Origin of the sequence: Chryseobacterium sp. 1B4 (assembly GCF_036631475.1) — a bacterium.
In the GTDB taxonomy this organism is placed as follows: domain Bacteria; phylum Bacteroidota; class Bacteroidia; order Flavobacteriales; family Weeksellaceae; genus Chryseobacterium.
In genome coordinates, this window is record NZ_JAPNUF010000007.1 from 230,687 (window position 1) to 288,357 (window position 57,671).

The following is a 57,671-nucleotide window of genomic DNA, read 5'->3' on the forward strand; positions in this document are numbered from 1 at the left end:
ACAGGGAAATTGAAGAAGATATTCTGAATGAAATGTATCGTGATATCGAAAAAGAAATGGAGTTGGGTAATATAGAAAAAATGGCACCGGTTCAGTTTATCCTGAATATGGTTTCACTGTTGGTATTTCCAAGTGCCATACGGCCATTATTGATGGAAAATCTTTTAATTAACGATGAAGAATATGACAGGATTATTTCTGAACGAAAAGAGATTATTATCAACATGTTATTTAAAAATTAAAAAAACTAAAGTATTTCTGATGATGATTCGTCAAATAGAAATAAATAATGAATGAATAAATAAAAAATAAACGAAGTATAAAATTATGAATAGAAAACGTATAACTGCTACAAAGCTAAAAATTGGGATAGCTTCAGCATTTATGATTTTCGGCTTTTCATTGGTGTCTGCCCAGCAGCAGGTTTCCCTGCAGGAAGCAATCAAACAGGCACTCCAGAATAAGGCAGAAGCTAAGAAAGCTGCTTTACAGGTAAAAAAGCCGAATACAAGATTGATGAGGCCAGAGCCGGAGCTCTCCCTCAGATCAGTGCAACAATAAGCAATACGTACAATCCTATTTTGCAAAAATCTGTTCTTCCCGGTGAGGTTTTAGGTAAACCTGGTGAGCTGATTCCTGTTGCTTTTGGAACAAAATGGCAATCTGTAAACGTAGTAACTCTTAACCAGAACGTTTTTGATCAGAGAGTTTTTATTGGTCTTAAAGCAGCGAAATCTACAAGAGAATTCTATCTTTTAAATTCGGATTTAACCAACGAGCAGATTATTGAGAATGTTGCCACAGCATATTATCAGGTGTTCGTACAGGAAGAGAATCTTAAAACGGTGGAAGAGAGCTATGCCAATACGGAAAGGGTAAGAAACGTCATCAAAAGTTTGGTAGATAATGGCCTTGCTAAGCCAATTGACCTGGATCGTACCAATGTTCAGCTTACCAATATCGGTTCAAACAAGCAACAGTTAATTAACGCTGTTGAAGTTTCAAAAACTCACTGAAGTTCTATATGGGAATTCCTATTGATACGCCTATTGAACTTGAAGAGAAAACAATTGTACCGAATCCACAGCTGTTGGACAGCAATGTGAATCTGGAGACCCGTTCTGAATTAAAAGTTTTGAATAAGCAAAGAGAACTTCTGGAATATAGCAAAAAAGCAACTATTGCCAATCTTTATCCTACGGTAGGACTTTCAGCTAACTATGGCTGGCAGGGGCTGGGGAATAAATTCCCTTATGCTACAGGATCAAGCCAGGGAACGAACTGGGGAGACTATGCTTCCATTGGCTTAGCGATTAAAATTCCGATTTTTATGGGAGGGGCTACCAAAGCTCAGATCCAACAGGCGGAAATCGATATTCAGGATTTAGATCAGGATATACAGAATAAAAAACTGAACTTGAGTTTAGATTATAAAAATGCAGTTTCCAATATGGAGAACGCAATAATCAATATTCAAAGCATGAAAGATAATGTGGACCTGGCAGAAAAAGTACAGAAAAATACTCAGTCTAACTATCAGTACGGTCTGGCAACACTTACAGAAGTATTGGATACTGAAAATGCTCTGACACAGGCTAAACAGAATTATGCGAATGCATTGCTGGACTACAAGCAGGCTGAAATAAAAGTAATTAAAGCAAAAGGAGAGTTAAACACATTACAAAACCCATAATAAACAATGAAAAAAACTTTAATATATATCATCGTAGCAGCTGTACTGGTAGGTTTGGCCGCTTACAAGATTGCAGGTAACAAAGAAAAGCAGACTCAGGAAGTAAAAGAAGTTGCCAAGCAGGTAGATAAAATCAACGTCAATATCGTAACCGTTACAAGAGAAAATATTGATACAGACTACTCAGCCAACGGAACTTTTATTCCTAAGCAGGAAATGAGCCAGTCTTCCGAGATCTCAGGACGTATCGTAAACGTTTTGGTAAAAGAAGGTTCAAGAGTAAGTGCAGGTCAGGTTCTGGCAACCATCAAAAGAGATGCTATCGAAGTAGATGTTACCCAGGCTCAGAATAATCTGCAGAATGCTATTATTGATAACCAGCGCTATGAAAACGCATACAAAACAGGTGGAGTTACAAAACAACAGCTTGATAATTCAAGGCTGCAGCTTAAGAATGCTCAGGCAGCATTAAAAGCACAGGGTGTAAAAGTAAACGATACAAGCATCCGTGCAGGAATCAGCGGTACGATCAACAAGAAAATGGTTGAGCCGGGAACTGTTGTTTCACCCGGGACAGCAATGTTTGAAATTGTTAATATCAACAGCTTAAAGCTTTCTGTCTTAGTAGATGAAAGCCAGATCGGAAAAATCCAGTTAGGTCAGGAAGTTCCGATTAAAGTAAACGTTTTACCGGAAGATTCTTTCGTAGGAAGAATTACATTTATCGCTCCTAAGAGTGATGCTTCTTTGAATTTCCCTGTTGAAATTGAAGTTCAGAACAAAGGAAACCTTAAAGCCGGTATGTATGCAACTGCTAAATTCAGTACCAACAACGGTGCGGAAACCCAGAATATGCTGACCGTGCCAGCAGAAGCGTTTGTAAACGGAGTAAGCTCAGGACAATTATTCGTTGTTCAGAATGGCGTTGCAAAATTGATCAAAGTAACCATCGGAAAAGTTTACGGGGATAAAGTTCAGATTTTAAGCGGATTGAATGGCGGAGAGCAGGTGGTAACCAGCGGACAGATCAATCTGGACAACGGATCTAAAGTAAACATTATAAAGTAGAACGTTTATGAAGTTAGCAGAAATATCGATTAAAAGACCCTCGCTGGTAATTGTATTATTTACAATTCTGACGTTGGGAGGTATCCTGAGTTATACGCTCATGGGATACGAATTGATTCCGAAGTTTGAAACCAATATGGTAACCATATCTACCGTGTATCCGGGAGCTTCGCCTGCAGAGGTGGAGACATCCGTGACCCGGAAGATTGAAGATGCCGTAGGTTCCCTGGAAAACGTTAAAAAGGTAGAATCTTCTTCATACGAAAGTTTATCCGTTATCATGGTTCAGCTGAACGATGGAGCCGATGTAGACTACGCTTTGAATGATGCCCAGAGAAAGGTAAATGCAATCCTTGCAGACCTTCCGGAAGATGTAAAGGCTCCTTCTCTGAATAAATTCTCGTTAGATGACTTACCGATCATCACGATGAGTATTTCATCTGATAAACTGAACAGTAAAGATCTTTATGACTTACTGGATAAAAAGATTGAACCTATTTTCTCCCGTGTAAACGGTGTGGCTCAGGTTGATCTTGTGGGTGGGCAGGAAAGAGAAATTCAGGTGAACCTTGATGAGAAAAAATTACAGGGGTACGGACTTTCAATAGGAGATGTACAACAGGCTATCCTTTCATCAAACCTTGATTTCCCTACAGGGAGCTTGAAAACAAGAACTACAAAATCTACGATCAGACTTTCAGGAAAATATAAATCCACTGAAGAGATGAATAACCTTGTGGTTTCCAATAAAAACGGAGCCCAGGTACGTTTATCCGATATCGCAACAGTTTTTGACTCTCAGAAAGATGTGGAGAAAGTAGCGAGATTCAATCAGTTTCCTACCATTTTGATGCAGGTTAAAAAACAATCTGATGCGAATGCGGTATCGGTATCTGAAAGTGTTCAGAAAACAATTAAAACAGTAGAAGAAGCATACAAAGTTCAGGGCGTAAAAGTAAAAGTGGTAAATGATACTACAGACTTTACCCTTGAGTCAGCCAACCACGTTATTTTCGACTTATTCTTAGCGATTATTCTCGTGGCAATTGTGATGCTATTATTCCTTCACAGTATCAGAAACGCATTTATCGTAATGGTTTCTATCCCGGCTTCATTGGTGGCAGCGTTCATCGGTATGAATCTAATGGGATATACTTTGAACCTGATGAGCTTACTGGGGCTGTCGCTCGTGGTAGGTATCCTGGTAGATGACGCGATCGTAGTACTGGAAAACATTTACCGTCACATGGAGATGGGTAAAAGCAAGATCAGAGCGGCGTATGACGGAGCATCAGAGATCGGATTTACCGTTGCTGCGATTACATTGGTAATTGTGGTGGTATTCTTACCGATCGCAATGAGTTCAGGTCTTGTGGCCAACATCCTTGCTCAGTTCTGCGTCACGGTAGTTATTGCAACCCTATTATCATTGCTGGCTTCATTTACCATCATTCCTTGGTTATCATCAAGGTTCGGTAAACTGGAACATTTAACAGGTAAAAACTGGTTTGAGAAATTCATCCTTTGGTTTGAAGGATTAATTGACAAGTTCACACACTGGATTACCGGTATTCTTGAATGGTGTCTGAAAACAACATTAAGAAGAATCTCAACAGTAGTCATTACATTCATTGTTTTAATCAGTTCATTTATGCTGGTAGCATTCGGATTCATCGGAGGTGAGTTCTTCCCGCCGATCGACCGTGGTCAGTTCCTTGTACAAATGGAATTATCCAAAGATGCAACTGTTGAAAAAACCAACCAGTTAACATTAGAAGTTGAGAAATTCTTAAGAAACGATAAAGATGTTGTAGACCTTATTACAACAGTTGGACAACAGTCTACAGGTTTTGGTGGAGCTCAGGCAACTACTTACCAGTCTGAAGTTCAGGTAAACCTGACAGATAAGTCCGAACGTTCTGAAAGTACCAACATCAAAGCGGCAAAAATAAAAAGACAGCTGGAAGAGAAATTTACTGGTGTTGAGTTTAAAACGGCTCCGATCGGTATCATGGGTGCTGAAAATGCTCCGATTGAAATGGTTGTAACAGGACCGGATAACGCAACCGCAGTAAAAGAAGCAACCAGAATCCTTGAGCTATTGAAAAAGTACCGGGAGCTGTGGATGCTGAGCTATCAACAGATACAGGAAGCCCTGAAGTTCAGGTAAGTATCGACAGAGATAAAATGGCTTCTTTAGGCTTGAATCTTTCAAGTGTAGGACAGACGATGCAGACGGCGTTCAACGGAAATACAGATGGTAAATTCAGAGCAGGAGAATATGAATATGATATCAATATCCGTTTCGGAGATGTCAACAGACAGTCCATTGATGATGTTAAAAACCTTATGTTTACCAATGCTCAGGGGCAGCAGGTTCGTCTGAGCCAGTTTGCAGATGTGAAAATGGGTTCAGGGCCAAGCTTACTTGAGCGTAGAGATAAATCTCCTTCTGTAAAAGTAAGAGCAAAAGCGGTAGGTAGACCGGTAGGGGACGTAGCTAATGAATGGGCAGATAAGTTCATGAAGAGCGATAAAAAACCTGTAGGAGTAGATTATATCTGGAGTGGTGATATGGAAAACCAGCAGGAAGGTTTCGGTACGTTAGGAATTGCTCTATTGGCAGCTATCGTATTGGTATACCTGGTAATGGTTTCACTGTATGACAGTTTCGTGTATCCTTTTGTGGTATTGTTCTCAATCCCGTTAGCGATGATCGGAGTAATGGTAATTCTGGCTTTAACTGCCAATTCACTGAACATCTTTACGATGTTAGGGATGATCATGTTGATTGGTCTGGTAGCGAAGAACGCAATCCTTATCGTTGACTTTACGAATGCGAGAAAAGCAGCAGGAGCCAATACCCACGATGCTCTGGTACAGGCTAATCACGCACGTCTTCGTCCGATCCTGATGACCACCATTGCGATGATCTTCGGTATGTTACCGATCGCATTGGCAACAGGTGCCGGAGCAGAGATGAACAAAGGTCTTGCATGGGTAGTAATCGGTGGTCTGACATCATCTCTATTCCTTACATTGATCATTGTACCGGTAGTATATTCATTATTTGACTCTCTTTTAAGAAGACTGGGACAACATAAGAAAGTAGACTACGAAGCTGAAATGAAAGCTGATTACGTACACAGAGAACTGAATGAGGACGGATTTACTCCGAAGCATTTGGATAAATAAATTAAGCCTTTAATTAACCGAAAAGCTGTATCATTTTGATACGGCTTTTTTGTTGGCTAATGAATGTGTATGTCATAGATTCTGGCTAAAGCCATTGAATGATATTTGCTATTCTAAATGGGTTTCAGCTCATTTCTCTTTGGCTTGATTACCAATGAGATTCTTTCTTCGTTAGAAATCGAAGACTCGACGGAGTCAATGACAAACGTGAGCGATTAACTTTTAAGATATTCAATAGGAGCGGGCTTTAGCCCGCTTAATTCTATAACATTCATTATTTGGCTTTAGCCAAAACATAAAAAAAGCTTTCAGCATATGCTGAAAGCTCTTCTATATTATAATACAAAAACTAATCTGCCATAACCTCTCCGGACTTTCTGTAAACAAAGTTTCCGTAGATGTGTCTTCTTGCAAAACGGCTTGGGAATCAGCATTGATCATTTTGATATAGGTATTTTTGGGAACACCCATATATTCGTAGATATTGCCGTTCAGATGTTGTACTGTTAAAATCGATTTTTCAAGATAGAAATCCTGGATATTGGATTTTGTAATTGTTTCCGTATATTCTTCTTTATATTTTTCCTGAGTTTCCGGATTGATACTTACCAAAAAATGATAAGCTTCAATAACAGACTTGCTCTTTTCTTCCGCTTCCTGCTTTCCTGCTTCATCATTAATGAATTTATCAGGATGGGTGTCTTTCATCACATTTCTGTAAATGGTCTTCAATTCTTTTAAAGTAACATTTTTATCTACTCCAAGAAGCGTTCTGTGCTCACCAATTTTTTTCATATCTCTAATCCTTATTTTCGGGGTGCAAAATTACGGATTTAAATCTGATAAACCATAACTTATTCATTATTAATTTATTTGAGTCTCAACCGGAAACAATTTTACAACAGAAAACAGCACCCGGTATAAGTGCTGTCTTAGTATAATATTAAATCTTAATTCTTATGGTTCATCACAGGTTCTTTTCAGTTTTGTAAAGATTTTGTCAAAATCTTTGTAGGAAGTTCCTTCATCATCACGTTTCTGTCTGAAACTGCTGTTGGCACAGTTGTGAAAACCCAGCCCTATCATATCGATCAAAGCGTAATCTTCTCTTTGAGGATCATTCATTTTAGCATCAAATCTAGCCATTACGCCTTTAGGGTCCGCATTATTTTTACTTTTAAGCTCAGTATACATTCTCCATGCAGCATACATCTTTTCTCTGTCAGGAGAAGAGATCGCATCAATCTGTTCTTTGCAGGTATCGTAGTATTTACTGTTTTTAAGGGTTGAAGGATCAGAATAAGCAATAATTTCTTCCTTATTCAACTGGTATTCGTTTTCAAAAGACTGGATGGTTTCTTCCTGAAGTTTTTTCCATCTTGGAAGATCAATAACCTGTATGCTGTACAGCTCCTTTTTCTTTTCCTGATATTGTTTTTCAAGCTCCTCTAAATAAGCTTCTCTGTTCTGACGGATTTCTTCAAGCTGGGAAAGCTTAAAAACGGGACGGGTATCAAAAACAACGCCGTTAAACTGGTACAAAAGCTTGTTCACTCCGTCTATTTCTTCCTTTTTATATTTAGCCGGATCAAAGTAGCCTTTATTGTCACAATTGAAAGTCTGATAGCTGTAGGGTGTCAGATTATTTGTTTTTGCAGGAGATTTTTGTCCCCATATAGTAATGGATAAGGCCATTGTAAGCCCGATCATCATTTTTTTCATGTACATACGTTGTTGAAAGAATCCGAATTTTCTGAATTTCAGTGCAAAATTAAGGCTTTAAATTCAAAATCTAAAGAATTAAATAGATTTTCTCAATTGAATTTGCAATTTTTATACAGATTTTGTAGAACAGTTTTCATTTGGTTTTTTTATTTTGCATATTATTTGCTCTTAAATCCCGTCATAGCAATGGATACAGAGAAAATGTAACATGCAATGATAAAACAAAGTAGTAATAATAATCTGAGGTTAGATAAACTGATTGTAATCTTATCAATAATGGCACATCGTATTTACACCTATAATATCGATTCAGAAACGAAAAACGAATATCCCAATTATTTAGGCGAATGGAATTACGAAATTCCTGAGCTGCTGATCCCTCTGTTTGCCGGCAATCCAAGATCAAAAGGGAAGCTTTTATATTTCCATAAAGAGGAAGGAATTTCAAGGCTCAGAATGTTTTACCAGCTGTTGGCTGATCATTATCAGCTGCACTATAAAAAAGTATGGTATGAGCCGGTGAATAAGATGTTTGAATTACTGGAAGCGCTTCCTTACGATACTTTTGTGATGGATGCAGCAGATGTATTCAATATGAATGAAGAAAGCCATAAAAACCAGGCAAAAGATTGGGTGCTGGAAATTCAGGAAAAAACAAGCTCTATGAAAAGGCAGTAGAAGATCAGAATTTAAAATGGCTTGAAGGAGAAGTTTTTGCAGGACGCGGCTATGATTCCTTTTTAACATTACTGGAAACAGATTGGATTGAATATGGCTTAGGGTATTGGAATGAAGAATTGTATAAAAATCCTTCCGAAACCTTTGAAGAAAATGGGTTTTGGGGATTGAAGGATAAAAAAGGACAGGTTATTGTCCCGGCAGTTTATGAAGAGATTTTCGCTTTTAGTAATGAAGGAACTGCTGTAGCGCAGAAAAACGGAAAATTCGGATACCTTGGAAATGATGGCAGGCTAATGGTGGATTGCCTTTATGAGGAAGCATTTGATACTCTTTCAATAGAAGAAAAAGAATATGGAATTGTACAAATGGACGGAAAATCCGGACTGATTGATATAAAAGCGAATACTCTTGTTATTCCCTGTGAATATGATGACCTGGAACTGCTGATGTACAAGGGACTGTTTAATGCTCAAAAAGAGGGACGTTATCGGGTTATTGATATACTGAACAGACAGATCGCTGCTGATCATTCAGAAACAGCTTTCGGCTATGAATACCCTGATCTTATCTACCGTAGACAGCAGGGAACATCTAAAAGAGCATATTACACCCTGGAAGGGATCTGCCTGGGAGAATATCCTGAAGATACCGTTGAACAGATAGCAAATGGATATTACCGGATAAAACCGAATAAATTCCAGAAGAAAATAAGCCTTATAAAACCAGATGGGAGCCTTCTGGATGAGGATGCTGATCAAATAATGGTATTCAGGGAGTATGGATACACTGCTTTTGCCTACAGGAAAGATAAAAAATGGCATCTTTACGATACTGAGCATGAATTGTTCAGACTGGTAAATGAGGCTATTGTCAATATTCAGATGGGAGGGTTTTATCACTTGATGAAAGATGTTTTTATACTATCAGATCAAACAGGAACAGGACTGTATGACGCAGCTAATGACCGTTGGTTTTTACCTTTATCTGAAAACCATTTGAAAATTGAAATCTGCAGCTATGAAATCTTTCGTATAGCCACTCCAGAAGGTATGTACTACTATGATCAGAAAACGGATTTTAAAAGCCCTGTCTATGATTATATTTGTGAGGGAATAGGTTATGATGCAGAACTGCTTTGCCTTTTCAAAGGAAATGAAATGTGTCTTCTGGACGAAGACAGAACAATCCGTCAGATTTCAGATTTTAATATGGGGGCTTTATACGAAAAGCGGTACAACCTGCGTGGAAAAGATCAGAAATACTTTACTGACTTTTATAAGAGATGGACTGAAAAGACTGGCTCCGGATATGAGATCTATTTTGATAATGATACGCTCAAATCTCAGGCAGCAGAGCATCAGAATAATGGAAATATCAGAGAAGCAATACGCCTTTTTACCATTGGAGCAGAGCGCGGTAATGCTGATATGATGACAGAGCTTGGATTTATTTATACGGATGACAGTATTCCGGAGTTTTATGATCTTCAAAAGGGACTTGATTTTTATGAAAAAGCTGCTGAGAAAGATCAGCGGTATGCGTGGAATAATCTTGGCTATCACTATCAGAACGGTATCGGATTGCCTCAGGATATCATAAAGGCTGCAGAGTGCTATGAGAAAGCTGCAGCATTAGGTCATGGTCTCGCTTTTGAGAATCTGGGGCATCTGTATTTTTATGGTGAACATGTGGAGAAAAATCATGATCTGGCATTGGAATACTATAAAAAAGCAGAAAAGAAATTCCAGTTCAATGATGAAAATATATCTGAAATATACTATCAGAAAGAAGATTATGACAACCTTCAGCGGTATATAAGAAAAGATTACAACAGCACCTATTCAAATATTTATTACGGAATTATGTATGATCACGGATTAGGTGTAAAACAAAACATAAAGAAGGCGGTTAGCCATTATGAAAAAGCTTTGGAATATTCAACCTATTTCTACGCACTGGAAAGACTTCTGTATTACTACAAAGAGGACCCAGCTTTTGCAGACCCTGAAAAATACAGACAATGGAAAATCTATGGAGAGGAAAATGATATGGGAATGTAAAAACTAAGGCCGGATAATTTCAAATCATTAAGATTCAAAAAAAGCCAAAAGGATAACTCTTGTAGACGATTGCTTTTTCAGATTTAAAATAATAGATTTACATAAATTAATAAAACATCCATGATATATTACGTTTTCCTTCTTTGCATTCTCGCTGTTTTTGCAGGCATTTCTTCCCTGATTATGCGTTTTTTCGGTAAATGGACTAAGAAGAGTAAATACGAAATGGTATTTAATACTTTAATATTCATTGTTTCATTCTTTCTGATTTCATCTTTCAGCATTTATATTTTTCTGTCAAATCTTAATTTTTCCCGATAACAGAGATTTTTTTCTGAGCATTACATAAGCAATAAAGAGATTGATCAAAAGAGCAGCCCAGACATTCAATCCATAAAAGAGCTCATAATCATGGCGGGTTTCATTGTACAGCAGATTTTTTATGATTCTGAAAGTAATTGCAGTGGTGGTTACTGCGTAGCTTAAAATCATATACATTTTATGCCTGCTTATATTTCCTTTTTTTACCGAAATCACAGCGGCAATGGTAAAATATGCCCAAAGCACATCCTGGATCAGAAATCCTGTAATCCCGATAAGACCTCCGTTTGAAAACAATCCCAGAACGAAACAGGCAGGAACATTAATGATCAGAATATTATAGACATATATTTTACCAACGTTCTTATGAAGGTTTCTGCTTTCCGCTAAAAGCCGGCCGGAAAACTGAGTAAGACCGGCCAGAAGGCAAAGTGTTATGGAAAAAATATGGATATAGAAAAAAACATCCAGTACGGATTGTTGACAACCTGTTGTTTAAAGACCAGAAACCCGGTATTTTTATCAAAAGAAGTGTATTGGGAAATCACTTTCAGCATCAGGATACTGAAAAGGAAGATTAAAAATAAAGCTGCAGTTTTAAGGATTTTTATTCCCAAAGATTTCATAGATAAACTTTTCCGAATAAGATTAAATCTAACCTTAATATCAATTGTCAATCATTATTTTACATAATTCCTTTCAACCGTAAGTGCTGAAGAAGCATGATTGTTTTAGCATCTTTGATCTCTCCGTTATCAATCATTTCCAGGCTTTTTTCAAAAGAAAGTTCCAGTACCTGTATATTTTCACCTTCTTCTTCCAATCCGCCGCCATCATTTATTTTCATTTCATTCGAATATTCTGCGATAAAAAAGTAGAGGATTTCCGTCACGGATCCCGGTGACATATAGGCTTCAAATACTTTTTCTACTTTGGAAATCTTATATCCGGTTTCTTCTTCGGTTTCCCGTTTTATACAATCTTCAGGATTATCATTATCCAGAAGTCCGGCGCAGGCTTCAATAAGCATTCCTGTGGGATTTCCGTTGATATAAGTAGGCAGCCGGAATTGTTTTGTAAGGATTACCGTGTTTGAAGGTTTGTTATAAAGAAGGATCACCGCCCCGTTTCCGCGGTCATAAGCTTCTCTGCTTTGAGTTTCTGTAGTTCCATCCTTTTTGCGGACAGAAAAAGTTACTTTATTTAATGTGTACCAGTTGTCTGATAAAATTTCAGTTGTAAGGATGGTAATATCAGGATTTTGCATAAGTAATTTTCTATGTTGTAATAATAGGTTTAAATGGTTTATTTTGAATGTAATATTGTTATTCAGTTACTTCTTTAATACATCTTTCAAAGCCTCTTCCAGATCAGGAAACTTAAAGTGAAACCCCGCATCCATAATCTTCTGTGAAGAAGCTCGGGAGCCTTCAAGTATAGCGGCAGCCAGTTCGCCAAATATCAGTTTTAAAACAAATCCGGGAACATTGGGCATCCATAATGGCTTGCCAAGTACTTTCGCAATCTTTTTTGTAAGTTCTTTATTAGTGGCATGCTGTGGAGAAACAGCATTGTAAGCACCTTCAATAGCAGGGTTTTTCAAAGCAAACCCATAAATAGAGCAAATATCCTCAATATGGATCCAGGGCATATACTGTTTGCCGTTTCCCAAAGGAGAGCCGATATAATATTGAACCGGAGGAACCATTTTCTTTAGCGCTCCGTCTTTTTCGGAGAGAACTACTGCTGTCCGTATTTTGACAACTCTTTCTGCCAGTTCCTGTTCTTTAAAATCATCTGCAGCCCTTTCCCATAAAACAACTACTTCACTTAAAAAATCATTACCGGGAGGATCAGTTTCCACATAAATTTTTTCTGAAGTTTTTGTACCATAGAAATTAATTCCTGAAGCAGAAATAAAAGATTTTAATTTAATCCTGTTTTTTCTTAAAGTGGTCCGAAGCAGTTCCGCAGAATCAACGCGACTGGAGATGAGTTCTCTTTTTCTTTCCGGTGTCCAGCGCTTTTCTGAAATGTTGGCTCCCGCCAGATGGATGATGTGGGAAACATTGTCAAAGGCAATTTCATCTATAGTTCCTTTTTTAATGTCCCATTCATATTCGTTTTCATGCTTCCTGTTTCTGGTCAGAAACCTGATTTCATAGTCTCTACCTATCTTTTTGGCCAGTTCTTTGGCAATCATACCACCGGCTCCGGTAATCAGAACAACTTCTTTCATAATAATATTGTTAAGGTGTGGTTTATGCCTGATTTTTTACAATCAGTACAAAGTCATCTTCCAGCAGTTTATAACCGTAATCATAAATAAACTTGTATTCAGAACCGTTTTTATAGACTTTCAGATTGGTAAAATAATCAAAATCAAAACCTAAGCCATCCAGCCGGGATTTGGGTACTTTTGTTTTACCGTCTGTATTAATCTCCATAAGGATGCGGTAATTTTTGCGGAGCTTGTTGTTCACATTCCGCATCAGATTATTAGAATCCTTATTCTGCTTATTGTTATAGGCGTTCCGGCAGGCGTCGTTACAGAACTTTTTATCAGACCTTCCGATGATTTTTTCGCCACATTCCAGGCAATTCATGATCTTTATTTTAGGTGATGTGTATGTCTTTTTTTTAGCAGTTTTTTAAACCTGCTGTGAGTAGGGTAGCTTCTGTTGGGGGTAATATTATTAAAGAACAAAGCCACAAGCAGAAGGATGATGCATCCTGAAAGAACAGGGGAGACTACATACCAATACCCTAATTCAGGGATTTTTCCCGTAGAGCTTACGGCAATCAGGGCGGTAGCACCACCAGGCGGGTGCAGTGTCTTTGTATATTGCATCAGCACAATCGAGAAAGCCACTGCCAGAGGTGCCGAAAGCCAGATGGTATGCGGAACAAACTGGTATACAGTAACTCCTACCAGTGCTGACAGGACATGCCCGCCAATAAGGTTTCTGGGCTGTGCCAACGGACTTTGGATGGCCCCGTAAATAAGAACACTTGACGCTCCGAAAGAACCGATCAGGAAAATATTTTCAGTTTCGGCCAGTGAATAAGACTGGATAAATGCAATAATCCCGATCCCAAAAAACGCACCTAAAAATGACCAGAAATGTTCTTTATAATCAACAAGCGTTTCTTTATAGATTACGTATTTTGAAACTCTGAATGTTCTTTTTATGCTCTTCTTCATTTAGTCTTCTTTATTTTTTTATAATTTGAATTAAATTTTCTACAAATGGCCGGGTATAAATCCCGTCTTTATCATCATCAGGATTCAGAATAGTAATTTCAATTCCTAAGCATAGCGGATTTTCAATCAAAGGTTCCAGTATTTCCTTTAGATCATCATAACCGACTCCGTCTTCCATTCTGCTGTCTACAGCCGGCATAATCTCATCTTTCAGAACATCCACATCAAAATGAATGAAAAAACCGTCGAGCTTTTTTCTTCAACCATTTTCAAGAAATCTTCAGCAGTATTTCTAAAGCCTTTGCTTCTGAGTTGATAAAGATCAAAATAATGAATTCCTGAATTGATAATCTGGCTGACATATTCTTCATCATCTGTTTCGGCGTTTCCGCAGCAGAAAACATGTTCTTCAGCGATATAGGGTTTTAAACCATTAATATTGGTTAGCTTTTCAGGGCCGTTTCCCGTAATCACGGCGAGATCCATGCCTGCAATGCCGCCGGTTTCAGAAAGTTCAGGTGGAATAAAATCTGTATGACCATCCAGGTAAAAAATACCGAAGTTTCCCAGTTTTTTCAGCGCGACAGCATTTCCGATCAGGATACTGCAGTCGCCACCCAAAATGATGTTGAAGCTATTCTTTTCGTAATGGCTTATAATACAGTCAGCCTGGTTTTGAGCATATTCAATAATCTGTTCTGCATTTCTGACTTTTAATTCTTCATCAAATTGCATGGAATACTCCGGAGCTTCGAGCCTGAAAACGTTTTTAGGATTAATTCTTTTATGAAAATCAAATTTCCTGAGCCAGTCCGGAAGTTTTCGAACGCCGGGCTCTGTCTCGTGTTCCTTTTTTGTAAGTCCCAGATTGAGAGGAAACTCAAAAATATTGATGTTCCTTATCATAAAAGAATTTTCACAAAGATACGGAATTATCCGTTTGCAAATGGATAGGCAGGTGATTCTGTATTATATAATGCTCCATGTTTGAAAAACTCAAATCCACTACTGTTTTGTTTCCACTTCAATTTTAAAACTTTTCCTGATTCGTATATTTTGTTATTAATAAATTCATTGAAGATCCTGAAGAGCGTCGTTCTCTTCTTAAAAAAGCAGGAAATAGAGCAAAACAATACAATCCAATGGAATTAAGCATATACTAAAAAAACATCTCTAAAAAGATGTTTTTTTAGTAATTGAATTTATTGTAATCTATCAAAAATTGTTTTTAAGCTTTCTATTTTTTCAGTCTTTCGATTTCCTCTTTAAGCAGACTGATATATTCCTGCATCGTTTTAATGATTTCTATGCTTAATTCATTGCTGATATTTGTAAAGTTGCTATTGTCGTCTCCGCTGTTATTAACATTTACAGAAGATCCGGGACTGTCATTAAATACAGGATTCTCAATGATGAATTTTACTTCATCTTCTTCGTAGATTTCCTCAACAGGAACCGATAAAAATTGGGCAAGTTTGTTCCATTCTGTCTGTGTAATAGATACAGCACCACTTTCTTTTCTGCTATAATTGGAGACATCAGTAGGGATTATTTCAGCCATTTGCTGCTGGGTAAAGCCCTTCATCTTTCTTACTGTACGGAGTTTTTCTTTTTGCATATCAGACATTTTTACAAATTTGCAAAAAAAATTAAATTAAATAGAAAAAAAATCCCTGTTAATACATCTGTTTTTCTATGTTTTTGAATGAAGAAAAATATTTTTAGATCAGTTTTATTTCATTGATTTTTTAATGGAATACCAGAGATTTATGTCTTTTGATCCTGATAGATCTTGCTTCATATAGAACGCTTTTTTGTTTTAATATTCGTTTACAAACGACTACAAACGGATTTAAATAGTTTATAACCGACTGTACTATCAGAACATCGCAATCTTTGCAACAGAGATTTGAGAAAAACAGTGAACGTCTCTTATCTGAATTTATTAATCTTTAAAATATAAAAGTTATGTCACTAAGAAACAAAGTAACATTAATTGGTTACACAGGAAAAGAAGTTGAAATGGTAAACTTCGACAACGGAAATGTAAAAGCAAGCGTATCCTTAGCTACCAGTGATCATTACACAAATGCCAGAGGAGAAAAAGTAGAAGAAACGCAATGGCACAACCTTATTGCCTTTGGGAAAACAGCAGAAATCTTTGAAAAGTATGTTCCTAAAGGAAAAGAAATTGCCATAGAAGGAAAGCTTACCTACAGATCATATGATGACAAGGATGGGGTGAAGCGGTATATCACAGAAATTCGTGTAGACGAGATCCTGTTACTGGGAGGGAAATAACTCTAAAAACACAAATGATGAAAGTAAAAGTTTTTAACATCAGGCTTCCCGAGGAATTCCTTTACAAAGACCAGGAAATGCTGGATGATTTCCTGGAAGCCAACGAGATTATGAAAGTAGAAACGGCTTTTGTAAGTGAAGAGCGCTATTGGTCTGTAATATTGTATTTTGAAGACTTAAAGCCTGCAAAAAGTACAGTAAAAGAACCGAAGACAGTAAAATACTCTGCGGAAAGTGAAACCCTGAATAGGGATGAAGAAAAATACTGGATGCTTTGAAGCTCTGGAGATCCGAGAAAGCAAAAGAACAGAATCTTCCTACTTATTTTATTGCCAGTAACAAAGAGCTGGTTTCTGTAGCCAAGTATAAACCTGCCAAAAAAGAAGAGTTGCTGGAGATCAAAGGGTTCGGGAAGCATAAGATCGAAAATTATGGTGAAGAAATTCTTGAGATTCTTGAAAGCATATGATTTTTTGAAATAATTGATAATACAACAAGAAAAGCCGGAGGAAGATTTTCTTCGGCTTTTTTATGCTGTGTAAAGTCCCTGCAATTCCTTACTTTTGCATTTATCAAAATGACATACAAGAAATGAAGCCAAGTTTAGCAAAAGGGACGAGAGATTTTACGGCACAGGAAGTTTCCAGAAGAAAATATATCATTAATATTTTACAGAATAATTTCGAATTATTCGGATTTCAGCCATTGGAAACTCCAAGTTTTGAAAACCTTTCTACACTCACAGGAAAATACGGAGAAGAAGGTGACCGCTTGATTTTTAAAATTTTAAATTCAAGTATCAATGAAGCAAAAGATGAGAAAAAGACTCAGATGCTTCATGATTTCCAAAGAGCATTGGAAAAACCATTCAGTGCGGAAAGCCTTACCGATAAAGCTCTTCGCTATGACCTTACCGTACCTTTTGCAAGATTTGTGGCTATGAACCATGGGAAACTGACCTTTCCATTCAAACGTTCGCAAATCCAACCGGTTTGGAGAGCAGACAGACCTCAGAAAGGAAGATTCAGAGAATTCTACCAGTGTGATGCAGATGTGGTGGGAAGTGAAAGTTTACTACAGGAAGTAGAGCTGGTTCAGTTATATTTAAAATCATTTGCTGATCTGAAAGTTCCTGTAACCATTCATATGAATAACAGGAAGATTCTTTCCGGTTTGGCAGAATATGCAGGAATCACAGATAAGCTGATTGATTTTACTGTAGCACTGGATAAGCTGGATAAAATCGGTAAAGACGGAGTGGTGAAAGAATTACTGGAAAGAGAAATTTCTCAGGAATCCATAGATAAATTAGACTTCTTATTCAGCCAGTCTGATGATGCACTGGAAAATCTTCTTCAGCTGAAGGAGAAATTTGCAGGAAACGAAATCGGGCTGAAAGGGGTAGAAGAACTGGAGTTTGTTCTTACACAGTCTCTTAATCTTGGAGTTGACATCCAAAACCTTGTATTCAATATTACGTTGGCCAGAGGCTTGGATTATTATACAGGAGCTATCTTTGAAGTGAAGGCAGATGAGGTTGCTATGGGATCCATCGGAGGAGGTGGAAGATATGATAACCTGACTGAAGTTTTTGGAGTGAAGAATATTCCGGGAATAGGAATTTCATTCGGATTAGACAGAATCTATTTGGTAATGGAAGAATTGAATCTTTTCCCTGAAGAAGCATCAGCTAAAATAAAATATCTGTTTGCTAACTTTGGAGGTGACGGAGTAACAGAAGCTTTAAAACTAATGATGCAGCTGAGAGCAAAAGGTATTTCAGCAGAACTGTATCCTGAAAATGCAAAAATCAACAAGCAGTTTACTTACGCAGAAAAGAAAGGCATAAAGAATCTTGTTTTCCTTGGTGAAGAAGAACTTAAAAATAATACAGTTACTTTTAAAGATCTGGAAGCCGGAGTACAGAAAACGGTTTCTTTAGAAGAGTTTTTAGGAGAATAATTTTTTTAATTATATAAAAAACAGAACAACTGCAAAATTACTTTTGTGGTTGTTTTTTTGATGGATGTTGAGAATTTAAATACTTTTGAATAAAAAAGAAATGACTAATAATTGTGCATTTTGTAAGGCAGAATTAACATCTATGGATACGCTTCTGGGAGCCAATACGCTTTCTGATGGCAATGTTTTATGCAACAAGTGCTTGAATATAGCAGCGAATATTAATGAAGAATTACTGTACAACCTGAATAAGTTCAGCATTGTTGATATCAGTAAAATTCTGAATAATGAAAAACCCGGATCTGCAGAGGATGCAGTAATCCCAAATCAGAATCTTCCTGTGCTGACGGACACTGATTCAGGCCAGATTTCAAGAGAAGTTTATAAAAGAAGACACCGCAAAATAAAGCAGGAACTGGAAAAACTGCGTGCCAACCTTTCTATCTTCACCAAAGGAGAGATCAAAGAACTTCCTTACCTGATTCCTGAAGATGAGCCCATTATTGCAATTACTGATGCTCAATTTGTCAATACGTTAGCTGCAGGAATATTAGTGGCAACATCCAGAAGATTGATTTCTGTTTCAAAATCGATGTTCGGGGCAGCAGAAATCAATAATTATCCCAATGAAACTATCAAAGCGGTAAGTTTTGTAACAGATCCCAGATCACCTATTATTAAACTGCATCTTGATGAAAAGATTGCAGAATTTGAATGTTTTATGGATAAGGAAGATGCAGAAAAATTCTATGATACGATAAAAACTTTCTATAATGCACCACAGAAATTGTCTCCTAAACAAACCGATACCGTAAGCAAAGGAGCTGTTTCACCGGAAGAGATTTTTAATCAGCTTGAAAAATTAGGAAAACTCAGAGAAAGCGGAATTTTAACCGATGCAGAATTTACAGAGCAAAAAAAGAAATTGCTGGAACAATTATAAAAAACTTTTAATATCATGAAGGATAAAGTATCAATCGTAGAAAACTGGCTTAAGGGATGGTGTTTATCAAGAGAAGTATCTTTTCCTGTTCAGTATAAATCAGGATTCAGAGTGATTGTAGGAGACGAAAAGCAAAAAGAACGTTTTGTATTTCCTGAACTTAATGAGGATTTTTTCAGCTGGCCCACTCAATAAATGAGCCCTGGATTTATCTGAAAGTATCTACTGCACCTGAAGAATTTATAGAAAAAATTCCTGAAAGATGGGTACTGCAGCCACAAGGTTATATGATGACCTGTTTTCACCCGATGCATTTCAGGGAAATCAGTCTTGCAAAAGGATACCACCTGGAGTTTTCTGAATACAATACAACTTTTGTAGTCAGAATTGTAGCAGAAAATGGTGAACAGGCTTCCATAGGACGTGTTTCTCTTATAGATAATCTGGCTGTTTATGACAGGATTGTTACCGAAAAAGATCATCAGAGGAAAGGCCTTGCTACTTTTTTATTGAAAGAACTTGAGAAGATTGCTTTGTCAAAAGGATTTTCAAATAACCTTTTAGTGGCAACAGAAGAAGGAAAACTATTGTATGAAACCTTAGGCTGGAAGGTGTATTGCCTGCATACTTCCATTGTAATTCCCTCTCAAAGCCAGGTTCTCTCAAAAAACAGTAATTTAGATCTTAACTATAACTATAAATAAAAAATCAAGACCTTGCTAAACAATGGAAAACTATCTGGAAATAAATAAAAAATCGTGGAATGCCAAAGTGGAACCGCATCTGAAGTCGGATTTCTACTTTGTAGATGAATTTTTAAAAGGAAGAACCTCTCTGAATTCAATTGAACTGGAGCTTCTTGGGGATATAAAAGGAAAAATATTCTGCACCTGCAGTGCCATTTCGGGCAGGATTCTATTTCCTTGTCAAGAATGGGAGCAAAAGTTACCGGAATTGATCTTTCTGATAAAGCGATTGATACAGCCAGGGATCTGGCGCAGAAATGCAGTACGGATACTGAATTTATCTGTTCAGATGTTTATGATCTGTCGAATAGTCTGGATCAGAAGTTTGATATTGTTTATACCAGCTATGGTACAATAGGATGGCTTCCAGATCTTGAAAAATGGGCTGGAGTAATCAGTCATTTTCTGAAGCCGGGAGGAAAGTTCATTATGGCAGAGTTTCACCCTGTTGTCTGGATGTTTGATGACGACTTTACAAACGTAGCCTATAATTATTTTAACGAAAAACCAATTGTGGAAACCTATGAAGGAACTTATGCTGACCAGTCTGCACCTATCGTACAGGAATATGTCATGTGGAATCACTCTTTAGCAGAAGTTCTTGATAATTTAATTAAAAAAGATTTGAAGCTGGATACTTTTCAGGAGTTTGACTGGTCACCTTATCCGTGCTTCAGACATGTAGATGAATTTGAAAAAGGAAAATGGAGAATTCCTCAATTCGGAAATAAAATACCTTTGGTATTTGCTTTGGTTGCAGAAAAAAATAAAGATAAAAGTGATTTAATTTTTTTGATTTTACAATAAAAAGTCATCGTAATAATTATTACGATGACTTTTTCCTATATATGAATGTTAAAAAAACTGCTCTTATTGGTTTAGCTTAGGAGTCCTCAGCCTTTGTTTTCACTTCGTCCACTTTACTCTGAACCTGGGAAGCAACATCATTGGCTTTGCTCTTAAGGTCATTTCCCCATTTATTCAGATTATCTTTTGCCGTATTGATTTTGTCTTTTACAGCCTGTTGATCTTCTGGGCTCGAATTCTTATATTTCCAATAAGCTAATGCACCTAATCCTAGTAAAGCTAATAAGCCTTTTGTCTTGTTTCCCATGATTTCTATTTTTTTAAGTATTAATATTAAAATTTGTTGTTATGAATAATGTAAAATACGTGCCAAAAAAATAAATGGACCTATAAAAAAATGTTAAATTTAAGAAAAGACTTCAAAATTTTTACCGTCAAAACTGGCAAAAACCATAGTAGGATAGGAGTCCTGGTGATAAACATTCCCCTCTTTATCAATGGCAATGGCACCTGCGAACCCATCAATGGTTTTAAGCTCGTCAAATGTTTTGCTAAATGCCTGCTGAAGGTTCATCCCATCTGTAACCCTCGTTACAATTTTTGCAGCAGTTGCATTGCTTACAATATCTTCACCTACGCCGGTACAGCTTACCGCACAGAAGGCATTGGCATAATTTCCGGCCACAGTGGCAGAATCTGAAATCCTTCCGGGAATCTCAAAGCCTTTTCCGCCTGTAGATGTTGCAACGGCCAATTTCCCTTCATGATCTATTGCTACACACCCTACAGTTCCTTTACCTCCGTTGGCAAGTTTGGCTTCATATTCTTTTCTTCTCTGAGGAATCTCCGTAGAGAAATTTTCAAAACCATGTTCCGTAGCGTAAACTTTTGCGCCATGACCACCTAATACTCTGTCATCCTCACCAATCAGGTTTTTGGCAACAAAAACAGGGTTCTTTACATCCTGAATATTGATAACGCCGCTTAGCTTCTGAGTATCTCCGTTCATAATTGCGGCGCTCATGCGGATAACGCCGTCACTCTGGATTTGAGATCCGATTCCGGCATTGTATAAAGGATCATCTTCAAGCAGCGAAACAGCATAGGCAACAGTATCAAAAGCTGAATGGGTAGCAAGGTAATCAAAAGCTTTCTTTGCAATTGATTTTAAAGAATTTTGTTTTGCTGTCTTTACTTCGTGGCTTTGGTCACTTTCAGAGAAAAAGCCGCCGTGGATAATGATTTTCATAGAATAAGAGTTGATGAATATTTTTACGAAGTTAATTTATTAATAAAAGATAAAAGATAAAAGATAAAAGATAAAAGATAAAAGATAAAAGATAAAAGATAAAAGATAAAAGATAAAAGATAAAAGATAAAAGATAAAAGATAAAAGATAAAAGATAAAAGATATTATCGTTAAATAACTATTAGATCTGAATATCAACATCAATAGAGTGGGCTTTAGCCCGCCTTACCATAAACATCTTAAATCCATTGGCTTTAGCCAAAGCTTAAAATATGAATGTTAAATAAAAAAACGGAACCGAGGTCCCGTTTGTATAGCTGTATTTGTTGTCCTATTTATCCTGTGGAATAGGATTAAACTGCGAATTCTCAATCGTCAGCGTTTTGGTTGTAAGATCATAATGATCATTCATAGACATGACATGTACCGTCAGATTATCAATAGAGATCGGTTCCCCAAGGTTAATGTTGGTAAGGTTGGTGTCTTTAATAAATCTTCCGTCTACCAGAATCACAAGACCTGAACCTACGGCTGTCATCACATCATTATGAATGAAAAGTCCTGTATCTTCCCCAAGTCCGATTCCTAAAGTTCTTGGATTGTTGACCACTGCCTGGAAAAGCCGCCCGATTCTGCCCCGCTGTACAAAGTGGGTATCAATAATGACGTTATCAATTAATCCTAATCCCTGTGTGGTTTTGATTTCCCCTTTTAAAAGTGCTTCAGAGCTGCTTCCCTGATAAATCATATTTTCAGAAGCTGCAGCAGCACCCGCAGAAGTCCCGGAATAAATAAAGTCCTGCTCCTGATATTTCAATAAAACCGTATCATGGAATCTTGTTCCTCCAAGAATAGAAGTCAGCCTCAGCTGGTCTCCGCCGGTGAACATCATGACATCTGCAGCATTGGCTCTTGCTACCATTGCATCAGAATTAGCTTCTTCACGGTTATGGATATCAAGAACATTTACATTTTTGGCACCAAGAAATTCAAAAGCTTTTTTATATTCAGAACCTACGATCTGCGGAATCTGAGAAGCGGTTGTTACAATTTCAATGACAGAATTTTCCTTAAGTTTTGATTCATTGATAATCTTTCTTAAGATCCCACGCTCAAAAAAATTAAGATTCTTTTCGATATTCTGGTCGTAATCGGTTTCAGCAAAACTGCCTTTGTTTACAGCGCCTCCGATAACTATTAATTTTCCAACAGGTTTCATCATTGTACAAAATTAAAAAATAATTCACATTCACTGGCTAAATTCGTGCCATCTTTAGTTGATTTTTAATGTTTTAAAGATGTTAATTAAAATTAATCCTTTTTTAGCGAATCTTTAAGTATGGTATGGTTTTGTTTAGGGTTTTACATTATCTTTGACTATGAAAGGAGTTATTGTTAACTGTTAAAATGCCAATAGACTATGAAAATCGAAAAGATTCAGGCACTAAGAGGTCCTAATATCTGGAGCATCAGAAGAAAGAAGCTGATACAGATGAGGTTGGACTTAGAAGAAATGGAGAATTATCCTACCAATAAAATCGAAGGATTCCGGGAAAGGATTGAAAAATTAATCCCATCATTAATCACCCATCGCTGCTCGGAAGGAGTGGAAGGCGGCTTTTTCCATAGAGTGGAAACGGGAACCTGGATGGGACATGTCATTGAGCATATCGCCCTGGAAATACAGACCCTTGCAGGAATGGATGTGGGGTTTGGAAGAACCCGCGAAACAAAAACTCCGGGAGTGTATAATGTGGTATTCAATTATATTGAAGAAAACGCAGGTATTTATGCTGCAGAAGAATCTGTAAAGATTGCTGAAGCATTGATAGAAGGAAAAGATTATGATTTGCATGCATGTATTCACCGGTTAAAAGAAATAAGGGAACGCGTCCGCCTGGGTCCTTCTACAGGAAGTATTGTGGAAGAAGCTGCTTCCAGAAAAATCCCATGGATCAGATTGGGAACCAATTCCCTTGTACAGCTGGGTTATGGAGTGAATCAGCAGAGGTTTCAGGCTACGATTACCGGAAACACAAGTTCTATAGCCGTTGATATTGCCTGTAATAAAGAATTAACGAAGAGAATGCTTCATGATGCAGCTATTCCGGTACCGATTGGAGATCTGGTAGTAGATGAAGAGGGTTTAGATGCTGTGATCAGGAAAATTGGTTATCCGGTTGTTTTAAAACCTCTGGACGGCAACCATGGAAAAGGCTCCTCCATTAATGTCAACGACTGGGAGGCTGCCAAAACTGGCCTGGAACATGCGCAGAAATATTCAAGAAAAGTAATTGTTGAAAAATATATTACCGGTTATGATTTCCGTATCCTGGTAATTAATAATAAAATGGTGGCTGCGGCAAGAAGAGTTCCTGCCCATGTTGTTGGAGATGGGGAGTTAAACCTTCAACAGCTTATTGAAAAAGAAAATAAAGATCCGAGGAGAGGATATGGACACGAAAATGTCCTTACTGAAATCGAGGTAGATAAAGATACCCTGGAATTGCTTGACAAGCTTCAGTATACCCTGGAAACTGTTCCTCAAAGGGGAGAGGTGGTATATCTGAAATCTACGGCCAATCTTTCAACGGGCGGAACATCCATTGATGTAACAGATATGGTACATCCGGAAAATATCACGATGGCAGAAAGAATCTCCAAAATTATCGGGCTTGATGTCTGCGGTATAGACGTTATGGCAGAGAATTTAACCCAGCCTTTAAAAGAAAGCGGAGGAGCAATTATAGAAGTCAATGCTGCGCCTGGATTCAGAATGCACCTGGCACCAAGTGAAGGCTTGCCAAGAAATGTGGCTGCACCGGTGGTAGATATGCTGTATCCACAAGGAAAACCCTTTACCATTCCAATTATTGCTGTGACGGGTACCAATGGAAAAACAACAACGACAAGGCTTATTTCACATATTGTAAAAAGTAACGGTTATAGAGTTGGATTCACAACATCGGATGGAATCTATATTCAAAATACCATGCTGTCTAAAGGAGATACTACAGGACCTCTTTCTGCAGAATTTATTCTGAAAGATCCTACGGTGGAATTTGCAGTGCTGGAAACTGCAAGAGGTGGAATCCTGCGTTCAGGATTAGGTTTTTCACAATGTGATATCGGGGTTTTGACCAATATTGAGGAAGATCACCTGGGGATGAATGATATTCACAGTCTGAAAGATCTTACCAGGGTAAAACGGGTTGTACTGGACAGTGTTAAAAAGAACGGATGGAGCGTATTGAATGCTGATAATGAATATTCCATGAAGATCGTAAATGACCTTGATTCTAATGTGGCGATTTTCAGTATGGATGAAAACAATCCTCATATCGTAAAATTTGCCAAAGAAGGAAAGATTACCTGTGTTTATGAAGAGGGTTTTGTAACCATCAAAAAAGGAGACTGGAAAATCAGAATAGGAAAAGCAAAGGATTTCCCGATCACGATGGAAGGTAAGGCCAGATTTATGATTGAAAATGTATTGGCGGCCAGCCTGGCCAGTTATCTGTATGGATTCGGAATTGAAGACATTTCCAATTCTTTGAGAACCTTTATTCCGAGTGCCCAGCTTACTCCGGGAAGGCTGAATGTTTTTAAATTCAAAAACTTTAAAGTGCTTATTGACTTTGCCCACAATCCTGCAGGGTATCAGGCGATTGAAGATTATCTGAAAAATGTTGAATCTACCAAGAAAATCGGAATTATTTCCGGTGTTGGAGACAGAAGAGACAATGATATCAGAGAATGTGGAAAGATAGCAGGCAGAATGTTTGATCACATTATTATCCGAAACGAAAAACACCTTCGCGGAAGAACCGAGGATGAAATTAACGGATTGATTATCGAAGGAATGCAGGCTGCAGGAAAAGATGTAAGCTACGAGATCATTCCCAAAGAAATAGAAGCATTGAAACATGCCATAGGAATGGCAGAAGAAGGAACATTTATCACGGCTTTAAGTGATGTTATTTCCAATGCTATTGATCTGGTTCAGGAATATCAGGCGCGGGAGCTGCTGGAAGACGATAAAAATATATAGAAAAAACCTCCGGAATTCCGGAGGTTTTGTTTTTTATAACGCTTCTCAGGCTGTTTTTATCATATTTTGGAATTTAAATACATAAAAAAAGTAATCACGGCAATGTAAATAGGGTGTTTTTCCTTCACTATTTTGGGAGTTACAGGTTTAGTTTTGCTCATTAATAAATAAAATGAAATCAATGAGACCAATCAATTACATTGTGATACATTGTACAGCAACACAGCCGGATGTTACAATAGAGAGCATTAAAAGATATTGGAAGGAAAACCTGAAATGGAAAAATCCAGGGTATCACTATATGATAAAAGCTGATGGAGAAATAGTCAACACGTTGCCGATCGACCAAATATCAAATGGAGTTGCAGGATGGAATCCCCAAATTATCAATATATCATACATTGGAGGCATTGATAAAAATAACCATCCAAAAGATACAAGAACGGAAGAGCAAAAAATCTATTGTCAAGCTGTTAAGAGAATTAAAATTAAAATTTCCTAAAGCTAGAATTCAGGGACACAGAGATTTTCCCAATGTCCATAAAGCTTGTCCCAGCTTTGATGCTAAGAAAGAATATTCTAATTTATGATAGGCTGAAGCGCTCAGATAAGAAGAAACCGATAAAACTTCGAATCAATAAATAAAAAAATCCCCGCTGTTAGGCGGGGATTATCTTTATCCTTCATTTCCAAAATTAGGAGATAATTCTAAATTATAATAAATTTCGGTGTAACCACATTCTTTGCATACATAAGCTTTAACAGGTATTCCTTTATCTGGCATAAAGAAAAATGTTCCGTCTTGATTTTTCATAACTTTTGTTAATGCGTAAGAGTCATTGCTGTTTAGCATTTGGTGTTGAGGATTATTTATCCCATTTAGACAAAATATTTGTCCTTGTGCGTTTTTAGGCATGATTTATTGTTTTTAATTGTTAAGTAACTAATATACAAACAATTAATATTCAATCATTACGGTTTACCGTAGAGTTATTACTACAGCCTAACCGTATATTTACGGAGTTTGTGAAAACACGACATACATGTTAATTTTTTATATCCTCCTTTTGGGGGATTTTATGATTAAAAAGGTTTTCAGGAATAAAAAAATAAAACCTCCGAAATGTCGGAGGTTTTGTTTTTTATAATGCTTCCCAGGTTGTTTTGATACTCTGCACTTTTTTAAGATAAAAATAAAGAGGAATGAGTTCTAATCTTAGAGTGAAGCTGATCGTTGGAACAGTGAAAGGAATAATGGCCATCATGATGAGACAAATGGCAATTCCTATGATTGCATCAGCTATTGTTGCCTTTGGTGCCCATGTTTGTTCAAACCACAGTCCGTAGGCTACAATACCTTTAAAGAGAAACAGCAAGCATATCAAAAGTCCTGTCATTGAATAGGGATGATTGGCATTCATACCATACAACGATAAAGAGACATGAGTCATCAGAGAGCCTGCCAGTAAAAAAACAGCAGCTACTGCACCTCCGATTAAAAAGATCCATAAGAAAATTTTAATCCAGACAGGTAATAGATCTCTTCTCCGTGTTAAGGTGTGATTTTCAAATTCTGCAAAAGCGGTTGGCTTTTCTTCCATGTAGTATTAGTTTTTATAAGTTATTTATCCGAAAAAAGCATTGGAGCTTCCGATCCAGATGGCATCTTTTTTATTGAAGTCTACATTCACCATGGCGGCTTTAGTCATTCTTCCAAGATTTTCCAATAGGATAGGGCGCTCATCATTTTCCCGCCAAATATACAACAAACGGATCTCTGCTTTCGAAAAATCTCCGTTAATATCTTCAAAAATCGGTTCATAATACACTTTTCTCTGCAGAATATAGTTTTCTTTATCCTGAATAGAGTCTGTAATTTCCCGGGTGGGGTTTAAATTAACTCCGCTTCCCGCGAATGAAAACAATGGTTTTAATACAAAATTTTCAAGATTTTCATGCTCGGGGAATTCATGCAGGAAGTAACTCTTTGGAACAAACTGATGCTTCAGTAAAGGCAACAGAAATTTTGAGATTTTAAAGAACCAGTTCGGGTGAGTGATCCACTTGACATCCACTTCCTCCCGGAAATCAAATTCTGTTTTCAGATCAGGAATATTATCCAGTTCGTCAAATATAACACGGTTGTAGATTCTTTTGATTTCGGTAAGCTTATCATTATTTTTATAATACAGCTTTCGCCCTTCTTTTTTTACTTTCGTCAGGCATACGGTTTTGATTCCTAGCAGTTTCCCGGTCAAAGCAAAATCAATGGCCGTTTTTTGTCTTTCCGGAAAGATTTCAAGCAGGATTACATTTTCAGGATTTTCATCCCCTACAATAAGTTCCTTTAAATAGCTTTTAAAGGTTTCATGAGGCATTGGGTTTCTGATCTCTGAAAGAAAAGGGTAGACCTCACAGTACGTTTCCTCATACACCTTTTGAAAAGCATACAAAGAAGGAAAAGCCTGAAGTTCTATCAGCTGAGGTTCTATGGCTCCGTTTTCACTTTTGCAGACTCCAAAATCGATGGTGAAAAAATGGGGCTGATTGGTATCATTAGGAACCCTGCAGTGATCAGGAATAGCTTTCTGAAGCAGTTCTTCCGGCATTGCCTTAATCTGGCTGATGATACTTTCACTGGCGTCTAAGAGTTTACTTTCAAATTCTTTAGTCAGAAAAATCGGACTTTCTGAAACTCTGAAAGCAGGTGCTGTACCGCCTTTTTCTGTTAATATATTTTTGAGCTGGCTGTATTTTTCATCCGAAAACTCCTGATTGTACTGTTTTCTATATTTTGGAATCATATTTTTTTCTTTGTGATGTTAAAAAAATCGAGCATTGCTGCCCGATTGTTATATGGTAAGAAGCTGGAAGCTGGGAGAGGGAAGTTTCCAATTCTGAAATTTAAAGTATCAGTTATAAATAAAAGATAATCAATAATCTTAACCGATAATAACTTCCAGCATCCTTCTTCCAGCTTCCATCCTTTTAAGTCATTTAAGCCAAAGTTTCAGCTTTCTTCAAAATGTTTTTTTGCAAACTGAAGGAATCTCGGTAGGATCTGATGTCTGGTCAGAATAATTTTATCTTCATCATCTATTCTGTCCATAGTCTCAAGATATTTCTCCATACCGAAATTTTCGATCATGGCTTCTTTGTTTTTTTCATCTTTCAGATTTTCGATCAGAGATTCGGGGTTAGCTTCCGGATGAAACTGTGTCCCGAATATCTCTTCGGAAAAACGAACGGCCATTACCGCTCTTTCAAGGTTAATATGAGGACGGAATTTTTCAATCGCCATAATTGTCATTCCAAGCTCTTCAAAACGGTTATGATCCGGCTCTATAAACTGGTAAGCTCTGGAATCTACCGCATAAAAAGGATCCTGAAGATTTTTGAATAAAAATTCGTCTTTGCCCTCTTCTGTTTTATGAACTGGCATTACCCCGAAAGAATACGACTTTCTTTTGCAGATATTTCCCAGGTTCCAGTGAATGCTTGCCAACTGGAATGAATGGCAGATCAGGAAAAGATACTTTTTATCTTCATGATATTTATTGTGCTCGAAAACAGCATCCAGAAAATCAGCATATCTGTCTTCCCAGGCAAGCCCTTCCCGATGTGGGTTTCCAGGCCCGCCTGAAGAAATAAAAATATCAAAATCTCCGATTTCAGGCATTTCATCTTTATACCTTACATCAAATGTCTTGATCACCACATTTTCTTCAGAGTTCTGCTGAAAAGTTTCAGAAATCTCTTTAATGTTTCTAAAACCTTGATTCACATGATTGTTGTTCATGTCCAGCAGAGCAATTCGAATATCTTTCATTACATCATATTTTTTGTAAAGTTACCAAAAATATTATGAAGCAGGTTCACCATGGGTTATGCCGTACTCCGTTTCAGAGATCATATAATCAACGACTTTCGTCAGATCACCTGTTTCCTTAAAGATCTGAAGCTGTCTGTCTGCACCGGTTCCGTTTTCAAGGATTTTCCAGGCATACTCAACTTCTTTGCGGCATCCCAGATCGTCTACCACGTCATCAATAAATTCTAAAAGCTCTTTCAATAAATGGGGGTAGGGAACCGATTCTTCTTTTCCGAAATCAATCAGATGTGCTTCAATACCGCTTTTAGAAGCCCGCCATTTATTTTCGTTCAGCAGCAGCCTTCTGTAGCTTCTGAAGCTCAGGTTTTGTTGGTGAAGCTTATAAATTTTTGCCACCAAGCTCTGCATAATGGCTGCAAGGCATACGGTTTCGTCAATTCTCAGAGGCATGTCACAGATTCTGAACTCAATCGTAGGGTAGAACGGATGCACCCGTAAATCCCACCAGATTTTCTTGGCATTGTCTATGGTGCCGGTTTTTACCAGAAGATCTACATAGCTGTCGAATTCTGCCAGAGAGTTAAAATAACTCGGAATACCAGTTCTCGGGAATTTGACGAAGATTTCCTGACGGTAAGATTTAAAACCTGTATACCTTCCGATCCAGAAAGGTGAATTGGTTGAAAGTGCATAGACGTGAGGAAGAAAATAACGCATCACATTCTGGATTCTTACCCCTTCTTCCCGGTTGGGAATTCCAATATGAACATGCAGCCCGAAAATAAGGTTTTCACGGGCAACATCTCCCATATCATCCACAATTTTAATATATCTCTCTCCCTGGGTAATATTATTTTCTGACCAATGAGAGAATGGGTGGGTACCTCCGCCGGAAACACGCAGTCCTTGTTCATGGGCGATATTGATAAGATGACGTCTTAAATTTGTTAATTCAGCTCTGGCCTCCTGAATATTCTGGCAGATTCCCGTTTCCATTTCAATCATGGACTCATGCATTTCGTGCTTTAAATTTTCACTTAAAACCGCTTTGCCGCCTTCAATGATTTTTGAAACGTGAGAAACCAGATCTCTGCTTTCCACATCAATGATCTGATATTCTTCTTCAATTCCAATAGTAAACTGATGATGCATTTATTTTGTGTTTTTTAATTCTTTTCAATATTATTTAATGGAATCTTTCACAAAGGTTCCCCAGGCAATATTGGGTTTTCCCGGAACATATTCTTTAGCTTTTTCTATAGCCAGCTTTGCCGAATGTTCAATGATCCATGCAAAATTTTCTTCCCCTACAGAATTTCTGTCTGCGTCAGGAGCGGGATTACAGAAATCAATCGCATAAGGAATACCGTCTCTTACCGCAAATTCTACCGTATTGAAATCATATCCCAGCGCTTCATTCATAGTAATGGTGTAATCATGAATGGTTTTCAGGAGTTTTTCAAGCTCCTTTCCTTCTGTTTTATGGGTGGTGGCATATCTTAAATGCGGTGCATTTCTCGGTTCATAAGGCATAATGTGAACATACTTTCTGCCCAGGCAGTATACTTGTAGTAATCATCAAAGATAATTTCCTCCTGTACCATCATAACCAGCTGTTCCGTTTCCCCTAATTTGTTCCAGAGATCATCGGGATTCTCCACTCTGTACACGTTTTTCCAGCCTCCACCGTCATGTGGCTTCATATAAGCTGGGAATCCTACGTAATTGAAGATGTATTCCCAGTCATGCGGAAATTTCAGATTTCTGAACGAAGTTTCTGCAGTATTATCCGGTCTTTCATGCGACGGGAGTAAAACTGTTTTAGGAAGTGGAATTCCGAGTTTGGACATCAGGGCATTGTTGAAAAACTTCTCGTCAGCGCTCCACCAGAACGGATTGTTGATCACATAGGTACCGTTAAGCGCAGCATTTTTTAAATAAGCTCTGTAAAAGGGAACGTCCTGTGAAATTCTGTCGATAATCACTGCATAGCCATAATCTGCCCCTGTTCCAGTTTATCTATAATAACAGGTTCAGCTATGATTTCTCCACCTCCCAGTTCATTCACTTTGTCTATAAATGCCCAGGGAAAAGTGTCTTCCATACCGAAAAGAATTCCTACTTTTTTGTCATAATTTTTGTTTTAAGGTGGGTGTATGTTTTTCTATTTGTCTTTTTATTGCTTTATTTTAAGAGAAAAAGGCTCCAATAAAGGTAGGGAAAACCATTCTCCACAAAGGCCAGTCGTGACCGATCCATTTTCTTTCATCATACCAGAAGTCTATGCCTTTTATCCTAAGGATTTCAGCCATTTCAACGTTTTTATCTTTGCAGATATCCTGATCTGAAGTGCTCAGTACGATATGCATATGTTTATATTTCCAGGCTTCATCATTCCGGACAAACTCCCTTGGGCAGTTGAAATATACCAGATCATCAGAGTAGCCGTCCATAAAATTCCTTATACTGAAGGCCCCCGAAAGACAAAACAGATGAGAAACCACATCCGGAAATCTGAAAGCAAAATTAGCAGCATGATATCCTCCGAAACTCGCTCCGGCAACTGCCACACGATGTGTTTTGTGGAGTTTTTGGATATAAGGCACGAATTCCTGGATCAGAAACTGTACATACCGTTCATAGTTTCTTATTCTTTGCTGCGGAGATATCTTATCATCATAAAAGCTCCAGCTGTCGATGGTCTGCACATTGTAAAGCTTTACTTTTCCCTGTTCTATAAACCAGTTGATGCTTCCGTTAAGATGAAAATCATGATTCTGGGTATACTGTCCCTGGGAAGTAGGGAACATGATGATAGGGTAGCCGTAATGCCCGGTTACTTCTACCTTAAGATTGGTTCCGAGTATGTTCGAATAATAGTCTGTATGTTCTATGTGAGGCATTTTCCTTGTTTGGTTTTATCTTTTCTAAATTACGTTTTACCGTAGAACTTCTGGTAGGCTATATATTATGAATTCAATAACATTTTGAATATTAATGTTACGCTTCATTTTTAAGAGCTTAGTTTGTTGCTTTTGGGAGGAAGAATATTCAGCATATCTGCATGGATTATTTCTGCTGCAGAATCAAGTCTGTCCTGTACAACAGAAGCATCTCCGGATTTATAAACAATCCCGACATGATAATCTATGGGAAGGAACTTGACTACTTCTTCACATTCAAAATTGGTATAGTCCGGTTTTTGTCTTTAATCAGGGCTACAATTAATCCTGAATAATATCCTGTGGGTGGAGAAACGCTGTAATCATTGCCTCTCAGAAGGGCATCTTCAATTTTGGCCCATTCTCTCCATATATTGATGCTGCTGGATGCTTCTACCAGATCCGGAATATGGGCGCCGCCGACTCTTGAGGAGGTTTCAGGAAATACCATTTTCCGTCTTCTCTTCCACGGATAAATTCTGTATGGGTGGCTCCGTTGACAAGTCCGAAGTTGGAAAGGACTCTGGCATTTATTTCTTCCAATGCTTTAAATTCTTCAGAGTACCTTCCTAAAGTTTTAGATCTGAAAACGCCGCCTTCATGAGAAACCTGCATGGGAGGGGCCAGATATTTTGACGCAGAGGTGAATACGATTTTTTTATTAAAAGTAAGGCTGTCTACGTGGTAAACATCCCCGGGTTTAAAACTTTCCAGTAAGAAAAGGTGACGCTCTTCTCCGAGAGTTTCCAAAGCTTCAAGAAGCTGCTCTTTGGAGGTTATTTTCTTGATGCCCGATGCTGATGCTTCGGAACGCGGCTTTAATACCCATGGAGCAGGTACACGGTCCGCAAATGCATCCACTTCATGATCATTGAACACAGCTGTAAATTCGGGAACGCTTATCCCGGAATCTTTTGCTTTCTGCCGCATAGCCAGCTTATCCCGGAAATATCGGTGTGTAGTCTGCCCCATTCCCGGAATACGGAATGTTTCTCTGATTAATGCAGCTTTTTCAACGTCATAATCATCCAGAGCCACTACAGCGTCTACTTTGCGGGTCTTCATCAGGTGGGAAAAACCCTGAATCAGATGCTCCAGATTCCATACGGACGGTTTAAGCTCAGGCATGTAAAATACCTCATCAATAGCGTGCCATGGCCAGTTTTTTCTTTGAGATTTTCAGAGGTTACCAGGATCACTTTATTGCCGAGCTTCTTCATCTCGTCCATAAAATCATAACCTTTGTAATAGCACGAAATACATACGATAGTTTTCTTCTCCATATAATGTTTTTAAAGATTTAGTGAATTTTCAAAAATAAAAGCATTTGTTTATTATTTTATTAATACTAAAAAATGTAATATCGTGCGGTTTTGAAAATTCACTAATCAATTATACAGAGTTTTTTTGTAAAAAACTAATTTTTAGTGATAATTTTCAATTAAATTCGCGAGCAATTGAACCCCAAAACCAGTAGCTGCTTTTTCTTTGGCATATCCCACAGTTCCAAAGGCTACTCCGGCAATATCAAGATGAGCCCATTTAGGGTGGTTTTCAATGAATTGCTCTAAAAATTTTGCAGCAATAATACAGTCTCCGACAGGCTTCAGGGAAATGTTTTTCATGTCCGCAACATCAGACTGTATATCGTCTTTCCAGACATCCCATAAAGGCAGATTCCACACCCTCTGATTGGTTTGATCTCCGGTTTTTATCAGATGGCTTTTCAGCTCCTCATTATTAGAGAACATGGCAGCACAGGTATCTCCGAACATTCTGACAGAACTTCCCGTTAAAGTAGCCAGATCAATAAGGAAATCTGTTTTGTAGTTTTTAGCAAGATAAGATAATCCGTCTGCAAGAATCAATCTGCCTTCCGCGTCAGTATCAAGAACTTCAATGGTTTTCCCGTTATAAGCTGTGATGACGTCACTTGGAAGAAGAGCCTTTTCAGAAACCGCATTATCAGTAATAGGAAGGACAGCAATAATGTTCACCGGAAGTTTCATTTCAGCAGCATAGATCAATGTTCCCAATACCGCTGTAGCACCTCCCATGTCAGATTTCATATAATGCAGATTGGCAGAGCTTTTTATTGATATACCTCCGGTGTCAAACAATATGCATTTTCCTACCAGCCCGAAAGTTTTGGCATTCTTAACGGTAGTTTTATATTCCAGAATCGTAAACGCAGCGTCATAAGCGCTTCCCTGATTGACAGAAAGATAAGCGCCTAATCCGAGCTCTTCACATTTCTTTCTGTTGAAAGCAGTATATTTCAGTTCATATTTTTTAGCCAGATTCTTCAGGTATGCACTTAATATATCCGGTTTTTTCAGATTGGCCGGTTTGTTGAGCCAGTCCTGGCAGGCAGTTTGCCCATTAATCAACGCTTCTGTTTTCTGGCTGATATGGTCCAGTTTTTCTGGCTTAAATTTTCAAAGTGCAATTCAAATTTTGTATTCCAGAAAGTATGTTTTTTATCAAAAGGGTAGTTGTAAGTTCCGGCCAGAAGCCCTTTACAAATTCCTCAAATTGTTTTTCATTGATGAAATCAGCCAATGCCAATGTCGGAACTGCCTGAAGCTTTTCTTTATAGGTTTGCGAAAACTTTGCTGCAACCTGCTGGATTTCGAAATTTTGCAAGGCAGATTTTCCCAGTCCGATAAAATAGGTAATTCCTTCTTCATGAGCATTGACAAAAACTTCATACTTTTTCCCTGTGAAAAAAGTGGAAATGTTTTTATTGAAATTTTTACTTGTTTTTGCCCACTCTTCCTCTGTAAATAATTGAAAAATCTGAGTGTAGTTTTTGTTTTTTTTATTGATTAATTTCATAAATAGATGTTATATTTCTAAAGTCATCCAACCGTTGCCTTCCATTTGTTTCAATCGGCGTAAAATTTCTACGCGGCTGTATGTTTAGTTTTTAATGCTTTGTTGCTGTGGTTTTACTTCCACAGGGTTTTCTATTGTCATAGAACAGCCATTCAATGGCTCTTGGAAACTCCTGTGACCAGTAAAATTCATTGTGGGTGCCTTCAGGGTTAATATTGGTTTTAAATTCAAAATCAAAAAGCTTTTTCTTCCCATCTTTTCAGGTATTCTTCAAAATATGAATTCTCTTGACCATTTTGGAACCTTCCTGACCACCGCCGTAAAGATAAATTTTTGTTTTAAAAGGAACTCTGAAATTCATCATCGGAAAATTATTATTCGGTTCTACCCAAAGGGAAGGAGAGAATATCAGCAGCTTGGAATACACTTCAGGATAGAGAAATCCACTGTATATGCTGATCAATGCTCCCAATGAACTGCCCCCGATTCCTGTATTGTCGCGGTCTTTTTTGGTTCTGTAATTTTCGTCCACATAAGGTTTTAAAGTATCTGCAATAAAGCGGATGTATTTTTTTCCTTCAGAACCGTTGGCCACATGATCATTATCAAAAATATATTCTTTGATTCTTTCTTCGCTGCCGTGTTCTATGGCAATAATAATAAGGTCACCCCGTCCATATTCCGCAAGGATGGATAACTTTTTATCAATTTCCCAATTCCCGAAACCACTTCCTTCATTGAAAAGATTCTGTGCGTCCTGAAGGTATAAAACAGGATACCGTTTATCCGTAGTATGATAGTCATAGGGAAGAAGTGCCCAGACCTTACGGTAACGGTCAAGCTGTGGAATATAAAAATTTTCCGAAATAACTTCTGCAGTAGGAAAATACTCTTCTTTGAACGGTCCCCAGTTTAATCTCCATTTTTTTACAGTATCAGAAGTTTTGGCAGAGCTTTTTTCGCTTTCCGGTTGGGCGTGATGTTTCCGTACTGATCCAGTTCCACATTCTCCCAGCCGCCTTTTGTAAATTTATATTCAATGTCTTCGGGAAGATTCTGATCTTCAATATCTATAAAATAGCTGGCAGGGTCAAGTTGCTTAAGCTGAAAACTGTAATCTTTAGGGTTCCAGCTGTTGAAATTTCCGGTGATAAAACCGGCCTGTCGTCTTTTTCTTCTGTATAAAGTTCAAACCTCATCGTATGTGTTTAATAAATGTTGATGTTAAATTTATAAAAAGATTGTTTTGGAATCATAAAAAATGTGAGGTAAAAAATGATATATTTGATAGATAGACGAAAACCGAAATTCAGTTGATAAATATTTGATGAATTATTAACCGCTGTTGCCGGTATTTTTCGTAGTTTCAGGGAAAATATAAATACAAACTGATCTTGATGAATTCTGTTAAAACCTACACGCTTTTCACCGATCATGATGTGTATCTTTTTAAAGAAGGTAGGCATTATAAGCTGTATGGTAAATTTGGTGCACATTCGGCAGAAAAGGATGGCGTAAAAGGAGTATATTTTTCCGTATGGGCACCTAATGCAAAGAAAGTTTCCGTGATCGGAAATTTCAACAACTGGAATCATAAAGATCATATCCTGTTTCCAAGATGGGACGGATCCGGAATCTGGGAAGGGTTTATTGAAGGATTAACCTGGGGTACCTTATATAAATATGCTATTGAAACACAGGGGGGTGAAATTCTGGAAAAAAGTGATCCCTATGCATTGAGCTGGGAGCAGAATATTCAGGCGGCTTCTCTGGTTTCTACTACATGGTATGAATGGAATGATCAGGAGTGGATGGGGCACCGCTGGGAAAGAAACAGACTGGAAGCTCCTTTATCAGTGTATGAGCTGCATCTGGGTTCGTGGGTAAGAGACGGGGATTATCCTGACCGCTTTCTGAATTACCGGGATATTGCCAAAAAGCTGGTGCCTTATATCAGGGAAATGGGTTTTACTCACGTAGAGTTCATGCCTGTGATGGAATATCCTTATGAGCCCAGCTGGGGATACCAGATTACCGGTTTTTATGCCGCTACCTCACGTTTTGGATCGCCGCAGGATTTGATGTTTCTGATTGATGAGCTTCACAACAATGAAATAGGAGTTATTCTGGATTGGGTTCCGTCTCATTTTCCGGGAGATGCCAATGGTCTTCACCGTTTTGATGGTACTTATCTGTATGAGCATGAAGATCCGAGAAAGGCTTTCATCCCGATTGGAAATCACATATTTTCAACTATGGAGAAATGAGGTTAAATCTTTTCTGATTTCAAACGCCATGTTCTGGCTGGATCGTTATCATGCCGACGGATTACGCGTAGATGCGGTGACTTCAATGCTCCATTTGGATTATTCAAGAAATGAAGGAGAATGGGAACCTAATATATATGGAACGAATGTGAACCTTGAAGCCAAAGCTTTTCTGCAGGAATTCAACACTGCTGTTTATAAAGAATTTGGAAATAATATCATCACCATAGCAGAAGAAAGTTCAGATTTTCCTATGCTTACCAAACCTGTCCATGATGGTGGCGTGGGTTTTGGTATGAAATGGATGATGGGCTGGATGCATGATACGCTGGATTATTTTAAAGAAGACTTTGAGAACAGAAAATTCCATCACCATAAGCTGACATTTGCTTCCATGTATATGTATAATGAAAATTATATGATGCCTTTGTCACATGATGAAGTGGTACACGGCAAAGCAAGTCTTATCTATAAAATGAAAGGTGACGAATGGCAGAAATTTGCCAATCTGCGTACCTTATATGTATATATGTATACCCATCCCGGAGCCAAACTGCTTTTTATGGGGGACGAATTCGGGCAGACCAGTGAATGGAATTTTACCAGAAGCCTCGACTGGCATTTGCTGAAATATCCTGTTCACAAAGGAATGCAGGAGCTTGTTAAAGATATGAATCATCTCTACAGATCAGAAACTGCCTTTTATGAAAATCAGTTTGATAGAAACGGTTTTGAGTGGGTGGAAGCGGATGATCTTGAAAATTCAGTATACATTTACCTGAGGAAAGGAAAAAAAGAGACGATATTATGATGGTGGTGTTAAATCTGGCTCCGAAAGTACTGGATTATAAAATCGGGATTCCTGCAGGAACACACTGGGAAGTGATTTTGAATTCGGATGATGAAAAATACAGCGGCAGCGGGGTAGAGCCTGAAATACTGGATGAGAAGTATGAAGAATGGAGAGGATATACAAAAACAATGACCGTGAAGCTGTCACCATTGGCAGGAATTGTTTTACGTCAGAAGAAAGATAAAAAATATAAATTACACAGAATTAAACATAAGAGATAAAGAATGGTTGTTTATCATTTAAGTACAGAATGCTATCCTGTTGCAAAAGTTGGTGGCCTGGCAGATGTGGTTGGAGCACTTCCAAAATATCAGAATAAAATAGAAGGAGTAGAAGCGAAGGTGGTAATGCCCTGGTACAACAAATCCTTCGTATATGATCATGAATTTGATATGGTTTTTGACGGGTTTATTCATCAGGGAGCCAATATGCTGCAGGTTCAGGTATTGAAAGAAAAGACAAATGGTCTGGGATTTGAGCTGTATATGGTAAGAATTCCAGGATTATTGGACAGGGACAACCCTTATGGCTACCAGGATGAAAGTTTCCAGTTTCTGGCTTTCCAGCATGGGGTATTACACTGGCTGTCTGCAATGAAAATCCGTCCTGATGTACTGCATTGCCATGATTATCATACCGGCCTGGTTCCTTTTATGGTACAAAACTGTTATGAATTTGAATTCTTAAAAGGAGTAAAAACAATAGGAACGATTCATAATGGTGAATATCAGGGCATGATGAGCTGGACAATGGCACAATATATGCCTTCTTTCGATACATACAAATGGGGACTGATGGATTGGAACGGATTGATGAATCCTCTGGCCAGTATGATTAAATGTGCCCATGCTTTTACCACCGTTTCGGAAGGATATCTGGAGGAACTTTTTATAAGCTTCCGCGGGCTCGAAAGCCTGGTCCGTCAGGAATTCGGAAAAGCATACGGAATCATCAATGGAATTGACACAGAAGTCTGGAATCCGGAAACCGATCCGATGCTGGATTTTAACTTTAACAGTGCGAATGCAGTAGCCCAAAAGAAAAAAATAAAGAAAATCTCTGTAAAGAATATGGATTGAAACCCGAACTTCCTTATTCGCCTTTATCGGAAGATTCGCTACGGAGAAAGGAGCAGATCTGCTGCCGGATGTGGTATGGCGAAGTATCAAGCAGAGTTATGGTGCTTTAAATATCATGATTCTCGGTTCAGGAAATACCTATATTGAGAATAAACTTAAAGAGTACGATTATACCTATACCAATTTTGCATTGGATCTCGGATATAAAGAACATCTTTCCCATAAGATCTACGCATCGGCAGATTTTCTTCTGATGCCTTCCAGGGTAGAACCATGCGGGCTGAATCAGATGTATTCTATGAGATATGGGACGGTTCCTGTGGTAAGATACACAGGAGGGCTTAGAGATACTGTGGAAGATATTTCAACAGGAGGAGCAGGACTGAATTTTACTTATCCGGGTGTAGATGATGTTGTACATGCCATGAACAGGGCAATGGCGATTTACAATCAAAAAGGCGTTATGGAAGATCTTATCCAGGCCAATATGAATTTTGATTTTGCATGGGAGAAATCTGCAGAAAAATACATAGCTTTATATAATAGCTGATATCGTGAAGATTTTCAGTTTTCTTTCCCTGATAATGCTTATGTTGTTTTCCTGTAAAGAAGACAGAGGAAGTTATCATGGAGGTTATTATTGGATCTATGGCTACGGGCTTCCGGCAATAGAAAGGTATGAAGCAATGGCTGGCGTTTCCGAAAAATGGAAAATAAAGCATTACTCTCTCGGTGGTTGTCTGGTAGAACCTGACGAGATGAAAAGAATAGATGCCCTTAATAAAAGGACTTATGCTGCAATAGAAAGAAAATATGGAAAAGGCTGGAGAGAACAGTATCGTAAAGATGTCGATAACTTTGTAATGAAGAGCGCTGATGTAATGGATGTGCTTATTGCAAATCCTACCTTCAGGAATGAGCTTAAAAAATATAATATCGAAATCTATAACCTGGATAAAGAGGTTTCAGTACTGAATGATAAAGATGATTTTCGGGTGACTGTTTATAAAAACGAACTCCAATATGAAAACAAAGAATGCTTTAAAGTAGCAGTAAACACTAAAAACAGAACAGTAAACTTAATAAAATAAAACGCAAGATATTTATGAATCGAAATGTAATCTCTATTGTTTTAGGAGGAGGGAGAGGAACAAGATTATTCCCGTTAACGTATACCAGATCAAAACCGGCTGTTCCTATCGCAGGAAAATACAGACTGGTGGATATTCCTATTTCAAACTGCCTGAACTCAGGACTGAATAAAATTCTGGTGTTAACGCAGTTTAATTCTGCTTCCCTCAATTCGCATATCAAGAATTCTTATCACTTTGATATTTTCAGCAAAGGCTTTGTCGATATTCTTGCAGCCGAACAGAATGTGGAAAATGACAGCTGGTATCAGGGAACTGCTGACGCTGTACGCCAGTCTATGAAGCACCTTGAAAAATATGATTATGACTATATCCTTATTCTTTCAGGAGATCAGCTCTACCAGATGGATTTCAGGGAAATGCTGGATTTCCATATTGAAAACGGAGGAGACCTTACTATTGCTACCATTCCCGTCAATGCAAAAGATGCTACAGGTTTTGGTATCTTAAAGTCCGACGATGAAGGGAATATTACCTCTTTCCATGAAAAGCCCGGTTATGATATGCTGGAAGGCATGAAATCTGAAGTTTCAGATGAGAATAAACATGCAGGAAAAGAGTTCCTTGCTTCTATGGGAATCTATATTTTCACGAAAAATATCCTTAAAAGATGTTTGAAGAAGGGGCAGGCGATGATTTCGGAAAAGATATCATTCCAAGTTCCATCGGGAAATACAAAACATTAAGCTATCAGTATGAAGGCTACTGGACAGATATCGGAACCATAGAATCTTTCTACGAAGCCAATCTTGACCTTTGTCTTGATTTGCCGCAGTTTAACCTTTTCTCTTCATCACCGATTTATACCAGAGCAAGAATGCTTCCGCCGTCAAAAATCAACGGTTCATATGTAAGTAAAGCTGTTTTTGGAGATGGATGTATCATTATGGCAGATAAAATTGAAAATTCCGTGATCGGAAACAGAACCAGAATTGATAAAGGAAGTACCATCGTGAATTCCTATGTTATGGGAGCTGATTTCTACCAGAATACGACAGAAATTGTCATCAATGACAGAGGAGGACGTCCGAATATGGGAATCGGAAAATACTGCTATATTGAAAAAGCAATCCTTGATAAAAACTGTTATATCGGCGACAATGTTAAAATCATCGGCGGAAAACATATTCCGGATGGAGATTATGGAACTTATTCTGTTCAGGATGGGATTGTAGTCGTGAAGAAAGGCGCTGTTATTGCTCCGGGAACACATATAGGATAACAATGGTGAATAAGAGAGTGCAGGTATAAATTTCTCTTATTAAATCATACACCTTATAATAAGTAAATGAAAAAGAAACCTAAACAGGTTTCTTTTTTTGTTTATCATGATTTTATTTAGAAAATAAGGTCAATGAATACTCCAGTTCCGGATCTTTGTGTTCTTTTAATGACTGTAAGAAAAATTGGGTGTTCACCGTATGATCAGGAATTACGCCCTTACAGTTAGCAACGGTCTCCTTATCATCACTGTTGAAAAATATTTCCGTTCTGGGAATAGAAATAGTGGACTTGGTATGAGGAAGTCTGTACGTAAGAAACCATGCTGCAGTCGTAAAATTGCTGCAGGATCCCGTTTCCTTTCCTACAATTGCACCTCTTTTTTCACTTTGAAATAGAGAGGCAAAATAGGTGGCCGCAGAAAAAGTACGGTTGTTGATCAATAATACAGTTTTTCCGTCAAAAAATGCGCCGTCTCTGGGATAGCTTTTTATATACGTATTATCCAGTCTTGAGTTTCCAAAATAATAATCTCCTTTTTCTGCTTTGTCAAACCGCTGTCTCATGAAATTATTCTGGTCGGCAATATCCTTATCAGAATAATAACGGTTGGTCTGGGGATCTACCAGATAATCGTTGTAATTGATGTCAACAACCTTAGTCCCGTATTTGTATTCATTATTGAATGTTTTATCTTTAGCAATGAAAGAATAAAGCAGAGGAACATTACTGATGGCTCCTCCCGCGTTGTTCCGGATATCCAGAATAAGTTTTTTAATTTTCAGATCTTTTATTTCCTGGAAATATTTCTTTAACCTTTCATAAAAAAAGCTTTCATCATAAGAAAACGATTTCACAGATAAATAGTAAGTATCAGAATCAATTGGATAACCATAAATTCCAGCGTTTTCTGAAATCAGATCAACAGGCAATACAGAATGCCTGCTTTCATAATAGAATCTTGGATATCTAATACCTTTCACTTTCATGGTTTTCTGTTCCCCGCCGGATGTTTTGTATCGTAAGGAGAAATCATTCGTACGGGTTTTTAAAATAAACGGAATATAAAAAGACACATCTATATCTTCCACTTTGATATTTCCGTCTGCTGCTTTAGGAACGGCCTGTAAAAGTTCTTGAGAACTTATACCATTAATTTCCATAATCTCACTGCCTACTTCAATAGCGTAAGGATTTGAACCGTTCACAAACAGCTGTCCATTCTGTACATAAGTCTGCAAAGGGAAAAAATGGAGAGAACTTAAAATATTTTCAAAATAATTGGAATCTGCACTGAAGGAACTGTGTCCGTCCCCAATGATTCTTGTAGGATTGTTCATAAGCAGGCTGATATAGCCTGGATTTTTTTAACAATATTACGGAGAGAATCTATTTTTTGGCAATAATTTCCTTGCTGTGGAATCTGTAAGGATTTGGGTGCTGCTTCTGAATGATGTCAACTGCAATATCAAAGTCTTTCAGGTATCCATCCTGTGGAATTTCAGAAATTGAATATTGGGAAAATACAACTGATGATAACAAAACCAATGGAAATGTACATAACTTCTTCATAAAAATAAAATTAGGTCGTTCCAAAAAACAATATGCATACCATACATACCACAGATTATTTGATATTAATCATTAAATCAATATTTTTTAATACATTATTTTTTTCAAAACTATCTGTATATTGTTCACTCTTTTTATTTGTATTATTTTTGTGCGATGCGTATTTTTAAAATCTTAGCGGTAATTATTATCCTTTTGGGAGGAGCTTATGCTGCTTCCATGTATTATTTTGTGGACGAAAGTAAAAACTTCACGATTGAAAAAGAGATTGATTATCCTGTGGATAAGGTTTTTGCCCAGTTTAATAACCTTCAGAATTTTACAAGATGGAATAATTTTTTTACCAGCTCACCCTCTATAGATATTGATTATTATACGCCATACGAAGGACAGGGAAGTGCCATCAGCTATGTTGACCCTAAAAATGATACTGACGGAGAAATGTTCATCAGATATGAGAACCTTAATAAAACCCTGAAATATCAGCTTTTTGAGGATGAAAATGAAAATCCGACGCTGGTTGATGTTAAATTTAAGCCCGTTTCTGCAGAAAAAACAAAAATTATCTGGTACGTACATACCCCGAAACTGCCTGTCTGGAAAAGAGTGGAAAACTTCTGGACGGAGGACCGTTTTGCTGAAAATATCAACAAAAGTATGGTGAATCTTAAAAACTCTTTAGGGAATAAAGTGGAAAAAGACAACCAGATGGCAGCAATAAAATACGACAGTTTAATGGTGGAAAATGAAGAAAGCAAATTGTTGCTGGGGATTAATGTGAGTACTTCAAATAAGAAAGACGCGCTTTACAAAAATATCGTGATGAACTATAATAAAGTTTATAATTTCGTAACGATGGACCTTGGAAAAAGAGATGATGAATTCGGATATCCGATCCTGATCACTGATGCGGATAATTTCAAAGACAAAGAGGTTTCTTATTTCCTAGGAATTCCGCTTTCTAAGAAAATCGGAGTATCTGACAATAACTTCAATTTTAGGACCGTAAATCCGTCGCAAAATTATGTAATTTACTACAAAGGGAACTACGAGGGGCGAATTCGGGCAATTCAACAGCTCATTCAGAAAGCCAAAAAAGACGAGATGCGCTTCGGAGATATCTGCCAGACCTTTATTGAACGTCCGATGGATGGACAAGAGGTGAACGTTAAGCTCTCATTATCAGTATATAAGTAATTTATTTTTAATTTATTTTTTCTTAAGTTTTTTTAACGGTTTCAGACTGTTCTAAGTCGGTTTTTTTATTAAATTTGAAGATTAATTCTACAAATAAATTTTAATAAATAGATAAACTGTAATAATGGACAGATTTTCATTCCTAAACGCAGCTCATTCTCAGTTAATTGAGGATTTATACCAACAGTACTTAAAATTCCCGGACTCCCTAGAACCATCATGGAAAGCTTTCTTTCAAGGCTTCGATTTCGCTTTGGAGAACTACGGAGATGACGATAACACTCAATTTATTCAGGCTTCGGCCAGCGCTGCTCCGGCAGTACAACAACAGATTTCTCAGGCAGTATCCAACGGAGAAGTTCCTGAGCATATCAAGAAAGAATTTAAAGTAGTAAACCTTATTGAGGCTTACAGAACGAGAGGACACCTTTTTACAAAAACTAACCCGGTTAGAGAAAGAAGACACTATACCCCTACTTTAGACATCGAAAATTTCGGTCTTTCTAAAGAAGATTTAAATACAAAATTCAACTGTGCTGTAGAAACAGGAATGAAAGAGCCGTCAACTCTGGCAGATTTGATCAAGCACCTTGAAAACATCTACTGTGATTCAATCGGAGTAGAATACATGCACATCAATAACGTTGAAGAAAAAGATTTCATCAAAAGATGGCTTCAGGTCAATGAAAATCATCCAAACCTTTCTGCAAACGAAAAAACAGAAATCTTATTAAAATTAAATCAGGCGGTAGCTTTTGAAAACTACCTTCACACAAAATTTGTAGGACAAAAAGATTCTCGTTAGAAGGAGGTGAAACATTAATCCCTGCTTTGGACCAGCTGATCTCAAGATCTTCTCAGTTAGGAGTAGATGAAGTGGTGTTGGGTATGGCTCACAGAGGAAGACTGAATGTTCTTACCAATATTTTCGGAAAATCTTACAAGCAGATCTTCTCAGAATTTGAAGGGAAAGAATTCGAAGAAGATGTATTCTCCGGTGACGTTAAATATCACTTGGGATCATCTAAAAAGATCAAAACAGCTTCCGGGGAAGAAGTATGTATCAACCTTACTCCGAACCCGTCTCACCTTGAAACGGTTGCTGCCCTTGTAGAAGGTATCTGCCGTGCAAAAGTAGATGATAAATACAAAGATTACTCTAAAGTATTGCCAATCATCATCCACGGTGACGGTGCTATTGCAGGACAAGGGATTGCTTACGAAGTTGCTCAGATGATGACTCTTGAAGGGTACAGAACAGGAGGTACTGTTCATATCGTTGTTAATAACCAGGTTTCATTTACAACCAACTACATGGACGCAAGATCTTCAACATACTGTACAGACATTGCGAAAGTTACAGAATCTCCTGTAATGCACGTAAATGCTGATGATGCTGAAGCGGTTGTTCATGCGATCCATTTTGCTGCTGATTTCAGAGCGAAATTCGGTAAAGATGTTTATATCGACCTTTTAGGATACAGAAAATATGGTCACAACGAAGGGGATGAGCCAAGATTCACTCAGCCTAACTTATATAAAACGATCTCAAAACACCCGAATCCAAGAGAAATTTATAAAGACAAATTACTGAAAGACAGTGTTACTTCCAACGATGTGATCGCTAAAATGGAAACGGAATTCAAGGCTCTTTTAGATAAAGATTTTGATGCTTCCAAAGAGATTGAGAAAAACGTTATGGACGTGTTCATGGCTGAAGATTGGGTAAACTATCCGATTGGAAAAAGAGGAGCCGTTCAGTTGCCGGTAGATACAAAATATGACCTGGCAAAGCTGAAAGAACTGGCAATTAAAATGTCAACACTTCCGGCAGACAAAAAGTTCATCAATAAAATTACAAGGCTTTTCGAAAACCGTATCAAAGCTATTGAAGGAAATTCATTAGACTGGGCGTTAGGAGAGTGGTTAGCTTATGCAACACTTCTTGTAGAAGGTCACAATGTAAGAATCTCAGGAGAAGATGTGGAAAGAGGTACGTTCTCTCACAGACACGCTGTAGTAAAAACTGAAGATACAGAAGAAGAATATATCCCGTTAAGACATGTATCTGAAAACAGATTTGATGTATTTAACTCTCACCTTTCAGAATATGGTGTTTTAGGTTTCGACTACGGATATGCAATGGCGTCTCCAAATACATTAACCATCTGGGAAGCTCAGTTCGGGGATTTCGTGAACGGTGCCCAGATTATTGTAGACCAGTATCTGGCCGCTGCCGAAGAAAAATGGAAAATCCAGGACGGATTGGTAATGTTATTGCCTCACGGTTCAGAAGGACAGGGAGCCGAGCACTCTTCAGCAAGATTGGAGAGATTCCTTACCCTTTGTGCTAATGAGAACATGGTGGTAGCCAATATTACTTCACCTGCCAACTACTTCCACTTATTGAGAAGACAGTTGAAATGGCCTTTCAGAAAACCATTGGTAGTAATGAGCCCTAAATCTCTGTTGAGACATCCTAAAGTGGTTTCTCCGCTTGAAGATTTTGCAAACGGTGCATTCCAGCCGGTATTAGATGACCCGACTGCAGATCCTAAAAAAGTAGAAAAATTAGTTCTTTGTTCAGGTAAACTGTACTTCGAATTATTAGCGAAGAAAGAAGAGCTGAACTGTGAAAATATTGCATTGGTAAGATTCGAACAGTTATATCCGCTTCAGACAGATGCTATTGAAGCCATCTTCAGCAAATATGAAAACAGAAAACAATTGGTGTGGGCTCAGGAAGAACCTGAAAACATGGGGGCATGGTCTTATATCCTGAGAAACTTCAGAGATACGGGAATCCAGGTAGTTGCTCCGGTACCAAGCGGTGCACCAGCTCCAGGTAGCCACAAAATGTTTGAGAAAAACCAAAATGCAGTGATCAACAGAGTTTTCGACAGAGACGATGCTCCTGCAAAAAGACCAGTAACAGCTTAATTTAAAATAATAATCAATTAAAAAATAAAAAATACTCGATATGTCAGTTTTAGAAATGAAAGTTCCTTCACCGGGCGAATCAATTACAGAAGTTGAAATTGCAACTTGGCTTGTAAAAGATGGTGATTATGTAGAAAAAGATCAACCTATCGCCGAAGTGGATTCAGATAAAGCAACTCTTGAATTGCCTGCAGAACAAAGTGGTGTAATCACTTTAAAAGCAGAAGAAGGTGATGTAGTACAAGTAGGTCAGGTAGTTTGTTTAATTGATATGGATGCTAAAAAGCCGGAAGGTGCTGCACCTGCTGCTGAAGCACCAAAACAGGAAGAGGCTCCGAAAGCTGCTGAACCTGCTAAACAGGAAGCTCCAAAACCTGCTGCTCCGGTAGCTGCACCACAAACTTACGCAACAGGAGCTCCATCTCCGGCTGCTAAAAAAATCCTTGACGAAAAAGGAATGGATGCTGCACAGGTTTCAGGAACAGGAAGAGACGGAAGAATTACTAAAACTGATGCTGAATTAGCGGCAGTACCTGCATTAGGAGGTAGCCCTCTTACTGCAACAGGTTCAAGATCTACTACCACAACTAAACTTTCAGTTTTAAGAAGAAAAATCGCTCAGAGATTAGTTTCTGTGAAGAATGAAACAGCGATGTTAACTACTTTCAATGAAGTTGACATGTCTGAAATCTTCAGATTAAGAAAACAATATAAAGAAGAATTTGCTCAAAAACACGGCGTTGGACTTGGTTTCATGTCCTTCTTCACAAAGGCTGTTACAAGAGCATTACAAATGTATCCGGATGTAAATGCATCTATTGATGGTGATTTCAAAGTAAACTATGATTTCTGTGATATTTCAATTGCAGTTTCAGGTCCTAAAGGATTAATGGTTCCTGTATTGAGAAATGCAGAAAACATGTCTTTCAGCGCTGTAGAAGCAAACATCAAAGATCTTGCTACAAAAGTAAGAGACGGTAAAATTACTGTTGATGAAATGACTGGTGGTACTTTCACGATTACAAACGGTGGTACTTTCGGATCTATGATGTCTACACCAATCATTAACCCTCCGCAATCTGCAATCCTTGGAATGCACAATATCATCCAGAGACCGGTTGCTGTTGACGGGCAGGTAGTAATCAGACCAATGATGTATGTAGCCATGTCTTATGACCACAGAATTATCGACGGAAAAGAGTCTGTAGGATTCCTTGTAGCGGTAAAAGAAGCGATCGACAATCCTGTTGGAATCTTAATGGGAGGTGACGAAAGAAAAGGTCTTGGATTATAGTTTTAACAGAATTATAACATAAATATACAATCTCGCCTAAAAAAGGCGAGATTTTTGTATCTATTAAGAAAATGCTACAATGATGTTTTCAAAAATGACTTCCAATATCAAAGTTTCAGTAATACCTGAATATGATAGTAAAAACAGTTATCCATCCGAAAACCGTTACGTTTTTAAATACAGTATCACGATAGAAAATGACGGAAGCTTTCCTATCAAAGTGCTGAAAAGAAAATGGTTGATTTTTGATGTAGGATTTGGATATACAGAAATTATAGGAGATGGGGTAATCGGCCTTACTCCTGAGATAGGAACCAGCGAAAATTTCGCTTATTTTTCCAATGTAATGCTTCGTTCCGGAGTAGGCAATATGAGCGGGAAATACCTGGTTAAAAACATGGAGACACAGGAAACTTTTGAGATTGATATTCCAAAATTCAATCTGCTGTCTGAAGTGTTGAGTAATTAATGATTTATCAATTGCAGGCTAAGAACCCGGGTTCAGTAGTCTGTAATATTAAAGTCTTTTGATCTTTGCTTTCATATAATCATGTACTTCATCATTACTGGTGAGGAAGAGTTTTTCAAATGCCAGCAAAGAAATTTTAGCACATACTTCGGCATCAGCTCCTGCTCTGTGGTGGGTAAAATCAATCTTATGATATTCAGCTAAAGGTTTCAGTCCGTATTTCGGGAGATAATTCCATGATTTTTTGGCAAGCTGGATACTGCACAAATAATTCAGTTTAGGGGTAAACATTCCGTAATGTTCCAGACAGCCTCTTAAAACAGAAGCATCAAAACCTGCATTATGAGCAATCATAAGACTTCCGTACATCATATCCTGAGCCTCATACCATATTTCATCAAAAGTCGGAGCGTCTTTCACATCTTCCGGCTGAATTCCATGCACTGCAATATTGAATTTACTGAAATAAGGAAAGCTTGGCGGTTTAATCAGCCATGTTTTCGTTTCAACAATCCTGGAGTCCTGTACCACGCAAATCCCCATCTCACAAGCTGAACTTTTCTCGTGAGTGGCCGTTTCAAAATCTATAGCACAGAAATCCATTGTTTTAAATTATAATTTGTTGATCGTTGCTAGCTGTTTTTTGTTGCTGTTTTTATAGTTTAATGTTCAAGGTTTTTGGGTTTGAAGTTTAAGGGTAATTGAAGTTATGAATTTTTATCATATAAACTTTAGTTCATAAGAAATGGTAATTTTCCCCAACCCTGTAACCTGCAACCTGTAACCTATCATCTGCCCTCTATCACCTCTTTCCCAAAAAGTGTTTAAAAATAAGCCATTTTGATTGATAGAAATTCTTCTTCTGATGCCTTTGACGAAGTTTCCAGGTTCCGGAAAGTTGGGCGTAAAAACCAAAATGAGCTCTTAAGACAGCCCAAAGATGTGGAAAGCCCTGTTTTAATCCAAAATAAATTCCTGCAATACCATCCAGACATAATCTGAAAAATATCAGGAAGATCAATTGAGGAAAAGGAAGATTTTTAAACATCATAGAAAGGTTATTCCTCATGTTTAAATAAGTCTTCTGTGCACTCTGCTTGTTGAGCGTTCCACCACCTACATGGTAAACTTTGGATTTCCCGGTATAATAAATCTTTTTCCTGAATTGATCAATCTCCAGCAAAGATCAATTTCTTCCTGATGGGCAAAAAATCTCGCATCAAAACCGTTCTGTTCCCAGAAATCTTCTGAACGTATAAAAAAGCAGCATCCTGAAGCCCAGAAAATCTCTGCTTCATCATTGTATTGTCCTTTATCCTCCTCAAGATCATCGAAAACCCTGCCCCTGCAATACGGATACCCTAGGTTATCTATCAATCCGCCTGCAGCCCCTGCAAATTCGAAATAACTTCTATTGTGATAGGATAAAATTTTGGGCTGTACAGCTGAAATAGAAGAGGTGTTTTCCAATAATTCCAACACAGGTTCTGTCCAGTTCTCGGTAACCTCCACATCAGAATTAAGAAGACAGTAATATTCGTTTTTGATGGCTTTCAACCCTTCATTATAACCGCCTGCAAAACCATAATTTTTATCGTTTTTAACAATCTGTACTGTGGGGAAATTCTTTTCTAGAAATTCAATTGAATCATCCGTAGAAAGATTGTCTATAACATAAATATCGGCATTCTGAGAAAATTGAACTACTCCAGGAAGAAATTGTTCAAGCCAATTCCTGCCGTTCCAGTTTAAGATGGCAACTGCCAGTTTTTCTGCATGTCAATCTATTTTTTTCAGAATCAAAATTTTTGATAGAGTCCTGATATTTCCATTTTCTGTGTGACCAAAGATAATTGTCCGGATGTTTGTGCAATGTGTTTTCCAGCAATTTATGGAACTTTCTAACCACTTCATTTTCTGTAAACTTTTCCCCATCCGGGTATATTCTGTGATAATTAACCTGATAATAACCACGCTTTACCTTTTTCATTTCACAATAGATGAAAACAAGGTCCATTCTTGTGGCAAGCTTGTCATAGCCTATGAAAGCAGGAGTACGCTGATTCAAAAACTCTAATCCATACGTAATATGAGCGTGATGGGGGTTTGATCAGCCACAAACATATATGCAGAATCTCCGTTGTTTTTAGATCTGAAAATATTAAGAATCACTTCATTGGCTTCCAGTGCTTCATTTCCGAATTTATTCCGGACTTTTTTCATCTGGTTTTCCCAGAAGTCACTGTTTACTTTTCTGTATACAGGGTGGCAGTGAGCCTGGGGGATAATTTTCGCCAGTGCATTAATCCATTCCCAATTGAAAACATGGCCTGCCAGTAAAATGATATTTTTACCCTCCTCTTTGGCTTCGTGAAATAAATGCTGGTTGATATGCTGCATTCTCACTCTGGATTCTGTTTCCGAAATGCTGAATGATTTAATGGTTTCTACCAGATAATCAGAAAAATTGAGGTAGAATTTTTTCCGGATCTCCTTGATTTCTTCTTCAGACTTATCAGGGAAAGACTTTTTCAGGTTTTGTGTAATAACCTCTTTTCTGTATCCAACTATATGATAGTTCAGGAAAAAGATGACGTCCGAAAAAATATATAATATTTTAAGCGGAAGCTTGGAAATCAGATATAATATTTTGATCAGAAAATTCATAAAACACGCAAATTTAGTGATAATAAAATTATGGTTCTATTTTTGCAGGGGGATATGTAGTATTTTTTTATTTTTATGCTATGAAAAAATTGACATTGTTAGCTTTTCTGGGATTAAGTGCAGTAGCTTTTTCACAAAATATAAAGAGCGAACCTGATAACGGAAAAGAAAAAACAGCTTTAATAGTACCTGCCGATCAGGCAGAACTTGAAGCTAAGAAAAAGCGGCTGAAGAAAAGGCAAAGCTGCCTAAGCCTTATGATCCGAAAGCTGATGCTCAGGCGGATATTAATAAATTAGTTGCTCAGGCTAAAAAAGAAGGTAAAAATATTATGATACAGGCTGGTGGTAACTGGTGTATCTGGTGTCTTCGTTTTAATAATTTTGTGCAGACAACTCCTGAACTGAAGGAAATTGTAGATAAAAACTATTTATACTATCACCTGAATTATTCTCCTGATAATAAGAATGAGAAAGTTTTTGCTCAATATGGAAATCCGGGTGAGAAATTTGGATATCCTGTATTTATTATTTTAGATAAAAATGGAAAAATGATCAAAGTTCAACAAAGTGATGTATTAGAAGAAGGAAAAGGATATAGTAAAGATAAAGTAAAAGAATTCTTTAATATGTGGATTCCAAAAGGATAAATGAAAAAGCTGCTCGTTAGCAGCTTTTTCATTTAGAATTTTAAAAGTTTTCTAATCCAGATTAATTTTTTTCTGAATAGGGCGGATATTTGATATTTGGTTCACCCCATGTGGATTTTTCAAGAATGGCTTTTTGATGTGAAAACGTTTCAAAACCATACTTCCCGTGGTAATTTCCTATACCGGAACTTCCTACGCCTCCGAATGGCAGATTATCATTGCTCAGATGCATCACAGTATCATTGATACAACCTCCTCCGAAAGAAAGTTTCCGTGTAAAGATTTCTTTTTCTTCAGAATTATTGGTGAAAAGATAGGCTGCCAATGGCTTTTCAAGCTCTGAAATAGTGTTCAGAACTGCATTATAGCTTTGAAAACTGATGACCGGCAGAAGGGGACCGAAAATTTCTTCCTGCATGATGTCATCATTCCAGTCGATATGATTCAGAATAGTAGGTTCGATGTATAATTTTTCTTCATCAGAATCTCCTCCGTAATAGATTTTTTCTTTATCAATAAGGCGTATAAGGCGCCGGAAATTTCTTTGGTTAATAATTCTTGTGTATTGTTCGGAATCCGGTTCATATTGAAACTCTTTGATATATTTCCTGAGCATTTCCAGAAACTGTTCCTGAATGGTTTCTTCTATCAGCAGGTAATCCGGAGCTACACAGGTTTGACCGGCATTTAGGAACTTTCCCCATACGATTCTTTTGGCTGCTGTTTCCAGATCGGCATCTTTGGTAACAATGACCGGAGATTTTCCGCCCAATTCAAGCGTTACAGGAGTAAGATGTTCTGCCGCTGCTTTATAGATAATCTTTCCGACTTTCGTGCTTCCGGTGAAAAATATTTTGTCAAATGTTAATGTTAAAAGAGCTGTCGTTTCTTCAATACCTCCTTCGTACACATAAAGATATTCAGAAGGGAAGTTTTCATTGATGAGTGAAGCCATTGCTTTCATTGTATTTTCAGCAATTTCACTGGGTTTAAGGATACAGCAGTTTCCGGCCGCCATTGCAGCAATAACGGGAGAAAGAGATAGCTGATAAGGATAATTCCACGCTCCGATTACCAGCACACAGCCAAGCGGGTCCTTATAAATTTTACTGTTTCCGAGCTGATTCACAAGGTTGGTCCTAACTTTTTGGGGTTTTGAAAGAGCTTTTAAATTACTGATATAATAATCAATATCATTCAGGATGAAAGATAATTCTGTAGTGAACGTATCAAATTTAGATTTGCCAAAATCCTTGTTAATAGCTTCACAGAGCATATTCTCATTTGAGATGATAAGTTTTTTAAGCTTTTCGAGGTACATTTTCCGGAAGGCAAGCCCCTTGGTTTGCTGTGTTTTAAAAAATCTCTCTGGCTCAGTAAAATTTTTTCAATTTCCATTCTTAAGCTTTTTATTAATTGCTGGTTGAAAAGCAACAATAAACCGGCCAAAATGCATAGGCCGGGAAATTACTCTTGGTTGTTTGAAGAACGATGGTTAATTGATAAGAATTTATCATCTTTAGCTTAATTAAAAAGCCTTTATTAATCTAAATCTCACGCAAAGCTTGCAAAGGATTTGATTAAAAATAAATTATGATCTTTCAATTTTCCGTCTCTTTCCTTTACATAATATTCCGTACTGCTATTCTTACCGGATGGTAAAGCAATAAGCCAATTGCAGTAACAAGGGCCAGCCAGAACAGTCCTGTGAAAATTTCCATATTGGAAAGGAGGATGGATTGAGCTGTTATTTTAGCTTTAAAAGCCCCGGCTGTTACAGAAAGAGAATCATTCACCGGAAGCCTGGAAACCGCATTTCCGAAAATCTGGTTCCACTGGCTGTAAAAAACGGGATTGGTATCTGTAAGATGAGCACTGAGTGCGTCAGAATGTTTTAACGTTAAAAATAACATCAGGTTCTGCATCAGCGCATATCCGATAGCGGTGGTCCAGAAGCGGGTTGTTGTCCCCAACGCTGTAGCATTGGAAACATATTCTTCCTTAGTTCCTGAAATCAAAAAGAAAACAAGTGGCGTAAATAATAATCCCTGAGCTGTTCCCTGCAGGAATAGGGGCGGACAGATCGTGGAAAGAGTAGTGTCAGGATAAAAAGTATAGGTAAACCATGCACAGTCAATGGCCAGCAGAAGAAATCCTGTAAAGAAAACAATTCTTGAAGATACTCCGCGAACCAGACAAATCCCCGATAATATGATTCCCAGAAGTGTACCGGCAACATTCCAGTATTGAATGTTCACAATATAGTCCCAGGGCCATTTCCATACGGTAGCCATAATGCTGTAAACATTATTCAGTCCCGAACGGATCAGGTAAAAAATAAAAAACAGGACCATTCCGGCAATGACGTTTTTGGAACTGAAAACTTCAAAATGGAACAGAGGTCTTCTGGAGTTTCTCTGTTTAAGCATAAATAATCCGCCTGAAAGGAGAAATATAAAGAGACACATCATAATGGTATCGGATTCAAACCACATAAGCCTTTTACCATAGATAATTGCATAACCGCCTGCCTGCAGAGAAACCCAAAGCAAAAACCAGCTGGTAATATCCAACTGATACAAAGGCTTTTTAGGAAAGAATCTGTTTTTGTTGAACAGTGCAATACCAATAATCAGTACAAATACATGAAAGTAGACCATCATCAGGATCATATGCCGGAAATCATAATTCTCAATACTTGATTTCAGCAGGGAAGTGGTGATGGTTCCTCCCGTCAGCATAATCGTATACATAAAGAGATAAGCTAAAACTTTGGCGTGTTTTGTTTTTAATTCTGCAATGATTAAAGGAAGGAAAATAGCACCTTCCAGCAGCCCGAAAATACCTTCCAGAAATCTGATTACCAAAATAACATGATAGTCATGGGTTACTGACAGAACATAAAGAATGATCACGGAAATGGAAGCCATCAGCAGCACATAATATTTCACGCTGAAATAAGCCATAAACCGTTGTAAAACTAAAAGGGTAACCACGAATGTCCCATACATCAAAATCATTAAATACTGGATGTCATCTGAATCTACATCCATAAAAGAAGATGTGAAGGCGCTGTTCGAATGTAAAAGCGACAACAACATCAGGTGGGGAAACAATGCCAATATGAGAAGAGGCAGCTTCAGCCATTGTGGTACCCATTTATGATAAACTGAATTGTGTTGCATAATTTTTTTAAAACAAAAGGGCAAAAAGCGAAAAACATGAATTGCAAAATTGCGGTTAAATGTAATCAGGACCATCAATGATTTTGCTCTGCCTTGTTAATTGTTTAGTCTGTTTAAAAAATGCGAAAAGACAAAAGGGCAAGGTGTAAAGTAAAAGGTAAAATGGCAAATATGCTTAAGAAAAATTCACAGATTCGCTATTTGCAGTTCTGCCTTTTCGCAAAAAATAATGTAATTGTAAAGTCTGAAATGTGGTAATGTTAAAATGATGTTGTACTCTAATACTCTAAAACCCTAACACTCACACTCACATCTTCTTCGCGCTCACCAGAACATTCATTCCGGAAAGCAGCTTTTCGTTGTCTTTGTTGTTATCAAGGATAATTTTTACCGGAAATCTCTGTTCAATTTTTACAAAGTTTCCAGTTGCATTATCCGGTTTTACCAAGGAAAACTGAGAACCTGAAGCTGGAGACACGGAAAGTATTTTTCCTTTAAATTCAACATCAGGATAAGCGTCTGCTGTGATAGTCACTTCCTGGCTCTGGTCAATCTGTCCAAGCTGTGTTTCTTTATAATTGGCTATGATCCATTTCTCCTTGCTTACAATCTGGACCAAAGCCTGACCTTCTTTAATCAGTTGACCTTCCTGAATGGTTTTCTTTCCCACCCATCCGTCATAAGGAGCTGTAATCACCGTATAGGAAAGGTATAGCTTAGCATTATTAAGGCTTGCAGAACTCTGCTGGATCTGGCTTTTAACTGGAGCAACCTTTGTCTGTTGTTCACTGGCTCCGGCTCTTACTGCATTTTTTTGCTGTTCCAATGCCAGAAGATTGGCTTTTGACTGTTCATAGGAAGCTTTTACATTTTCAAATTCCTGTTCCGTTGCTGCGTCTTCTGCCAGAAGGTTTTTATATCTTTTATAATCCTGTTCCGTTCTCCATATATCAATTTTTGCAGACGCAATTTTAGCATCAATGATCTTTGTATCACTTTCTCTGGTATTGACTCCGCTTTCAATAGTGCTGATGGTTGCTGTATTGGCATGAAGGCTGGCTTCTGCCATCTGTACCTGGTTCAGGAACTCCCTGTTGTCTATGATGATTAAAGTGTCACCCTTATGGACAAACTGGTTTTCATTAAACTTTATTGTTTTGATAAACCCTGATACTTTGCTGGAAACAGGAGTAATATATTGCTCGATCTGCGCATCATTTGTAGTAACATTTTTTCTTGAAAAAAGATAAAAGCTGACCATCCCTGTAATTCCGCTGATAATCAGGATCCAGGCCAGTAAAGTAATGGACTTGTTAATTCTTTTTTCTTTGTGTCAGTTGTTTCTGTGCCATAGTTTTTATAAGTTTCCAATCGTATATTGGAGTTGGTAATATTTAAGTTGTCGGTTTATTTTTACGGAAATAAGATTAGATTCAGCTTCCAGATAAGCATTGTCCGCATCTATCAGTTCGGTGATAAGACTAAGCTTATTGGCGTATTTTGTTCTT

General features: G+C 37.7%; 53 protein-coding genes and 10 pseudogenes (2 of these 63 running past the window's edge). 28 read left to right on the forward strand and 35 right to left on the reverse strand.

The window, feature by feature from the left end; genetic code table 11:
• From OWR28_RS10340 to OWR28_RS10365, 6 genes and pseudogenes are all read left to right on the forward strand, one after another.
• Positions 1-242, forward strand: the final stretch of a protein-coding gene (locus OWR28_RS10340; RefSeq protein WP_332386556.1) for a TetR/AcrR family transcriptional regulator. 352 nt of this gene lie to the left of the window's left edge; 242 of the gene's 594 nt are visible here — the last part of the coding sequence; its start codon lies beyond the left edge, outside the window; its stop codon occupies positions 240-242.
• Between the two features lie 85 nt (positions 243-327).
• Positions 328-561, forward strand: coding sequence for a hypothetical protein (locus OWR28_RS10345; RefSeq protein WP_332386557.1), 234 nt, complete (start codon positions 328-330; stop codon positions 559-561).
• The gene (locus OWR28_RS10350) at positions 558-1,016 is read left to right on the forward strand and encodes a TolC family protein (RefSeq protein WP_332387441.1); all 459 of its coding nucleotides are present in this window, start codon (positions 558-560) and stop codon (positions 1,014-1,016) included. Before OWR28_RS10345 ends, OWR28_RS10350 begins: the two co-directional genes overlap by 4 nt.
• A gap of 8 nt (positions 1,017-1,024) precedes the next feature.
• Positions 1,025-1,693 (forward strand): TolC family protein, encoded by a 669-nt coding sequence (locus OWR28_RS10355; protein ID WP_332386558.1) that lies wholly within the window; start codon positions 1,025-1,027, stop codon positions 1,691-1,693.
• A 6-nt stretch (positions 1,694-1,699) separates the two neighbouring features.
• A complete protein-coding gene (locus OWR28_RS10360; RefSeq protein ID WP_332386559.1) occupies positions 1,700-2,761 on the forward strand; it encodes an efflux RND transporter periplasmic adaptor subunit in 1,062 nt (353 codons plus the stop codon).
• A 7-nt stretch (positions 2,762-2,768) separates the two neighbouring features.
• Positions 2,769-5,956: pseudogene (locus OWR28_RS10365) on the forward strand (efflux RND transporter permease subunit).
• Between the two features lie 349 nt (positions 5,957-6,305).
• On the opposite strand, the pseudogene OWR28_RS10370 reads toward OWR28_RS10365, so the two are convergent.
• Positions 6,306-6,751: pseudogene (locus OWR28_RS10370) on the reverse strand (KTSC domain-containing protein).
• A 162-nt stretch (positions 6,752-6,913) separates the two neighbouring features.
• Positions 6,914-7,669 (reverse strand): hypothetical protein, encoded by a 756-nt coding sequence (locus tag OWR28_RS10375; RefSeq protein ID WP_332386560.1) that lies wholly within the window; start codon positions 7,667-7,669, stop codon positions 6,914-6,916.
• A 225-nt stretch (positions 7,670-7,894) separates the two neighbouring features.
• Here OWR28_RS10375 and OWR28_RS10380 point away from each other — a divergent pair, with 225 nt between their 5' ends.
• Both OWR28_RS10380 and OWR28_RS10385 read left to right on the forward strand, forming a co-directional pair.
• Positions 7,895-8,359 (forward strand): hypothetical protein, encoded by a 465-nt coding sequence (locus tag OWR28_RS10380; RefSeq protein WP_332386561.1) that lies wholly within the window; start codon positions 7,895-7,897, stop codon positions 8,357-8,359.
• Complete coding sequence (locus OWR28_RS10385; RefSeq protein WP_332386562.1) at positions 8,311-10,422, forward strand: SEL1-like repeat protein; 2,112 nt, start codon at positions 8,311-8,313, stop codon at positions 10,420-10,422. Before OWR28_RS10380 ends, OWR28_RS10385 begins: the two co-directional genes overlap by 49 nt.
• A 297-nt stretch (positions 10,423-10,719) precedes the next feature.
• On the opposite strand, the gene OWR28_RS10390 is transcribed toward OWR28_RS10385, so the two are convergent.
• From OWR28_RS10390 to OWR28_RS10425, 8 genes are all read right to left on the reverse strand, one after another.
• Positions 10,720-11,214 (reverse strand): DUF2306 domain-containing protein, encoded by a 495-nt coding sequence (locus tag OWR28_RS10390; protein ID WP_332387442.1) that lies wholly within the window; start codon positions 11,212-11,214, stop codon positions 10,720-10,722.
• 214 nt (positions 11,215-11,428) lie between these two features.
• Positions 11,429-12,010, reverse strand: a complete 582-nt coding sequence (nudK, locus tag OWR28_RS10395; protein WP_332386563.1) for a GDP-mannose pyrophosphatase NudK — start codon at positions 12,008-12,010, stop codon at positions 11,429-11,431.
• Between the two features lie 66 nt (positions 12,011-12,076).
• The gene (locus OWR28_RS10400) at positions 12,077-12,982 is read right to left on the reverse strand and encodes a TIGR01777 family oxidoreductase (protein ID WP_332386564.1); all 906 of its coding nucleotides are present in this window, start codon (positions 12,980-12,982) and stop codon (positions 12,077-12,079) included.
• Between the two features lie 22 nt (positions 12,983-13,004).
• Positions 13,005-13,349, reverse strand: coding sequence for a hypothetical protein (locus OWR28_RS10405; protein ID WP_002979039.1), 345 nt, complete (start codon positions 13,347-13,349; stop codon positions 13,005-13,007).
• Positions 13,350-13,354: 5 nt separating this feature from the next.
• A complete protein-coding gene (locus OWR28_RS10410) occupies positions 13,355-13,948 on the reverse strand; it encodes an HPP family protein (RefSeq protein WP_332386565.1) in 594 nt (197 codons plus the stop codon).
• Between the two features lie 10 nt (positions 13,949-13,958).
• The gene (locus OWR28_RS10415; RefSeq protein WP_332386566.1) at positions 13,959-14,171 is read right to left on the reverse strand and encodes a hypothetical protein; all 213 of its coding nucleotides are present in this window, start codon (positions 14,169-14,171) and stop codon (positions 13,959-13,961) included.
• Complete coding sequence (locus OWR28_RS10420; RefSeq protein ID WP_332386567.1) at positions 14,159-14,854, reverse strand: arginase family protein; 696 nt, start codon at positions 14,852-14,854, stop codon at positions 14,159-14,161. Before OWR28_RS10420 ends, OWR28_RS10415 begins: the two co-directional genes overlap by 13 nt.
• Before the next feature lie 331 nt (positions 14,855-15,185).
• Positions 15,186-15,566: a helix-turn-helix transcriptional regulator gene (locus tag OWR28_RS10425; protein WP_332386568.1), complete on the reverse strand. Its 381-nt coding sequence runs from the start codon at positions 15,564-15,566 to the stop codon at positions 15,186-15,188.
• A gap of 350 nt (positions 15,567-15,916) precedes the next feature.
• On the opposite strand from OWR28_RS10425, the gene OWR28_RS10430 reads away from it, so the two are divergent.
• From OWR28_RS10430 to OWR28_RS10465, 8 genes and pseudogenes are all read left to right on the forward strand, one after another.
• Positions 15,917-16,249 carry a single-stranded DNA-binding protein gene (locus OWR28_RS10430; RefSeq protein ID WP_332386569.1) on the forward strand — a complete coding sequence of 111 codons (333 nt, stop codon included), beginning with the start codon at positions 15,917-15,919 and terminating at the stop codon, positions 16,247-16,249.
• Between the two features lie 14 nt (positions 16,250-16,263).
• Entirely contained in the window at positions 16,264-16,527 is a 264-nt protein-coding gene (locus tag OWR28_RS10435) for a hypothetical protein (RefSeq protein WP_332386570.1), read from the forward strand.
• Entirely contained in the window at positions 16,524-16,718 is a 195-nt protein-coding gene (locus OWR28_RS10440; protein WP_332386571.1) for an HRDC domain-containing protein, read from the forward strand. Before OWR28_RS10435 ends, OWR28_RS10440 begins: the two co-directional genes overlap by 4 nt.
• A gap of 122 nt (positions 16,719-16,840) precedes the next feature.
• Entirely contained in the window at positions 16,841-18,211 is a 1,371-nt protein-coding gene (hisS, locus tag OWR28_RS10445; protein ID WP_332386572.1) for a histidine--tRNA ligase, read from the forward strand.
• Between the two features lie 142 nt (positions 18,212-18,353).
• Positions 18,354-19,154, forward strand: coding sequence for a PH domain-containing protein (locus tag OWR28_RS10450; protein ID WP_332386573.1), 801 nt, complete (start codon positions 18,354-18,356; stop codon positions 19,152-19,154).
• Positions 19,155-19,169: 15 nt separating this feature from the next.
• Complete coding sequence (locus OWR28_RS10455; protein WP_332386574.1) at positions 19,170-19,349, forward strand: hypothetical protein; 180 nt, start codon at positions 19,170-19,172, stop codon at positions 19,347-19,349.
• A 92-nt stretch (positions 19,350-19,441) separates the two neighbouring features.
• Positions 19,442-19,858, forward strand: coding sequence for a GNAT family N-acetyltransferase (locus tag OWR28_RS10460; protein WP_332386575.1), 417 nt, complete (start codon positions 19,442-19,444; stop codon positions 19,856-19,858).
• A 22-nt stretch (positions 19,859-19,880) separates the two neighbouring features.
• Positions 19,881-20,707, forward strand: a pseudogene (locus OWR28_RS10465) (class I SAM-dependent methyltransferase).
• A gap of 76 nt (positions 20,708-20,783) precedes the next feature.
• Here OWR28_RS10465 and OWR28_RS10470 read toward each other — a convergent pair.
• The 3 genes from OWR28_RS10470 to OWR28_RS10480 form a co-directional block, all read right to left on the reverse strand.
• Positions 20,784-21,014: a YtxH domain-containing protein gene (locus OWR28_RS10470; RefSeq protein ID WP_332386576.1), complete on the reverse strand. Its 231-nt coding sequence runs from the start codon at positions 21,012-21,014 to the stop codon at positions 20,784-20,786.
• 99 nt (positions 21,015-21,113) lie between these two features.
• On the reverse strand, positions 21,114-21,956 hold the full coding sequence (locus OWR28_RS10475; protein ID WP_332386577.1) for an isoaspartyl peptidase/L-asparaginase: 843 nt from the start codon (positions 21,954-21,956) through the stop codon (positions 21,114-21,116).
• Between the two features lie 331 nt (positions 21,957-22,287).
• Positions 22,288-23,175 carry a cyanophycinase gene (locus OWR28_RS10480; protein WP_002979057.1) on the reverse strand — a complete coding sequence of 296 codons (888 nt, stop codon included), beginning with the start codon at positions 23,173-23,175 and terminating at the stop codon, positions 22,288-22,290.
• Positions 23,176-23,376: 201 nt separating this feature from the next.
• Here OWR28_RS10480 and cphA point away from each other — a divergent pair, with 201 nt between their 5' ends.
• Positions 23,377-26,007, forward strand: a complete 2,631-nt coding sequence (gene cphA / locus OWR28_RS10485; protein WP_332386578.1) for a cyanophycin synthetase — start codon at positions 23,377-23,379, stop codon at positions 26,005-26,007.
• Positions 26,008-26,188: 181 nt separating this feature from the next.
• Positions 26,189-26,509: an N-acetylmuramoyl-L-alanine amidase gene (locus OWR28_RS10490; RefSeq protein WP_332386579.1), complete on the forward strand. Its 321-nt coding sequence runs from the start codon at positions 26,189-26,191 to the stop codon at positions 26,507-26,509.
• A gap of 174 nt (positions 26,510-26,683) precedes the next feature.
• Here the strand turns inward: OWR28_RS10490 and OWR28_RS10495 are convergent, their stop codons facing one another.
• The 13 genes and pseudogenes from OWR28_RS10495 to OWR28_RS10555 all read right to left on the reverse strand — a co-directional run bounded on the left by OWR28_RS10495 (position 26,684) and on the right by OWR28_RS10555 (position 36,649).
• Positions 26,684-26,923, reverse strand: coding sequence for a hypothetical protein (locus OWR28_RS10495; protein ID WP_332386580.1), 240 nt, complete (start codon positions 26,921-26,923; stop codon positions 26,684-26,686).
• Positions 26,924-27,149: 226 nt separating this feature from the next.
• Complete coding sequence (locus tag OWR28_RS10500; RefSeq protein ID WP_332386581.1) at positions 27,150-27,608, reverse strand: hypothetical protein; 459 nt, start codon at positions 27,606-27,608, stop codon at positions 27,150-27,152.
• Positions 27,609-27,632: 24 nt separating this feature from the next.
• Complete coding sequence (locus OWR28_RS10505) at positions 27,633-28,811, reverse strand: hypothetical protein (protein ID WP_332386582.1); 1,179 nt, start codon at positions 28,809-28,811, stop codon at positions 27,633-27,635.
• 206 nt (positions 28,812-29,017) lie between these two features.
• The gene (locus OWR28_RS10510) at positions 29,018-29,836 is read right to left on the reverse strand and encodes a glutamine amidotransferase-related protein (protein ID WP_332386583.1); all 819 of its coding nucleotides are present in this window, start codon (positions 29,834-29,836) and stop codon (positions 29,018-29,020) included.
• 33 nt (positions 29,837-29,869) lie between these two features.
• A complete protein-coding gene (locus tag OWR28_RS10515) occupies positions 29,870-30,991 on the reverse strand; it encodes a carboxylate-amine ligase (protein WP_002979064.1) in 1,122 nt (373 codons plus the stop codon).
• Between the two features lie 30 nt (positions 30,992-31,021).
• Positions 31,022-31,943 (reverse strand): annotated as a pseudogene (locus tag OWR28_RS10520) (ATP-grasp domain-containing protein).
• A gap of 85 nt (positions 31,944-32,028) precedes the next feature.
• The gene (locus tag OWR28_RS10525; RefSeq protein WP_332386584.1) at positions 32,029-32,742 is read right to left on the reverse strand and encodes an alpha/beta hydrolase-fold protein; all 714 of its coding nucleotides are present in this window, start codon (positions 32,740-32,742) and stop codon (positions 32,029-32,031) included.
• A 262-nt stretch (positions 32,743-33,004) separates the two neighbouring features.
• On the reverse strand, positions 33,005-33,232 hold the full coding sequence (locus OWR28_RS10530; RefSeq protein WP_332386585.1) for a hypothetical protein: 228 nt from the start codon (positions 33,230-33,232) through the stop codon (positions 33,005-33,007).
• Complete coding sequence (locus tag OWR28_RS10535) at positions 33,175-33,909, reverse strand: hypothetical protein (protein WP_332386586.1); 735 nt, start codon at positions 33,907-33,909, stop codon at positions 33,175-33,177. Before OWR28_RS10535 ends, OWR28_RS10530 begins: the two co-directional genes overlap by 58 nt.
• A complete protein-coding gene (locus OWR28_RS10540) occupies positions 33,867-34,064 on the reverse strand; it encodes a hypothetical protein (protein WP_332386587.1) in 198 nt (65 codons plus the stop codon). The genes OWR28_RS10535 and OWR28_RS10540 overlap by 43 nt, the downstream gene beginning before the upstream one ends.
• Before the next feature lie 141 nt (positions 34,065-34,205).
• Positions 34,206-35,171, reverse strand: coding sequence for a M17 family metallopeptidase (locus tag OWR28_RS10545; protein ID WP_332386588.1), 966 nt, complete (start codon positions 35,169-35,171; stop codon positions 34,206-34,208).
• A gap of 40 nt (positions 35,172-35,211) precedes the next feature.
• Positions 35,212-35,619: a hypothetical protein gene (locus OWR28_RS10550; RefSeq protein WP_332386589.1), complete on the reverse strand. Its 408-nt coding sequence runs from the start codon at positions 35,617-35,619 to the stop codon at positions 35,212-35,214.
• Between the two features lie 259 nt (positions 35,620-35,878).
• Complete coding sequence (locus OWR28_RS10555; protein WP_332387443.1) at positions 35,879-36,649, reverse strand: alpha/beta hydrolase-fold protein; 771 nt, start codon at positions 36,647-36,649, stop codon at positions 35,879-35,881.
• A 367-nt stretch (positions 36,650-37,016) separates the two neighbouring features.
• Here OWR28_RS10555 and glgB point away from each other — a divergent pair.
• The 5 genes and pseudogenes from glgB to OWR28_RS10580 all read left to right on the forward strand — a co-directional run bounded on the left by glgB (position 37,017) and on the right by OWR28_RS10580 (position 42,191).
• A pseudogene (gene glgB / locus OWR28_RS10560) lies at positions 37,017-38,960 on the forward strand (1,4-alpha-glucan branching protein GlgB).
• A 3-nt stretch (positions 38,961-38,963) separates the two neighbouring features.
• The gene (locus tag OWR28_RS10565) at positions 38,964-39,818 is read left to right on the forward strand and encodes a glycogen/starch synthase (RefSeq protein ID WP_332386590.1); all 855 of its coding nucleotides are present in this window, start codon (positions 38,964-38,966) and stop codon (positions 39,816-39,818) included.
• Positions 39,819-39,879: 61 nt separating this feature from the next.
• Positions 39,880-40,368, forward strand: a complete 489-nt coding sequence (locus tag OWR28_RS10570) for a glycosyltransferase (protein WP_332387444.1) — start codon at positions 39,880-39,882, stop codon at positions 40,366-40,368.
• A 4-nt stretch (positions 40,369-40,372) separates the two neighbouring features.
• Positions 40,373-40,909, forward strand: a complete 537-nt coding sequence (locus tag OWR28_RS10575; protein WP_332386591.1) for an FEKKY domain-containing protein — start codon at positions 40,373-40,375, stop codon at positions 40,907-40,909.
• Positions 40,910-40,923: 14 nt separating this feature from the next.
• Positions 40,924-42,191 (forward strand): annotated as a pseudogene (locus OWR28_RS10580) (glucose-1-phosphate adenylyltransferase).
• Between the two features lie 112 nt (positions 42,192-42,303).
• On the opposite strand, the gene OWR28_RS10585 reads toward OWR28_RS10580, so the two are convergent.
• A complete protein-coding gene (locus tag OWR28_RS10585) occupies positions 42,304-43,530 on the reverse strand; it encodes a S41 family peptidase (protein ID WP_332386592.1) in 1,227 nt (408 codons plus the stop codon).
• 49 nt (positions 43,531-43,579) lie between these two features.
• Positions 43,580-43,762 (reverse strand): hypothetical protein, encoded by a 183-nt coding sequence (locus OWR28_RS10590; RefSeq protein ID WP_332386593.1) that lies wholly within the window; start codon positions 43,760-43,762, stop codon positions 43,580-43,582.
• 156 nt (positions 43,763-43,918) lie between these two features.
• On the opposite strand from OWR28_RS10590, the gene OWR28_RS10595 reads away from it, so the two are divergent.
• The 4 genes and pseudogenes from OWR28_RS10595 to apaG all read left to right on the forward strand — a co-directional run bounded on the left by OWR28_RS10595 (position 43,919) and on the right by apaG (position 49,662).
• Positions 43,919-44,959 carry an SRPBCC domain-containing protein gene (locus tag OWR28_RS10595; RefSeq protein ID WP_332386594.1) on the forward strand — a complete coding sequence of 347 codons (1,041 nt, stop codon included), beginning with the start codon at positions 43,919-43,921 and terminating at the stop codon, positions 44,957-44,959.
• Positions 44,960-45,083: 124 nt separating this feature from the next.
• Positions 45,084-47,899 (forward strand): annotated as a pseudogene (locus OWR28_RS10600) (2-oxoglutarate dehydrogenase E1 component).
• Positions 47,900-47,939: 40 nt separating this feature from the next.
• Positions 47,940-49,193: a 2-oxoglutarate dehydrogenase complex dihydrolipoyllysine-residue succinyltransferase gene (odhB, locus tag OWR28_RS10605; protein WP_002979077.1), complete on the forward strand. Its 1,254-nt coding sequence runs from the start codon at positions 47,940-47,942 to the stop codon at positions 49,191-49,193.
• Positions 49,194-49,272: 79 nt separating this feature from the next.
• Positions 49,273-49,662 (forward strand): Co2+/Mg2+ efflux facilitator ApaG/CorD, encoded by a 390-nt coding sequence (apaG, locus tag OWR28_RS10610; protein ID WP_142722880.1) that lies wholly within the window; start codon positions 49,273-49,275, stop codon positions 49,660-49,662.
• Positions 49,663-49,710: 48 nt separating this feature from the next.
• Here apaG and OWR28_RS10615 read toward each other — a convergent pair whose 3' ends face one another.
• From OWR28_RS10615 to OWR28_RS10625, 3 genes and pseudogenes are all read right to left on the reverse strand, one after another.
• Positions 49,711-50,265, reverse strand: coding sequence for a 3'-5' exonuclease (locus OWR28_RS10615; RefSeq protein WP_332386595.1), 555 nt, complete (start codon positions 50,263-50,265; stop codon positions 49,711-49,713).
• A 199-nt stretch (positions 50,266-50,464) separates the two neighbouring features.
• Positions 50,465-51,429: pseudogene (locus tag OWR28_RS10620) on the reverse strand (glycosyltransferase family 2 protein).
• Positions 51,386-52,329, reverse strand: a pseudogene (locus OWR28_RS10625) (lysophospholipid acyltransferase family protein). Before OWR28_RS10625 ends, OWR28_RS10620 begins: the two co-directional pseudogenes overlap by 44 nt.
• An 80-nt stretch (positions 52,330-52,409) precedes the next feature.
• Between OWR28_RS10625 and OWR28_RS10630 the strand changes: the two are divergent.
• Positions 52,410-52,978 (forward strand): annotated as a pseudogene (locus tag OWR28_RS10630) (thioredoxin family protein).
• 61 nt (positions 52,979-53,039) lie between these two features.
• Here OWR28_RS10630 and OWR28_RS10635 read toward each other — a convergent pair.
• The 4 genes from OWR28_RS10635 to OWR28_RS10650 form a co-directional block, all read right to left on the reverse strand.
• The gene (locus OWR28_RS10635) at positions 53,040-54,299 is read right to left on the reverse strand and encodes an aldehyde dehydrogenase (RefSeq protein WP_332386596.1); all 1,260 of its coding nucleotides are present in this window, start codon (positions 54,297-54,299) and stop codon (positions 53,040-53,042) included.
• A gap of 301 nt (positions 54,300-54,600) precedes the next feature.
• Positions 54,601-56,163 (reverse strand): MFS transporter, encoded by a 1,563-nt coding sequence (locus OWR28_RS10640; RefSeq protein WP_332386597.1) that lies wholly within the window; start codon positions 56,161-56,163, stop codon positions 54,601-54,603.
• 307 nt (positions 56,164-56,470) lie between these two features.
• Positions 56,471-57,424, reverse strand: coding sequence for an HlyD family secretion protein (locus OWR28_RS10645; RefSeq protein WP_332386598.1), 954 nt, complete (start codon positions 57,422-57,424; stop codon positions 56,471-56,473).
• Positions 57,425-57,520: 96 nt separating this feature from the next.
• On the reverse strand, positions 57,521-57,671 hold the 3' portion of the coding sequence (locus tag OWR28_RS10650; protein ID WP_332386599.1) for a TolC family protein. Its footprint extends 1,106 nt past the window's final position; 151 of the gene's 1,257 nt are visible here — the last part of the coding sequence; its start codon lies off the right edge, out of view; the stop codon is at positions 57,521-57,523.

Bases quoted from the DNA above. Each gene is read 5' to 3' on its own strand.
- OWR28_RS10360 (WP_332386559.1), top strand. From the start codon at position 1,700: ATGAAAAAAACTTTAATATATATCATCGTAGCAGCTGTACTGGTAGGT.
- OWR28_RS10345 (WP_332386557.1), top strand. From the start codon at position 328: ATGAATAGAAAACGTATAACTGCTACAAAGCTAAAAATTGGGATAGCT.
- apaG (WP_142722880.1), top strand. From the start codon at position 49,273: ATGATGTTTTCAAAAATGACTTCCAATATCAAAGTTTCAGTAATACCT.
- OWR28_RS10495 (WP_332386580.1), bottom strand. From the start codon at position 26,923: ATGCCTAAAAACGCACAAGGACAAATATTTTGTCTAAATGGGATAAAT.
- OWR28_RS10455 (WP_332386574.1), top strand. From the start codon at position 19,170: ATGAAGGATAAAGTATCAATCGTAGAAAACTGGCTTAAGGGATGGTGT.
- OWR28_RS10585 (WP_332386592.1), bottom strand. From the start codon at position 43,530: ATGAACAATCCTACAAGAATCATTGGGGACGGACACAGTTCCTTCAGT.
- OWR28_RS10645 (WP_332386598.1), bottom strand. From the start codon at position 57,424: ATGGTCAGCTTTTATCTTTTTTCAAGAAAAAATGTTACTACAAATGAT.
- OWR28_RS10500 (WP_332386581.1), bottom strand. From the start codon at position 27,608: ATGGAAGAAAAGCCAACCGCTTTTGCAGAATTTGAAAATCACACCTTA.
- OWR28_RS10595 (WP_332386594.1), top strand. From the start codon at position 43,919: ATGCGTATTTTTAAAATCTTAGCGGTAATTATTATCCTTTTGGGAGGA.
- OWR28_RS10380 (WP_332386561.1), top strand. From the start codon at position 7,895: ATGATAAAACAAAGTAGTAATAATAATCTGAGGTTAGATAAACTGATT.
- OWR28_RS10635 (WP_332386596.1), bottom strand. From the start codon at position 54,299: ATGTACCTCGAAAAGCTTAAAAAACTTATCATCTCAAATGAGAATATG.
- OWR28_RS10450 (WP_332386573.1), top strand. From the start codon at position 18,354: ATGGATACGCTTCTGGGAGCCAATACGCTTTCTGATGGCAATGTTTTA.
- OWR28_RS10475 (WP_332386577.1), bottom strand. From the start codon at position 21,956: ATGAAAATCATTATCCACGGCGGCTTTTTCTCTGAAAGTGACCAAAGC.
- OWR28_RS10525 (WP_332386584.1), bottom strand. From the start codon at position 32,742: ATGCCTCACATAGAACATACAGACTATTATTCGAACATACTCGGAACC.
- OWR28_RS10540 (WP_332386587.1), bottom strand. From the start codon at position 34,064: ATGGAGAAGAAAACTATCGTATGTATTTCGTGCTATTACAAAGGTTAT.
- OWR28_RS10535 (WP_332386586.1), bottom strand. From the start codon at position 33,909: ATGCCTGAGCTTAAACCGTCCGTATGGAATCTGGAGCATCTGATTCAG.
- OWR28_RS10530 (WP_332386585.1), bottom strand. From the start codon at position 33,232: ATGGTATTTCCTGAAACCTCCTCAAGAGTCGGCGGCGCCCATATTCCG.
- OWR28_RS10405 (WP_002979039.1), bottom strand. From the start codon at position 13,349: ATGAATTGCCTGGAATGTGGCGAAAAAATCATCGGAAGGTCTGATAAA.
- OWR28_RS10510 (WP_332386583.1), bottom strand. From the start codon at position 29,836: ATGAAAGATATTCGAATTGCTCTGCTGGACATGAACAACAATCATGTG.
- cphA (WP_332386578.1), top strand. From the start codon at position 23,377: ATGAAAATCGAAAAGATTCAGGCACTAAGAGGTCCTAATATCTGGAGC.
- OWR28_RS10420 (WP_332386567.1), bottom strand. From the start codon at position 14,854: ATGATAAGGAACATCAATATTTTTGAGTTTCCTCTCAATCTGGGACTT.
- hisS (WP_332386572.1), top strand. From the start codon at position 16,841: ATGAAGCCAAGTTTAGCAAAAGGGACGAGAGATTTTACGGCACAGGAA.
- OWR28_RS10490 (WP_332386579.1), top strand. From the start codon at position 26,189: ATGAGACCAATCAATTACATTGTGATACATTGTACAGCAACACAGCCG.
- OWR28_RS10550 (WP_332386589.1), bottom strand. From the start codon at position 35,619: ATGAAATTAATCAATAAAAAAAACAAAAACTACACTCAGATTTTTCAA.
- OWR28_RS10430 (WP_332386569.1), top strand. From the start codon at position 15,917: ATGTCACTAAGAAACAAAGTAACATTAATTGGTTACACAGGAAAAGAA.
- OWR28_RS10480 (WP_002979057.1), bottom strand. From the start codon at position 23,175: ATGAAACCTGTTGGAAAATTAATAGTTATCGGAGGCGCTGTAAACAAA.
- OWR28_RS10435 (WP_332386570.1), top strand. From the start codon at position 16,264: ATGATGAAAGTAAAAGTTTTTAACATCAGGCTTCCCGAGGAATTCCTT.
- OWR28_RS10505 (WP_332386582.1), bottom strand. From the start codon at position 28,811: ATGATTCCAAAATATAGAAAACAGTACAATCAGGAGTTTTCGGATGAA.
- OWR28_RS10565 (WP_332386590.1), top strand. From the start codon at position 38,964: ATGGTTGTTTATCATTTAAGTACAGAATGCTATCCTGTTGCAAAAGTT.
- OWR28_RS10590 (WP_332386593.1), bottom strand. From the start codon at position 43,762: ATGAAGAAGTTATGTACATTTCCATTGGTTTTGTTATCATCAGTTGTA.
- OWR28_RS10410 (WP_332386565.1), bottom strand. From the start codon at position 13,948: ATGAAGAAGAGCATAAAAAGAACATTCAGAGTTTCAAAATACGTAATC.
- OWR28_RS10615 (WP_332386595.1), bottom strand. From the start codon at position 50,265: ATGGATTTCTGTGCTATAGATTTTGAAACGGCCACTCACGAGAAAAGT.
- nudK (WP_332386563.1), bottom strand. From the start codon at position 12,010: ATGCAAAATCCTGATATTACCATCCTTACAACTGAAATTTTATCAGAC.
- OWR28_RS10355 (WP_332386558.1), top strand. From the start codon at position 1,025: ATGGGAATTCCTATTGATACGCCTATTGAACTTGAAGAGAAAACAATT.
- OWR28_RS10400 (WP_332386564.1), bottom strand. From the start codon at position 12,982: ATGAAAGAAGTTGTTCTGATTACCGGAGCCGGTGGTATGATTGCCAAA.
- OWR28_RS10470 (WP_332386576.1), bottom strand. From the start codon at position 21,014: ATGGGAAACAAGACAAAAGGCTTATTAGCTTTACTAGGATTAGGTGCA.
- OWR28_RS10425 (WP_332386568.1), bottom strand. From the start codon at position 15,566: ATGCAAAAAGAAAAACTCCGTACAGTAAGAAAGATGAAGGGCTTTACC.
- odhB (WP_002979077.1), top strand. From the start codon at position 47,940: ATGTCAGTTTTAGAAATGAAAGTTCCTTCACCGGGCGAATCAATTACA.
- OWR28_RS10375 (WP_332386560.1), bottom strand. From the start codon at position 7,669: ATGATGATCGGGCTTACAATGGCCTTATCCATTACTATATGGGGACAA.
- OWR28_RS10515 (WP_002979064.1), bottom strand. From the start codon at position 30,991: ATGCATCATCAGTTTACTATTGGAATTGAAGAAGAATATCAGATCATT.
- OWR28_RS10640 (WP_332386597.1), bottom strand. From the start codon at position 56,163: ATGCAACACAATTCAGTTTATCATAAATGGGTACCACAATGGCTGAAG.
- OWR28_RS10460 (WP_332386575.1), top strand. From the start codon at position 19,442: ATGATGACCTGTTTTCACCCGATGCATTTCAGGGAAATCAGTCTTGCA.